The organism is Hallerella porci (assembly GCF_003148885.1).
GTDB classification, from domain to species: Bacteria; Fibrobacterota; Fibrobacteria; order Fibrobacterales; family Fibrobacteraceae; genus Hallerella; species Hallerella porci.
Window position 1 is genome coordinate 57,672 of record NZ_QGHD01000006.1, and the last position, 57,671, is coordinate 115,342.

Annotated in this window: 49 protein-coding genes and 2 tRNA genes (2 of these 51 cut by a window edge); 29 read left to right on the plus strand and 22 right to left on the minus strand. The window is 47.4% G+C overall.

The window, feature by feature from the left end:
- The 3 genes in view from B0H50_RS04630 to alr are tightly spaced (at most 15 nt apart) and all read right to left on the minus strand, a layout consistent with a single transcriptional unit that may run on beyond the window.
- Nucleotides 1–252: the 5' portion of a type I restriction enzyme HsdR N-terminal domain-containing protein gene (locus B0H50_RS04630; protein WP_106197285.1), read on the minus strand. 159 nt of this gene lie to the left of the window's left edge; the window shows 252 of its 411 coding nt (coding positions 1–252); the start codon lies at nucleotides 250–252; its stop codon lies beyond the left edge, outside the window.
- A 15-nt stretch (nucleotides 253–267) separates the two neighbouring features.
- Nucleotides 268–744 (minus strand): phosphatidylglycerophosphatase A family protein, encoded by a 477-nt coding sequence (locus B0H50_RS04635; RefSeq protein WP_106197286.1) that lies wholly within the window; start codon nucleotides 742–744, stop codon nucleotides 268–270.
- The gene (alr, locus tag B0H50_RS04640) at nucleotides 744–1,994 is read right to left on the minus strand and encodes an alanine racemase (protein ID WP_106197287.1); all 1,251 of its coding nucleotides are present in this window, start codon (nucleotides 1,992–1,994) and stop codon (nucleotides 744–746) included. Before alr ends, B0H50_RS04635 begins: the two co-directional genes overlap by 1 nt.
- A gap of 202 nt (nucleotides 1,995–2,196) precedes the next feature.
- Here alr and B0H50_RS04645 point away from each other — a divergent pair, with 202 nt between their 5' ends.
- From B0H50_RS04645 to B0H50_RS04660, 4 genes are all read left to right on the plus strand, one after another.
- Entirely contained in the window at nucleotides 2,197–3,969 is a 1,773-nt protein-coding gene (locus B0H50_RS04645) for a cellulase family glycosylhydrolase (protein ID WP_106197288.1), read from the plus strand.
- A 156-nt stretch (nucleotides 3,970–4,125) separates the two neighbouring features.
- Nucleotides 4,126–6,555, plus strand: coding sequence for a phenylalanine--tRNA ligase subunit beta (pheT, locus tag B0H50_RS04650; protein WP_109587318.1), 2,430 nt, complete (start codon nucleotides 4,126–4,128; stop codon nucleotides 6,553–6,555).
- A gap of 20 nt (nucleotides 6,556–6,575) precedes the next feature.
- Nucleotides 6,576–8,531, plus strand: a complete 1,956-nt coding sequence (gene dnaX, locus B0H50_RS04655; RefSeq protein WP_106197290.1) for a DNA polymerase III subunit gamma/tau — start codon at nucleotides 6,576–6,578, stop codon at nucleotides 8,529–8,531.
- 30 nt (nucleotides 8,532–8,561) lie between these two features.
- Nucleotides 8,562–8,873: a YbaB/EbfC family nucleoid-associated protein gene (locus B0H50_RS04660; RefSeq protein WP_106197291.1), complete on the plus strand. Its 312-nt coding sequence runs from the start codon at nucleotides 8,562–8,564 to the stop codon at nucleotides 8,871–8,873.
- A 51-nt stretch (nucleotides 8,874–8,924) separates the two neighbouring features.
- On the opposite strand, the gene B0H50_RS04665 is transcribed toward B0H50_RS04660, so the two are convergent.
- Complete coding sequence (locus tag B0H50_RS04665) at nucleotides 8,925–10,181, minus strand: sugar transferase (protein WP_109587319.1); 1,257 nt, start codon at nucleotides 10,179–10,181, stop codon at nucleotides 8,925–8,927.
- A gap of 63 nt (nucleotides 10,182–10,244) precedes the next feature.
- Between B0H50_RS04665 and B0H50_RS04670 the strand changes: the two genes are divergently transcribed.
- The 9 genes from B0H50_RS04670 to B0H50_RS13590 all read left to right on the plus strand — a co-directional run bounded on the left by B0H50_RS04670 (nucleotide 10,245) and on the right by B0H50_RS13590 (nucleotide 18,474).
- Entirely contained in the window at nucleotides 10,245–11,534 is a 1,290-nt protein-coding gene (locus B0H50_RS04670; RefSeq protein ID WP_106197346.1) for a homoserine dehydrogenase, read from the plus strand.
- A 5-nt stretch (nucleotides 11,535–11,539) separates the two neighbouring features.
- Nucleotides 11,540–12,991: a sugar transferase gene (locus B0H50_RS04675; protein ID WP_109587320.1), complete on the plus strand. Its 1,452-nt coding sequence runs from the start codon at nucleotides 11,540–11,542 to the stop codon at nucleotides 12,989–12,991.
- Nucleotides 12,991–13,854, plus strand: coding sequence for a carboxylating nicotinate-nucleotide diphosphorylase (gene nadC, locus B0H50_RS04680; RefSeq protein ID WP_106197294.1), 864 nt, complete (start codon nucleotides 12,991–12,993; stop codon nucleotides 13,852–13,854). The genes B0H50_RS04675 and nadC overlap by 1 nt, the downstream gene beginning before the upstream one ends.
- 15 nt (nucleotides 13,855–13,869) lie before the next feature.
- Complete coding sequence (locus tag B0H50_RS04685; protein WP_106197295.1) at nucleotides 13,870–14,685, plus strand: type III pantothenate kinase; 816 nt, start codon at nucleotides 13,870–13,872, stop codon at nucleotides 14,683–14,685.
- Nucleotides 14,686–14,706: 21 nt separating this feature from the next.
- The gene (gene galE / locus B0H50_RS04690) at nucleotides 14,707–15,720 is read left to right on the plus strand and encodes a UDP-glucose 4-epimerase GalE (RefSeq protein WP_106197296.1); all 1,014 of its coding nucleotides are present in this window, start codon (nucleotides 14,707–14,709) and stop codon (nucleotides 15,718–15,720) included.
- Between the two features lie 89 nt (nucleotides 15,721–15,809).
- On the plus strand, nucleotides 15,810–16,499 hold the full coding sequence (locus B0H50_RS04695; RefSeq protein WP_106197297.1) for a MotA/TolQ/ExbB proton channel family protein: 690 nt from the start codon (nucleotides 15,810–15,812) through the stop codon (nucleotides 16,497–16,499).
- A gap of 9 nt (nucleotides 16,500–16,508) precedes the next feature.
- The gene (locus tag B0H50_RS04700) at nucleotides 16,509–16,901 is read left to right on the plus strand and encodes an ExbD/TolR family protein (protein ID WP_106197298.1); all 393 of its coding nucleotides are present in this window, start codon (nucleotides 16,509–16,511) and stop codon (nucleotides 16,899–16,901) included.
- Nucleotides 16,902–16,903: 2 nt separating this feature from the next.
- Nucleotides 16,904–17,668, plus strand: a complete 765-nt coding sequence (locus B0H50_RS04705) for a cell envelope integrity protein TolA (RefSeq protein WP_106197299.1) — start codon at nucleotides 16,904–16,906, stop codon at nucleotides 17,666–17,668.
- Nucleotides 17,669–18,306: 638 nt separating this feature from the next.
- A complete protein-coding gene (locus tag B0H50_RS13590) occupies nucleotides 18,307–18,474 on the plus strand; it encodes a hypothetical protein (RefSeq protein WP_233244509.1) in 168 nt (55 codons plus the stop codon).
- 16 nt (nucleotides 18,475–18,490) lie between these two features.
- On the opposite strand, the gene B0H50_RS04715 is transcribed toward B0H50_RS13590, so the two are convergent.
- The gene (locus tag B0H50_RS04715; RefSeq protein WP_106197301.1) at nucleotides 18,491–19,021 is read right to left on the minus strand and encodes a hypothetical protein; all 531 of its coding nucleotides are present in this window, start codon (nucleotides 19,019–19,021) and stop codon (nucleotides 18,491–18,493) included.
- Nucleotide 19,022: 1 nt separating this feature from the next.
- Nucleotides 19,023–23,438, minus strand: coding sequence for an acyl-CoA dehydratase activase (locus tag B0H50_RS04720; protein WP_106197302.1), 4,416 nt, complete (start codon nucleotides 23,436–23,438; stop codon nucleotides 19,023–19,025).
- A gap of 62 nt (nucleotides 23,439–23,500) precedes the next feature.
- On the opposite strand from B0H50_RS04720, the gene B0H50_RS04725 reads away from it, so the two are divergent.
- A complete protein-coding gene (locus tag B0H50_RS04725) occupies nucleotides 23,501–24,031 on the plus strand; it encodes an RBBP9/YdeN family alpha/beta hydrolase (RefSeq protein ID WP_106197303.1) in 531 nt (176 codons plus the stop codon).
- 71 nt (nucleotides 24,032–24,102) lie between these two features.
- On the opposite strand, the gene B0H50_RS04730 is transcribed toward B0H50_RS04725, so the two are convergent.
- The 4 genes from B0H50_RS04730 to orn form a co-directional block, all read right to left on the minus strand.
- Nucleotides 24,103–25,527 carry an alanine/glycine:cation symporter family protein gene (locus B0H50_RS04730; protein ID WP_173314740.1) on the minus strand — a complete coding sequence of 475 codons (1,425 nt, stop codon included), beginning with the start codon at nucleotides 25,525–25,527 and terminating at the stop codon, nucleotides 24,103–24,105.
- Nucleotides 25,528–25,602: 75 nt separating this feature from the next.
- On the minus strand, nucleotides 25,603–26,478 hold the full coding sequence (gene lgt / locus B0H50_RS04735; protein WP_106197305.1) for a prolipoprotein diacylglyceryl transferase: 876 nt from the start codon (nucleotides 26,476–26,478) through the stop codon (nucleotides 25,603–25,605).
- Nucleotides 26,479–26,480: 2 nt separating this feature from the next.
- Nucleotides 26,481–27,761 (minus strand): penicillin-binding transpeptidase domain-containing protein, encoded by a 1,281-nt coding sequence (locus B0H50_RS04740; RefSeq protein WP_106197306.1) that lies wholly within the window; start codon nucleotides 27,759–27,761, stop codon nucleotides 26,481–26,483.
- Nucleotides 27,762–28,334, minus strand: a complete 573-nt coding sequence (gene orn / locus B0H50_RS04745; protein ID WP_106197307.1) for an oligoribonuclease — start codon at nucleotides 28,332–28,334, stop codon at nucleotides 27,762–27,764.
- Nucleotides 28,335–28,419: 85 nt separating this feature from the next.
- On the opposite strand from orn, the gene fabF reads away from it, so the two are divergent.
- The 5 genes from fabF to B0H50_RS04770 all read left to right on the plus strand — a co-directional run bounded on the left by fabF (nucleotide 28,420) and on the right by B0H50_RS04770 (nucleotide 35,109).
- Nucleotides 28,420–29,655, plus strand: coding sequence for a beta-ketoacyl-ACP synthase II (fabF, locus tag B0H50_RS04750; RefSeq protein WP_106197347.1), 1,236 nt, complete (start codon nucleotides 28,420–28,422; stop codon nucleotides 29,653–29,655).
- A gap of 103 nt (nucleotides 29,656–29,758) precedes the next feature.
- Nucleotides 29,759–30,724: a hypothetical protein gene (locus B0H50_RS04755; protein ID WP_146129096.1), complete on the plus strand. Its 966-nt coding sequence runs from the start codon at nucleotides 29,759–29,761 to the stop codon at nucleotides 30,722–30,724.
- Between the two features lie 46 nt (nucleotides 30,725–30,770).
- Entirely contained in the window at nucleotides 30,771–31,790 is a 1,020-nt protein-coding gene (gene gmd / locus B0H50_RS04760; protein WP_106197309.1) for a GDP-mannose 4,6-dehydratase, read from the plus strand.
- Nucleotides 31,790–32,671: a GDP-mannose 4,6-dehydratase gene (locus B0H50_RS04765; RefSeq protein WP_106197310.1), complete on the plus strand. Its 882-nt coding sequence runs from the start codon at nucleotides 31,790–31,792 to the stop codon at nucleotides 32,669–32,671. Before gmd ends, B0H50_RS04765 begins: the two co-directional genes overlap by 1 nt.
- Nucleotides 32,672–33,039: 368 nt before the next feature.
- On the plus strand, nucleotides 33,040–35,109 hold the full coding sequence (locus B0H50_RS04770) for a glutamine synthetase III family protein (protein WP_106197348.1): 2,070 nt from the start codon (nucleotides 33,040–33,042) through the stop codon (nucleotides 35,107–35,109).
- A gap of 104 nt (nucleotides 35,110–35,213) precedes the next feature.
- Here the strand turns inward: B0H50_RS04770 and B0H50_RS04780 are convergent, their stop codons facing one another.
- Genes B0H50_RS04780 through B0H50_RS04790 form a run of 3 tightly spaced genes read right to left on the minus strand, consistent with a single transcriptional unit; the run spans nucleotide 35,214 to nucleotide 38,152 of the window.
- Complete coding sequence (locus B0H50_RS04780; protein ID WP_106197349.1) at nucleotides 35,214–36,230, minus strand: glycoside hydrolase family 5 protein; 1,017 nt, start codon at nucleotides 36,228–36,230, stop codon at nucleotides 35,214–35,216.
- A gap of 22 nt (nucleotides 36,231–36,252) precedes the next feature.
- The gene (locus tag B0H50_RS04785; protein WP_106197311.1) at nucleotides 36,253–37,149 is read right to left on the minus strand and encodes a CvfB family protein; all 897 of its coding nucleotides are present in this window, start codon (nucleotides 37,147–37,149) and stop codon (nucleotides 36,253–36,255) included.
- A gap of 28 nt (nucleotides 37,150–37,177) precedes the next feature.
- Nucleotides 37,178–38,152, minus strand: a complete 975-nt coding sequence (locus tag B0H50_RS04790; RefSeq protein WP_233244511.1) for a class I SAM-dependent rRNA methyltransferase — start codon at nucleotides 38,150–38,152, stop codon at nucleotides 37,178–37,180.
- A 92-nt stretch (nucleotides 38,153–38,244) separates the two neighbouring features.
- On the opposite strand from B0H50_RS04790, the gene B0H50_RS04795 reads away from it, so the two are divergent.
- The 3 genes from B0H50_RS04795 to hisD all read left to right on the plus strand — a co-directional run bounded on the left by B0H50_RS04795 (nucleotide 38,245) and on the right by hisD (nucleotide 41,735).
- Nucleotides 38,245–38,802 (plus strand): DJ-1 family glyoxalase III, encoded by a 558-nt coding sequence (locus tag B0H50_RS04795; protein ID WP_106197312.1) that lies wholly within the window; start codon nucleotides 38,245–38,247, stop codon nucleotides 38,800–38,802.
- Nucleotides 38,803–38,871: 69 nt separating this feature from the next.
- Complete coding sequence (cimA, locus tag B0H50_RS04800; protein ID WP_106197313.1) at nucleotides 38,872–40,461, plus strand: citramalate synthase; 1,590 nt, start codon at nucleotides 38,872–38,874, stop codon at nucleotides 40,459–40,461.
- Nucleotides 40,458–41,735 (plus strand): histidinol dehydrogenase, encoded by a 1,278-nt coding sequence (gene hisD / locus B0H50_RS04805; RefSeq protein ID WP_106197314.1) that lies wholly within the window; start codon nucleotides 40,458–40,460, stop codon nucleotides 41,733–41,735. The genes cimA and hisD overlap by 4 nt, the downstream gene beginning before the upstream one ends.
- Before the next feature lie 98 nt (nucleotides 41,736–41,833).
- Here the strand turns inward: hisD and B0H50_RS04810 are convergent.
- Nucleotides 41,834–41,906: transfer RNA gene (locus B0H50_RS04810), tRNA-Gly, on the minus strand.
- Between the two features lie 68 nt (nucleotides 41,907–41,974).
- Here B0H50_RS04810 and B0H50_RS04815 point away from each other — a divergent pair.
- The 5 genes from B0H50_RS04815 to B0H50_RS04835 all read left to right on the plus strand — a co-directional run bounded on the left by B0H50_RS04815 (nucleotide 41,975) and on the right by B0H50_RS04835 (nucleotide 45,238).
- Nucleotides 41,975–42,592: a hypothetical protein gene (locus B0H50_RS04815; protein ID WP_146193676.1), complete on the plus strand. Its 618-nt coding sequence runs from the start codon at nucleotides 41,975–41,977 to the stop codon at nucleotides 42,590–42,592.
- Between the two features lie 72 nt (nucleotides 42,593–42,664).
- Entirely contained in the window at nucleotides 42,665–43,513 is an 849-nt protein-coding gene (gene ispE / locus B0H50_RS04820) for a 4-(cytidine 5'-diphospho)-2-C-methyl-D-erythritol kinase (RefSeq protein ID WP_106197316.1), read from the plus strand.
- 66 nt (nucleotides 43,514–43,579) lie between these two features.
- Nucleotides 43,580–43,652, plus strand: a tRNA-Gln gene (locus B0H50_RS04825).
- 35 nt (nucleotides 43,653–43,687) lie between these two features.
- Nucleotides 43,688–44,353: a 50S ribosomal protein L25 gene (locus B0H50_RS04830; RefSeq protein ID WP_106197317.1), complete on the plus strand. Its 666-nt coding sequence runs from the start codon at nucleotides 43,688–43,690 to the stop codon at nucleotides 44,351–44,353.
- Between the two features lie 303 nt (nucleotides 44,354–44,656).
- Entirely contained in the window at nucleotides 44,657–45,238 is a 582-nt protein-coding gene (locus B0H50_RS04835; RefSeq protein WP_106197318.1) for a hypothetical protein, read from the plus strand.
- A gap of 44 nt (nucleotides 45,239–45,282) precedes the next feature.
- Here B0H50_RS04835 and B0H50_RS04840 read toward each other — a convergent pair whose 3' ends face one another.
- Entirely contained in the window at nucleotides 45,283–45,843 is a 561-nt protein-coding gene (locus tag B0H50_RS04840; RefSeq protein WP_106197319.1) for a pseudouridine synthase, read from the minus strand.
- A gap of 85 nt (nucleotides 45,844–45,928) precedes the next feature.
- Here B0H50_RS04840 and guaA point away from each other — a divergent pair, with 85 nt between their 5' ends.
- Nucleotides 45,929–47,764 (plus strand): glutamine-hydrolyzing GMP synthase, encoded by a 1,836-nt coding sequence (gene guaA, locus B0H50_RS04845; RefSeq protein ID WP_109587325.1) that lies wholly within the window; start codon nucleotides 45,929–45,931, stop codon nucleotides 47,762–47,764.
- Nucleotides 47,765–47,987: 223 nt separating this feature from the next.
- Here the strand turns inward: guaA and B0H50_RS04850 are convergent, their stop codons facing one another.
- From B0H50_RS04850 to pdxS, 4 genes are all read right to left on the minus strand, one after another.
- The gene (locus B0H50_RS04850; protein WP_109587326.1) at nucleotides 47,988–48,302 is read right to left on the minus strand and encodes a hypothetical protein; all 315 of its coding nucleotides are present in this window, start codon (nucleotides 48,300–48,302) and stop codon (nucleotides 47,988–47,990) included.
- Nucleotides 48,303–48,403: 101 nt separating this feature from the next.
- Nucleotides 48,404–50,704: a fibronectin type III domain-containing protein gene (locus tag B0H50_RS04855; protein WP_109587327.1), complete on the minus strand. Its 2,301-nt coding sequence runs from the start codon at nucleotides 50,702–50,704 to the stop codon at nucleotides 48,404–48,406.
- Nucleotides 50,705–50,724: 20 nt separating this feature from the next.
- Nucleotides 50,725–51,315 carry a pyridoxal 5'-phosphate synthase glutaminase subunit PdxT gene (gene pdxT, locus B0H50_RS04860; RefSeq protein ID WP_106197323.1) on the minus strand — a complete coding sequence of 197 codons (591 nt, stop codon included), beginning with the start codon at nucleotides 51,313–51,315 and terminating at the stop codon, nucleotides 50,725–50,727.
- The gene (pdxS, locus tag B0H50_RS04865) at nucleotides 51,315–52,193 is read right to left on the minus strand and encodes a pyridoxal 5'-phosphate synthase lyase subunit PdxS (RefSeq protein ID WP_106197351.1); all 879 of its coding nucleotides are present in this window, start codon (nucleotides 52,191–52,193) and stop codon (nucleotides 51,315–51,317) included. The genes pdxT and pdxS overlap by 1 nt, the downstream gene beginning before the upstream one ends.
- A gap of 144 nt (nucleotides 52,194–52,337) precedes the next feature.
- Here pdxS and pdxR point away from each other — a divergent pair, with 144 nt between their 5' ends.
- Nucleotides 52,338–53,750 (plus strand): MocR-like pyridoxine biosynthesis transcription factor PdxR, encoded by a 1,413-nt coding sequence (gene pdxR, locus B0H50_RS04870; protein ID WP_106197324.1) that lies wholly within the window; start codon nucleotides 52,338–52,340, stop codon nucleotides 53,748–53,750.
- Between the two features lie 119 nt (nucleotides 53,751–53,869).
- Here the strand turns inward: pdxR and rpsD are convergent, their stop codons facing one another.
- The 3 genes from rpsD to B0H50_RS04885 form a co-directional block, all read right to left on the minus strand.
- Nucleotides 53,870–54,475 carry a 30S ribosomal protein S4 gene (gene rpsD / locus B0H50_RS04875; protein WP_106197325.1) on the minus strand — a complete coding sequence of 202 codons (606 nt, stop codon included), beginning with the start codon at nucleotides 54,473–54,475 and terminating at the stop codon, nucleotides 53,870–53,872.
- A gap of 86 nt (nucleotides 54,476–54,561) precedes the next feature.
- On the minus strand, nucleotides 54,562–56,157 hold the full coding sequence (locus B0H50_RS04880; RefSeq protein ID WP_109587328.1) for a hypothetical protein: 1,596 nt from the start codon (nucleotides 56,155–56,157) through the stop codon (nucleotides 54,562–54,564).
- A gap of 7 nt (nucleotides 56,158–56,164) precedes the next feature.
- Nucleotides 56,165–57,671: the 3' end of a glycosyl hydrolase family 28-related protein gene (locus tag B0H50_RS04885; RefSeq protein ID WP_109587329.1), read on the minus strand. It continues 1,565 nt past the right edge of the window; only the last 1,507 of its 3,072 coding nucleotides appear in the window; its start codon lies beyond the right edge, outside the window; the stop codon is at nucleotides 56,165–56,167.

The following is a 57,671-nucleotide window of genomic DNA, read 5'->3' on the forward strand; positions in this document are numbered from 1 at the left end:
TCCGGGGCGTTTGCATTCGACGAGAAGCCAAGGCTCTTGAACGGATGCGCCGGCGCGGAAATTGTGCACTAAAATATCGACGCGGTCTGCGTTATTCGGGACGATATTGCGCAACGCAAATTCGGTCTCGAGAAGATGCGCGGGAACTTTTTTTTCGCGGAGAAGCCAATCGACGACTTTTTGCCGAATCGCTTCTTCGGGAGTCGCTTTGATTTCTTTTTTGCGGGAAATGTCGAAGAAAGAATCGCTCACAGAATCTTGTAAAAATTAGAGGAAAAAATGTGCGATAAGGAAAAGGCAAATGCCCGAATAAATGCCGCCGAGAATGTCGTCGGCCATCACTCCCCAAGCCCGCGGCAATTTTTCGAGTTGATGAATGCCGAGCGGTTTTAAAATATCGAAGAATCGGAAAAATCCAAACCCGAGAGCGATCATCCACGGATTTGCGGTGAGCGCTTCGGGCGGAAGAAATGCGAACGCCGTAAAAATTCCTGCGGCTTCATCGATGACAATCCAGCCCGGATCTTCGGTTTGCGTATCTTTCATCGCTTTATTCACAAAGGGAATGGCGACGAAAAATGTGATCGCTGCGAGAAGCGCAAAGCATCCCGAAAAGCTGACTTGTAAAAGCGGCCAAGAAAGAATGGCGGCAAGTAAACTGCCAAAAGTTCCAGGCGCTTTTTTCGCAAGACCTGAGCCGAAAAAGGTGACGACGAGCAGAGTGAATTTATCGGTTTTATGCATTATTTTTCACGGAGCGGATACGATGTGAACGGCGGAATATGGAATTCTTCTTTCAAATCGTCCCAGCGGATTAAACGATTTTTCCAAATGTATTTGCGGTAAAGTCGGCGGGCAACGCGGCTTGTGATTTCGTAAGGAATCGTGTGATGCGCTTCGGCGACTGCTTCCATCGAAATGCGGGCATCGGCTGCTCCATCGACGACTTCGACGGTTTCGCCAATTTGCACATCGGGAATGCGGCTTACATCGACCATCGTCGCATCCATGCAGACGCGGCCGAGAATGGGGCAAAGTTGATTGCGGATGAGAACGTAACCGTTGTTGTATTCGCCGCGGAGATAACCGTCGCCGTAACCGATTGCGATTGTCGCGACTTTCGTCGGCTGTTGCGCAACCCAATATTGTCCATAAGAAACGCCTTCGCCGGTGGGCACTTCGTGAATGTTTCGAATCGTCGATTTAATCGTCATGACCGGCTTTAATTCCGGATATTCAAATCCTTCGGGCGGCGTTGCTCCCATCGGATTGTACCCGTAGAGAACAAGTCCCGGACGCACCATATCAAAATGGCTTTCGGGGTGACGTAATGTGCCTGCGGAACTTGAGCAGTGGCAAATCTGCGGACGAATGCCTTCGTTGGCGAGAAGTTCGACGAGATTTGAGAAACGGTCAATTTGACGCTGCGTGCTGATGTTGGAATTTTTATCGAGCATATCGGCGGTCGCAAGATGCGTAAACATACCGTCCACATGCAAATGCTTCAAAGTCAAAATTTGGCGAATCGTATCGAAATCGTCAAAGCGGATACCGAAGCGGTGCATGCCCGTGTTAATGGCGAGATGCGCATTGCAGGAAAGTCCGTTTTCTTCTAAGTATTTGTCAAAGGCGAGCGCGGTTTTTAAATCCGAGAGCGCAGACGTAAGTTGAAATTCGACGAGGTACGGAAAATCGGCGGGAATGCAAGGACCGAGAACAAGAATCGGTAGGTCCATGCCATATTGGCGTAAAAGCATCCCTTCGGAAAGGTGAGCGACTCCTAAAAAGTCGGCGCCGGCGAATTTTGCAGCATAAGCACAAGCGAGAGAGCCGTGGCCGTAACTATCGGCTTTGACCGGCAGTAAAATTTTTGTGCTCTTGGGAATGGATTTGCGGACAAATTGAATGTTGCTCGCGAGGGCGTCCAAATTGATTTCAATCCAGTTCGGGCGTGTAATAAGATTCAAATCGGGAGGAAGCTTAGATAAATTCATGGTTTAAATATAGCATCGCATTATCAAAATGGCTGAAGAAAAATGCGGTAATTTGTTGAAAATCAAAGACTTATAAATTCTAGGTCTGAAAATCTCTAGCCGATGAAAAATTGAGCTTGGATAAATTATCCATAGAAGTTTTTGTTCTGCGGGCATTTCTTCCTTTGCGAGAAATAAATTCCATAGAAAAAGGATTGGACGTATGAAAAAAATTTTCGCATTAGCAGTTCTTGCAGCATTTGTAACGCCGACTTTGGCGGCTTTTGCCGATGGCGGGGCAAAATTTGTCGGAAATATTACGACGAACGGTCAAATCCGTGAGGATATGGGCACATATTGGAATCAAATTACTCCTGAAAACGGATGCAAATGGGGCTCAATTCATTCGCTTTCGAACGGAAATTCGGGTACGAGTAAATTCGCTTGGGATAATTACGACAAATGCGAAAGTGCGTATAATTGGGCAAAAGAAAAACCGGGCGAACGCCATTTCAAATTTCACGCTCTCGTTTGGGGTTCGCAATATCCGAACTTTTTGTGCAAAAAGAAAAATCCGAGCATCACCGTGGAACTCACTAAAAAATACATCACCGAATGGTTTGATGCCGTCGCCGAAAAATTTCCCGATTTGGAATATATCGACGTCGTAAACGAAGCGATTTGGGCGGGCGATAATTATCACTCAGGCTACGGAAAGCCTGCTGCAGGCGCAAACGGCATTAGCACGGACGATACCGAATGCGGTGGCTCTTATATTATCGAAGCTTTGGGCGGCGATTCCATCGTCAACGGAAAGCACCAATATAATTTCATCACGAACGCATTTAAAATGGCGCGCGAACGTTGGCCAAAAGCGGTTTTAATTTACAACGATTACAACACATTGACTTGGCAAAAGAAAGAAGGCATTGAACTTGTTCAAACGATTGTGAAAAACGGCGCACCTGTCGATGCTTACGGTCAACAATCGCACGATTGCAAAGGCATGAGCAAAGCGGACTTCGAAAAAAATCTGACGGAAATTCACCAACAGACGGGTCTTCCGTTAATTATTTCGGAATACGATATCGGCGAAGAGGATGACCAAAAACAGAAAGAAGATTTCGCCAATCAAATTCCTTTCATGTGGGAAACGGAATGGATTGCGGGCATTACTTTGTGGGGTTACATCGACGGCGCAACTTGGGCAAATAATACGGGAATTATTAAAGATGGCAAAGATCGCGCATCGATGACTTGGCTCAAAGAATATTTTGCAAAAAATGTGAGCAAAGGAAAAAATACAACGGGATTAGGTGCGGGCGCCGCTGTGGAACCCGAACCGCAGACGCCGTTTAAAGGCACTGCATTTAAGATTCCCGGAAAAATTGAAGCTGAAGATTTTGATATTCCGGGCGTTGGAACGGGTAACGATTCGTACAGCGATGATTCGGAAAATCACGGCGATTCCGATTACCGGAAAGAAACGACGGTGGATTTATACAAAAAGGCAACCGGTGTCGTTGTCGGCTATAACTCCGAAGGCAACTGGCTTGAATATTCCGTCGATGTAGAAGAAGCGGGCGATTACACATTCTTTGCGGCAGTGGCTGCGGCAAATGACGGCCCGAGTTTCCAAATGGCATTAGACGGAAAAGCGTTAACCAATACGATTCAAGTTCCCAAGGCGACTGCGGGCGAAGAAAATTACGAAGACTACAACAAAGTTTCTGCGAATGTGACATTGCCCGCGGGCAAGCATATTTTACGGCTCAGCGTCATCAGTCCTTGGTTTGACATCGATTACTTTACATTTGTCAAAGGAAAAGATGCGACGGATCCAGAACCGATTCAAAAGGATACGACGGAAACGAAGAAAGATTCGACGACTGCAATTTTCCGCCGCGGCAGTGTGACGAAATCCGGCGCAATTCATTTGTACAGAATTCAAAAATTGTACGATTTGAAAGGTCGCGTCGTCCGTAGCAAACGCTAAATTTCTCTCTTAACAAAACTCCAATCTCATTACTCACACAAAAACTTCGCGGCGAATGCGGCGGAGTTTTTCTCATTTTCGTATTTCGGGCTTTTGCGTTTTGCGCGTCGCCGGTAAATTTTTTATTTTTACAGCGGAATTTTAAAAGGACAAATCATGAAAGTTTCTTTGAATTGGCTTCGCCGTCACGTGGATCTTCCGGAAAGTGCAGAAGATGTTGCAAAAGCATTAACTTCGATTGGTCTTGAAGTCGAAGGAATGGAAGAACCTGCGAAGCAATATGAAAAACTCGTCGTCGCAAAAGTTCTCACTTGTGAAGCGCATCCCGATAGCGATCATTTGCACATTACTACGGTGAACGATGGCAAGGAAACGTTGCAAGTTGTCTGCGGAGCGCCGAATGTTGCCGCGGGACAAACGGTGGTTTTGGCGCCGATCGGTGCAGAACTTCCTCTCCCCGATGGCAAGTCGCTCAAGATGAAAAAATCGAAAATCCGTGGCGTCGAAAGCTTCGGGATGATTTGCGCCGAAGATGAAATTGGACTTTCGGACGATCATGGTGGCATCATGGTCTTAGACGATTCAATTCCTGCGGGAACGCCGTTTATTTCTCTCGGACTTTACGATGCGACTTTTGAATTGAATGTTACGCCGAACCGTCCCGATGCACTTTCGCATCGCGGAGTTGCGCGTGAACTCGCTGCAAAATTTAACCGCCCGTTAAAGCCTCTCGCTTTTGAATTGAAAGAAGATAATTCCGCAGAAGCTTCGTCAAAAATCAAACTCACCGTAGAACCGGGCGCAGGTTGTTCGCGTTACGTCGGCCGCGTCATCGAAGATGTTCAGGTTGGACCTTCGCCGAGTTGGCTCGCACGCCTTCTCAAATCGGTGGGATTAAACAGCGTCAACAATGTCGTCGATGTGACGAATTTTGTGCTGATGGATGTGGGACAACCGCTCCATAGTTTTGATATGGCGAAACTTTCGGGCGCAGAAGTTGTCGTGCGCAAAGCAAGAGCTGGCGAAAAAATTGAAACCCTCGATCACAAAGAACATGAACTGACGACGGCGGATCTCGTGATTTGCGATGGCGATAAACCTTCTTGCGTTGCCGGTGTGATGGGCGGCGTCGAAAGTGAAATCACCGAAACGACGACGAAAGTTTTCCTCGAAAGCGCTTGGTTTAATCCGACTGTCGTGCGCAAACAAGCGCATCGCCTTTGCACTTCGACCGATTCCAGTTACCGCTTTGAACGCGGCATTGATTATTCGATGCAGCGCGAAGCTGACGATTACGCTTGCGCTTTAATTCAGCAAGTGGCCGGCGGTAAAGTGTTAAAAGGAACAGTGGAATATACCGGCGACGATCACCAGAAAAAGCCGTGGGTAGTAAGCCTCCGCGCTTCTCGTGTGACGAAAGTTTTGGGAATTACTCTCCCCGAAGAAGATATCATCCGTTACTTGACGGGCATCGGGCTCAAGCATCTCGGTGAAATGAATTTTGAAATTCCGCCGTTCCGTCCGGATCTCGAACGCGAAGTGGATTTGATTGAAGATGTCGCACGCCTTGTCGGCTTTGACAATATTCCTTACGATGTTCCGTCGTTCAAAATTAAGCCGAACGATCTCCCGGCCGAAGAAATTCTCGGACGTAAAATTCGTTATGCGCTTTCGGCTCTTGGTTTGCACGAATGCATTTCGCTTCGTTTTACGAGCGCTGCAAATACCGCAAAAGTTTTTGGCGAACCGGGCGATGATCCGCGCAGCAAGCCGGCAAAACTTTTGAACGCTCTTTCCGAAGAACTCGGCTGCGTTCCGACTTCTCTCATTCCGATTCTTCTCAAATCGGTGGCTGACAATGAAAAAAATCGCCCCGGTTCTGTGCGCCTTTTTGAAAACGGCAAAGCGCAATTTAAGAACGCCACTCGCCAAGATGACCGCGATCCGGGCTTTACCGAAAAGCCTGTTTTGTGCGCAGTCATCGCGGGCCATTACAAGATGGAAGCGCTCGATGATAAACCGCGCGAAGTCGAATTTGCAGACATTAAAGGTCTTGCCATTTCGCTCTTTAAGCGTCTCGGTTTGACGGTAGAAATTCGCGCAGCCGAAAAGCCCGAAGTCTTCTTGCACCCGGGAAAGCAAGCGGTAATCGTCTGCGGCAATTCCGTTCTCGGAAGCATCGGCGTTTTACATCCGGCGGTGCAGAAAGCGTTTGACATTAGCTACGCGACTGCGCTCTTCGAAGTCGATTTGGAAAAAGTTTTGAAGGCGACCGAAAAGAAGGTCATCTTTACGCCGTTCAGCCGCCAAGGATTTATGACCCGCGACATTTCGATGATGGTCGCAGAACGCATGACGAATGAAGCGATTTTGCAAAAATTGAATGCGTTCAAAGTCAAGAATTTGGCGAAGATTGAACTCAAGAGCGTTTACCAAGGTGCAGGCGTTCAACCGGGCGAAAAGAATATGGTTTACACGTTCACTTATCAGTCGATGACAGAAACCCTCACCGACGAAACCGTGAACAAGGCGCACGATAAGCTCCGCGAAAAACTTTCTGCGGATTCGGAAATCACTTTGCGTTAAGCGTAAAGAAGGCGAAGAAGATGGCTTATATCGCAATGGCACGCAAATGGCGGCCGAAATCGTTCAACGATTTGGTCGGTCAAGAGCATATTGCAAAGACGATCGAAAATGCAATTTCGGGCGGACGTTTGCATCACGCATTTCTCTTTACGGGAACGCGCGGCGTGGGTAAAACGACATCGGCTCGTATTCTTGCGCGGACATTAAATTGCACGGGCGGAAATCCGCTAGTTCCTTGTGGCAAATGCAAAAGCTGCTTGGACATCGAAAGCGGTCATCCGATGGATGTGATTGAAATCGATGCAGCTTCTAATACTGGCGTAGACAATATCCGCGATCTCTTGGAACAAACGCAGTACACGCCGATGATCGGCAAGTACAAAGTTTTCGTCATCGACGAAGTGCACATGCTTTCGAAGGGAGCGTTTAATGCGCTTTTGAAAACTCTCGAAGAACCGCCTCCGCATGTGATTTTCATCTTTGCGACGACCGAAGTCAATAAAGTTCCGCAGACGATTCTTTCTCGTGTGCAACGTTTTGATTTCAAACGCCTTTCGACAAAGCAAATCACCGGTCGCTTAAAATATATCTGCGAGCAAGAAGGCATTTCAACCGACGCTGAAGCTCTCGGGATGATCGCCGAAAAAGCGGACGGTTCGATGCGCGATGCGCTCACGTTCTTTGATCAGGCTTACGCATTTACCGGAAACGATATGAACGCCGAATCGGTGCGTTCTGTTCTCGGAATTCCGCCAAACGAATTGTATTTTTCTCTTCTCGAATCCATTGAAAATCACGATATCAAAGGAACATTTGCTGTCATCGAAAAAGCTTCGGAAACGGGAGTGGAATTTGCGCCACTTCTCGATGGATTTGCCAAATTTATCCGCAATAAATTATACGTTAAAGTCGGCGGTATTTCGGCGGAATCTCTCAACATTTCGGATGCGCTTTTCGGAAAATTGGAAAGCGCTTCGCCCAATCTTTCAAACGGCGATTTGCTTCGAATTGCTCGCATTTTAACCGATTTGCAAGGGAACATTCGGCGCAGTGCAAATCCGCGACTTTTGGTGGAATCGGCATTTGCGCGGATGGCTTACTTAGACCGCGTTGTCGATTTGAAACGGGCCTTGGCAGCGATTAACGACCCTGCTTCTCAGGGCGCAAAAAAAAAATTAGCTGAACCGAATTTTTCGGCTCCTGCGCCAGTTGCAGCTTCTACGCCTGCGGCGCCTTCCGCTAATTTTTCAAGTTCAACGGCGTCATTGTCTTCGAATTCACCTTCTGCGCCGGCGGATAATTCTCCGTTTGCGATTGATTTTGATGCGCCTCTCGGCGGAAATTCTTCGCCAAAAAATCCTGCGCCCGAACCGCAAACGCCGCCCGCAGAACCAGAACCGCCGATGGATGACGTGGGAATGTCTATCGATTTTGGCGGCGGCGATTTTATCCCCGAACCCGAAGAACACGCTAATTTGGATAATTTCGGTGCAGAAATGGATGCACCGCGGCAATATACGCGCTACGATGTTTGCAATGCGTGGCAAGAATTGGTCCGCAGCAGTTTTTCGCGCGAACTCGGATTTTTTGCGACGAGCCTCAACGGCTCATATTTGGAACACGGCGATTTTAACGAAAATCCGTATCGTTTGAAAGTCGTTTATCCCGCTTCGTTTAAGTGGGGCTACGATCAAATGATGAGCCGCGAAGATTACCGCAACCGTTTGGAAACGATTCTCGAAGATCGATTGCAGACAAAAGTGGTCGTCTCGTATGAACTTCTCGAGCCGAAGCCGGGCGAAGAAATTTCGTCAGTGCCCTTAACACCATGGGAAACCGATTTGCAAAAAGAACCGGTGCTTGCGCAATTTGCGGAACGCTTTATGGCGGAGCTCATTTCGACGCGTTCTGCGCCGCGGAATGCCGGAAACACGGACGATTGCAGCGATCAATGCGCTACGACTCCCGAAGAATAAATTTTCAATTCAAAACCAAAGGAACACGTTATGAACATGCAAAAAATGTTGAAGGATTTGCAGAAAATGCAATCGAAAATGGTCAAAGCTCAAAGCGAACTTCAAGCGCAAAGCTTTGAAGCCGAAGCGGGCGGCGGCATGGTGAAAGTCGTCTTGAATGGTCAAGGCATTATGACTTCGATTAAAATCAATCCGGATGCAGTCGATAAAGATGACGTGGAAGCTCTCGAAGATTTGGTGATGGCTGCGGTCAATTCTGCGGTCAAGAAAAAAGATGACCAATCGAAAGCGAGCATGGAAGAATTGATTCCTGCGGGCATGAAAATCCCTGGACTTATGTAAATTCATTTGAAAAAAAAGCGCAGCTTTGCTGCGCTTTTTTGATGAACTTTTTTAATAAGCCCCGTCGCTTTTGAAAACCGCTTTAAAGGTCTTGGCGACGAGCTGTAAGTCGGTGCCGAAATTTCCGTGTCGCACGTACTTGTTGTCGAGACGCATCCAATCTTCGAATCCGATGTCGCTGCGCCCGCTGACTTGCCAGAAGCAAGTGAGTCCCGGGATGACGGAAAGACGCATCTTGTGCCACGGCAAATATTCTTTGACTTCGGACGGAAGCGGGGGACGCGGTCCCACGACTGACATATCGCCCATGAGAATATTAAAAAGCTGCGGCAATTCGTCCAAACTAAATTTGCGAAGAATGTGACCCATCGGATAAATGCGCGGGTCATTTTTCATTTTAAAAGTCGGACCGCTCGATTCGTTAAATTTTTCCAATTCTTTTTTGCGTTCTTCGGCGTCGACATACATACTGCGGAATTTATACATCGTAAATAAATTGCCGTTTTTGCCGACGCGAGTTTGCTTAAAAATAATCGGGCCTTTCGGATCGCTGATTTTAACGATGAGCGCACAGGCGAGAAGCAGCGGCGAAAGCAAAATAATCGCGCAGAGAGAAGAAACAAAATCAAATGTGCGCTTCAGAGCGACTTTGACATATTCGAGTTTCTTATTCGTCTGCATTAAAATATCGGAATAGAACAAACGCTTGAGCGAGAAAAATCCGTTGTTGCGTTTATTGAATTTCGCAATGGAAGCGTCCAATTCTTGATCTTGCTTTTCTTGTAATCCGGTGTAAATGCAAACTTGAAAAACGGGTTGCCGCACTTTTTTGTGAAGCATCTCGACGAGGCCCGCTTTTTTGAGATTGATAAGCATCTTGCGGCGGAGGCGTTCGAGAACATGCAAATCCGAATCGATAAGGATTACGCCGAGTCCATCGGGATTATCCAAGTAGCCGACGATATCGGTGAATTTCGTTTCGGTTAAAACGGTGAGAACGGCGATTTTCCACGCCCGCACAAAAGAAGAATCGAATTTGTTAAATCCGACGAGATCGTATTGTCGGGTGACAATTTTAAAATAGAGAAACGGATGCTGATTTCGATTTGTCCGCAGAAATTCTTCGCGGAGACGCGTCTTAAAGAATTCCGCCGGGAAGACAACATTGCCGATGTCCTGCGGGGAAATCAGTCCCTCAAACTGTGATGGTGTTGAATCTTTATTCACGAATGTAAATATAACATAAACTTTTGCAAACGGCTTTGCAAGGGCGAAAGCTTTTTGCTTTTGCGTAATTCTCGTCAACATAACCATTTTAATCGGATTCAGTTTTTGCTAAATTTTCCGCGAAAAATTAAAATGGAGATTTTTATGCGTATTGGACTCATTGGCACCGGAACAATCGGCGGCGGCGTTGTCGAAATTTTGGAATCGAAAGTTTCGGAATACCGCGAAAAGTTGGGCTTAAATTTGGAACTCGCATGCATTTGCGCAAAGAGCGAAGAAGAAGTTGCGCCGTATAAAGCAAAAGGTTATGCGACGACGACCGATGCGATGACGATGATTACCGATCCTTCGATCAATGTAATCGTTGAACTCGCGGGCGGTTACGAAATGCCGCGGAAGTGGATTACCGCAGCTCTCGAAAATAAAAAGCATGTGGTCACAGCGAACAAAGCGATGCTCGCCAAATACGGTCACGAAATTTTCCCGCTCGCCGAGAAGAACGGTTGCCATGTTCTCTTTGAAGCTGCTGTTGGCGGAGGCATTCCCATTATTCGTAGCATTCAAGAAGGATTCGTCGGCAATAACGTTGAACACTTGAGCTGCATTATCAATGGCACTTGCAATTACATTCTTTCTCGCATGGGCGAAAGCGGACTTTCTTTTGAAGACGCATTGAAAGAAGCGCAGGCGAACGGCTTTGCCGAACGCAATCCGACTTTTGACATCGAAGGCATCGACTCGGCGCACAAGACGGCAATTCTTGCAAGCCTTTGCAGCGGCAAGTATGTGGACTTTGAAAAAATTCACGTGACCGGCGTTTCGAAAATCACTGCAGAAGATATTTCAAATGCGAAAGAACTCGGTTATAAAATCAAACTGCTCGGCATTTACGGTCGCGGAGAAGATGGCGCAGTCGATGCTCGCGTGCATCCGTGCCTCGTCCCGAACGATCATCTCTTGGCAAATGTCGATGGCGTTTTGAACGCGGTCTATTTGCAATGCGATAATTTGGGTCAGACTCTTCAAACGGGCGCAGGCGCAGGACGCCTCCCGACGGCAAGTGCCGTCGTCGCAGACTTGGTTTCGTTAGCGCGTTCTACCGATACCGGTGCGCGTAAACCGTTACCGATGGGCTGGTTCAACAAAGAAAATGCAGCAAAATTGACCCCGATCGAAGAAACGTATTCGCGTTATTATCTGCGCTTTACGACGAAGGATTCTTGCGGCGTTCTCGCAAGCATCACGGGCATCTTTAGCCAGAATAATATCTCGATTGAATCCCTCATTCAAAAAGATGTGAAGGATCCGGGCAAGGTAAGCATTATCGTTGTTTCGGAACGTTCGAAGGAAAGCAAAATCCTCGCAGCTCTCGAAGCGATTGATTCGCTTTCGGCAATTGCAGAAAAGAGTCAAATGATTCGCTTCCTCAAGTAAGCTTTATGTTCCGCGGAAACAAACTCGAATTCTTACTGCATCTTTTAGGCGACGCATTAGCTGTATTTCTCTGCTTTCTCGCCGCTTTTTGGGTGCAGTTCGACAGCGGATGGATCGCTGATAAATTTAATCCGGCGAAATTATTTTCAGAATATACCCGCGTGGCGATTGCGTCCACTTGCGGGTGGATTTTACTTTTTGCAATCACCGGACTTTATCGTTCTTGGCTTTTGCTTTCGCGGACGCTGCAAGTGTTGTACGTTGCCCGCGCAGCAGTGCTCGGCACTCTCGCCATTCTGCTCGGACTTTTCGGATTTGAATTTATCGGGCGCGTGACGACAGGATCGCCGCTTTTGGGCGATTACATTTACGGCTCGCGTTTCCGCTGGATTTTGCTTTACGGATTTGCCATCTTCTTTTTAGTCGCGACTTTTCGCATGGGAATTGCTCTCTTTTTGCGGGCACTTCTTCGGAAAGGTTACGGCGCAAATAAAATTCTCATTCTCGGGGCGACGGAAGCGGGCGAAAAAATTGCCAAAGCTTTTAGTCGTGCTCCCGAACGCGGTCGCAAAGTCGTCGGATTTTTAGACGAACATTTTTCGGTGATGGCGCATGAATTTGCGGGATTTCCTGTCCTCGGAAAATATTCGGATTTAGCTTCGATTGTAAAGAAGTATAAAATTTCGGGCATCGTCATTTCTCACGACAGTTCATCTCTCCAAGAAATTACGCGGGTGCTCGCTTGGGCGTGCGATTTGCCGTTACATATTTATGTAATTCCCGGCCTTTATAATGTGATTAGCGGACATTACCGCACGAATCTCGTTCACGGTTTTGAATTGCAAGAATTGTTTGCTTTTACGATGCCGCCGTGGCAAGTGCAAGTAAAACGTCTCATGGATATTATCGTCGCAGCCATTCTTCTCTTAGGCACTCTCCCGATTATGCTCTTCGCTGCGATTGCGATTAAGCTCGATTCCAAAGGTCCCGTTTTTTATTCGCAAGAACGCGTCGGGCTTTACGGCAAACGGTTTATGGTTCGCAAATTTCGAACGATGCGAACGGATGCTGAGAAAAATGGGGCGCAGTGGGCGACGAAAAATGACCCGCGCATTACTCGGGTCGGACGCTTCTTACGGAAAACGCGAATCGATGAATTGCCTCAACTTTTGAGCGTTCTCAAAGGTGAAATGAGCATGGTCGGACCGCGTCCAGAACGCGCTGTGTTCATCGAAAAACTCCGCGAACAAATTCCGTTTTATATCGGACGTTTAAAGATGAAGCCGGGCCTTACCGGTTGGGCACAAGTCCGCTATCATTACGACACAAGCCTCGAAGATGTGCAGAAAAAATTGGAATACGACATGTACTATTACGAGAATATGTCGCTACTTCTGGATCTTCAAATTTTATTCCGGACGATTTACGTCGTTCTCACAGGAAAAGGAGCTCAATAATGTACGGTGATAATTCAAAGCCGGTTTTTCCTACTGAAGATGCTCTCACGATGATTCGCTTGGCGCTCGCCGAAGATGTGCGCACGGGGGACGTGACAAGCCTTTGGACAATTCCTGCAAATCAAACCGAACACGCTCGATTAATCGCAAAAGAAGACGGCGTCTTGGCGGGGCTTCCGGTGATTGAACTCGTTTTCCAAGAACTCAAAGCGAATGTCAAAGTGACGCTTCATAAAGCCGACGGTGACGTGGTGAAAAAGGGCGATTTAATCGCAGAACTCGATGGCACGACCCGCGAACTTTTAACGGGCGAACGCACACTTCTCAATTTTATTCAGCAACTTTCGGGAGTTGCGACGGTTGCGCACCGTTTCCAAGAAGCGTTGAAAGCGGGAAAGACCCGCGTACTCGATACCCGCAAAACGATTCCGGGATTCCGCACAATGCAAAAGTATGCGGTCCGCGTTGGCGGCGGAAGCAATCATCGCATGGGACTTTTCGATATGGTTCTCGTAAAAGACAATCATATCGCTGCGTGCGGTGGCGTTTTAGAAGCGCTTGCTGTCGTCAAGAAAAATAACACGCAAAATCTCATGGTCGAGATGGAAGTTGAAAATCTCGAAGAATTGAGAAGCCTTTTGAATAAAGGCGTTGACGTCATCATGCTCGACAATATGTCAAATGAAATGATGGCAGAAGCGCTCCAAATTATCCGCGAAAGCGGGGACAAAGTTTTGGTCGAAGGCTCGGGCAATATGACTCTCGAACGCGCAAAAGAAATTGCGACTCTCGGGCTCGATTTCATTTCGGTCGGCGCTCTCACGCACAGTGTGAAGGCTCTCGACATTTCGATGCGCATTTGATTTCTTGGATTTGAAATGACGAAAGAACAATTCACCTTTGTTGTGGATGTGGGCAATACGCACACGGTTTTGGGCATTTACAAAGGCGAAAAAATCGTAGATCATTGGCGGCTGACAACGCATAAAGAAACGACGAGCGACGAAGTGATGAACCGCGTCGGCGGACTCATTCGCTTTTCGCAAATCAAGCCCGAAGAAATTTCGTCCGTGGGAATTTCTACCGTCGTTCCGGTGCTCGAACGTCCTTGGGTCAAAGCGCTTCAAAATTTGCTCAAGAAACCGGTGCAAGTTGTGAGCTCTAAAAATTGCCTCAACTGTCCGATTGCCTATGCGAACAAAGCATCTCTTGGCGCCGATCGCCTTTGCAATGTTATCGCGCTTAGACATCGCGGATTTAAAGATGCGATTGTCATCGACATGGGAACAGCGACGACCTTTGATGTGTTAAACGATGGACGCTTCGAAGGCGGACTTATTATTCCGGGAATTAGCGCAAGCATGGATGTGCTTTCCGAAAAGGCTGCGCGCCTAATGCCGGTGAGCATTGAATGGCCCGAACGCATCGTCGCAAACAATACCGATGACGCAATTCGCGCAGGTCTTCTCTTCGGATTCATCGCAGAACTCGAAGCGCTTGTGCAAAAAATCAAAACGGAACTAGGCAAAAAAGATATGCCTGTTTTTGCAACAGGTGGCTGGGGCCGCATGATTCTCGGACACACAAAAGTCATCAACACTTACGATCCGTATTTGACGGTGGACGGAGTGCGATTGGTCGCACTTTACGGAAATCGCGCCGAGGAAATTGACCGCGATAACGACGAAGTTTAACGAAAAAAATTAGGGGTCAAAATGAAAATTGCAGTGACAGGTGGAGCCGGATACATCGGCACGCACACAATCATCGAACTCATTCACGCGGGGCATTCTGTTGTGGCTATCGACAACTTGGTCAATAGCTCTCGGGAAGCGATGCGCCGCGTTTCGGAAATTGTCGGATTCCCCGTGCCATTTGTCGAGGCCGATGTCCGCGATGCCAAAACGATGAATCGCGTTTTCCAAGAAAATCATTTTGATGCGTGCATTCATTTCGCAGGGCTCAAAGCCGTGGGCGAGTCGGTGCAGAAACCGCTTGAATATTATGAGAATAATATGAATGCGACTTTCGTTTTGTTAGATGCGATGCGGAAAAATGGCTGCAAAAATTTCATCTTTAGTTCGTCCGCAACCGTTTACGGAAATCCCGCACAAATTCCCATCACCGAAGAATGTCCGAAGGGCGAATGCACAAATCCGTATGGCCAAACAAAATCGATGCTCGAACAAGTTTTAATCGATGTGCAAAAAGCGGATCCTGAATGGAATGTGGTGCTTCTCCGTTACTTTAATCCGATCGGCGCACATCCGAGCGGACGCATCGGCGAAAATCCGAATGGAATTCCGAATAATTTAATGCCGTATATTACGCAGACCGCGGTGGGACTTCGCAAAGAACTCGGCGTATTCGGTAACGATTACGATACGCATGACGGCACAGGAGTCCGCGATTACATTCACGTTTGCGATTTAGCTTACGGACATGTTTGCGCATTGCAGGCGATTGAACGCAAATGCGGCATTGCGATTTACAATTTGGGAACAGGTCACGGTTACTCGGTTTTGGATGTGCTGCACGCATTCGAAAAAGCGAACGGATTAAAAATCCCATATAGCATTAAACCGCGTCGCGCCGGCGACATTGCGACTTGTTACTGCGATCCTTCCAAAGCTTTCCGCGAACTCGGTTGGAAAGCGAAATACGGCATCGAAGAAATGTGTCGCGATTCGTGGAATTGGCAAAAGCAAAATCCGAAGGGATTTGAATAAAAGAGAAATTCAGAGAACGGCGCACCTTGCGGGTGCGCTTTTCTGTTTTTGAATTTTCTAAATTATGGACATCATTTTTTGGAGGCTTCATGCTCGATTTGCCGGTCATTCAAATGGTGCGGGATTCCGACGTTGCGACCATTATCATCCTTTGCATTTTGGCGTTGATGTCGCTTTTTTGCTGGGGAATTATTTTGCTCAAAGCGATTTTCTTCCGCAAAAATCAGCACGCCAATGCGCAATTCTACCGCCAATTTGAAAAAATTGAACGCTTCGTGGATTTAAAAGAACTCTGCGATTCTAGCGGCGTCAGCGCTCTCAAAAGTTTAACCGAAGAAGTTCTCATCGAAGCTTCGAAATTCAGCAACTTTGTGAGTTACGATTCGATTCAGCACCGCGCATCGCTTTTGGAAGATACCATTCAGCGTTCGATTGAAGGCATTCGTTTAAGCGAAAATCGCCACGTCAATTTCCTCGGCATGTGCGCAAACTTGGCACCGTTCTTCGGCCTTCTCGGTACGGTTTGGGGAATTATGAGCGCATTCTTTGAAATCGGAAAACACGGTTCCGCAGATTTGACTGTCGTCGCTCCGGGTATTGCGATGGCGTTAATCACAACGGTCGCAGGCCTTGTCGTCGCCATTCCCGCTTCGGGCGCTTACAATATTTTTGTTTCGCGGACAGGGGAAAACGAAATCGCTTATTATAACTTCGGCAGCCGTATGCTCAGCCTTTTCAAACGCGGTGACTTGCTCGCTCTCGAAGAAGTCGCGGGCTAAGGAGATTTTGTGAAGCGCAGTCGCGGAAAACCGATTAACCAAGAGATGAATCTCACGAACATGATTGACGTCGTGTTCTCGATTCTCATCGTATTTATGATTTCCGCTCCGTTGATGAGTCAAGGAATCAAAGTGGAGCTTCCGAAAGCCGAAGCGCCAACGATGGAACAAGAAAAACTTCTCAAAGTTTCGATTAACAAACAAGATGAAGTTTACATCGCTGACATGAAAGTGAATTTGACGGATTTCCGCAGCGTCTTCAAATCGCTGTGGGACGGCAATATGGCGGTGGTCATTAACGCCGACGAAACCGTCGATTACGGCAAAGTGATGAAAGTCGTTTCTCTCGTGCAGCAAGCGGGAGTAACGAAACTCGGATTTTTGACTTTACCGGAAAAATAACGATGGCAAATAATCCGCAGAAAGAATCCCCGTTTTTTAGAAATGGTTGGGGTGGAAAACTCCCGAAGATCATTATCGTTTCGGTGTGTTTTCATCTGCTGATTGTTTTTTCGGTCATCTTTTTGAATAAAATCAATTTTGAGCGTGAACCCGAAGAAGTTAAAATTTTTGAATTGGTGCAAGTTCAACAGCCCAAGCGCGTAGCGCCGCCGAAAGCAAGACCCAAGCCCGAAAAGCCCAAACAAGAGCCGCCGAAAGAAATCAAAAAAGAAGTGCCCAAGCCCAAGCCCGAATTAAAACCGGAGCTTCCGCCCGAACCGAAAATCGCCGAAGAAAAACCGGAACCGAAGCCCGAGCCCGAACCGGAGCCCGCTCCAGAACCCGAGCCGCCCGCCGAAGAATCGATGGATCTTCCCGACGATATGGATTTGCCCGAAGAAATCGCCGAAGAATCGGGACTCAATCCCGTGGGCTATGTGGACATGGACCCGCTCATGCAAGTATATCTCGAACGGTTAAAGCAAATTATCATGCAAAATTTCAATCCGCCGTCGGGACTCAACGTTTCGAAGAGCACAAAGACTTCGGTGCAATTTACCGTCGATCGTTTTGGCGCCATTACCAATGTCTCGCTCAAACGTTCCTCGGGCAATAAAACGTGGGATCATCTTTCCATGCGCGCTGTTCAAATTTCCAAACTTCCTGAACTCCCGCCCAATTACCGCGCCCCCGCGCTTTCGCTCAAATTTAATTTCACACCGAATTAAATGAGGAATGAGTTTCCATTTTGCTTTGCAAAATGGAAAGCCCGCTTCGCGCGCAATTAGGAACGAGAAATTAAGAGAATGGCGCGGCGAAGCCGCGCGAAAGAAATAGGGGTTAGTAATCAGTGGTTAGTGGTCTGTTGTCAGTTGTTAGAAACTGCGTGTCATCCTGAGCGGAGTGATATATGAAACTTGGAACTTTAGTTCCTTCGTTGAATTAAGCCTTTTAGGGTAGAATCTAGCGTTTTTTTTTCGCAATGAGAACAGCTAGATCCTTCACTGCACTGCGTTTCGTTCAGGATGACAGCGGGGCATTGCGAAAGGATGACAACCGCCGAGTCATTCTGAGTGGAGCCGTAGGCGAAGCGATATATGAAACTTGGAACTTTAGTTCCTTAGTTGAATTAAGCCCTTTGGGGTAGGATCTAGCATTTTCTATTGAGTCCAAAAAAGGACTTCTTCTAATTCACAAACCAAGTGCTAGATTCTTCGCTCCATTACATTACGCTCAGAATGACACTACTAGATTTCCAGTGCTAACATTTCCCCCAGGCGATGAACCCGCTGGGATTTCAGTGATAACAATTCCCGGGGGAAATAAGTTCACCGAATTTCTAGAAATGACAGTTCCCGGGGGAAATATGTCCGCTGAATTTCTGGAGATGAGATTTCCCGGAGAAAATATGTTCGCCGAATTTCTGGAGATGAGATTTCCCGGAGGAAATGTGTTCGCCGGATTTTTGGAAATGAGATTTCCCAGGGGAAATTTGTTCACCGAAGGCGGAGCACGGCTACGCCGTGCGCACTAATTTTTCATTTCTCATTTTAAAGCGATGCAATACACGCTTCGCGGATGCGCCAAATTTCTTCGAAGGAATAGGGAAGAAACATTTCCGAAAGCCATTTTTTCATATAGGCTTTGTGGAGTGCCGTTTTTTGTTCGGCGGCTTTTTCGGGGTCGAGTTCGTGGGTTTCTAAAATGCGCTTTTCAAAATCGTTGAAGAATTTTCCGGGGCGCGTGTAATCGCCGGGGACATTATTTTCGAGCAGATAACAGTGCGCTTCGGGGATGTAATCCAAATGAAAATGCGTGAGAACGTCAGCGATTTTTGGAGTACTTTCGGCGCTCATTTTAAAAAGCGAAACCATTAAACGAACATGGGGAATCGCATTTTCTAAGGCATAGCACGCGAGATATGCGTGCTTTCCGCTACACGTTCCGCGCCCGTCTTGAAGAACGCTTAAAGCGTCTTTCGGATTTGAGGTTCTGCCGTAGGGGAGCGCTGCAATATAAGATTTGAGCGCATCCCACGTGAGAATGCCTTTTTCGCGGGCGAGGTCGGTGTAAGGGGTCATATTATGCCGTGACGTGATGCGACTTTTCCAAATCGCGGGCGTTGATAATGAGCATCTGCAAACGGTTTTCGATGTTTGCAAAACTCGTATCCGGATCGTAGTCGAGGCTGAGCACTTGAATATGCGGGTATCTTGCCTTGACCGCTTTCGTTAAGCCGCGGCCCGAAATGTGGTTCGCTAAGCACGCAAACGGTTGCACGATGATGAAGCTGTTAATGCCGTGCGGTGCATTGTAAAGAATTTCGCCCGGAATCAGCCAGCCTTCGCCCGTGTTGTATGTCGGGTCGATGATATCGCCGACAAGTTTTACGAGTTCGTAACAATCTGCGTGATGTTCGTAGAGCTTGTATTTTTGAGCGTGCTTTTGAATCGTCTTGACCGCGTGCGTGTAAATTTTCGCCGTGGCTCCGCCGATGAGCATATTTTCGAGCGGCTTTGCAATCAGTCCGCGCTTGATTTTTTCGCGGCGCACGACTTCGTCGACGCGGAAGAAGTCTGTCATACCGGGCAGATACACTTCCATGCCGTTATTCATCAAGTAATCTTCGATGTAGCCGTTTGCGCCCGGGTGATAATTCATCAAAATTTCGCCGAGAAGCGCTACGCGCGGTTTGCGGTAAGAATCGTCGACTTCAATTTTGTTGAAGGCTTCAACCGCTTGATCAAAGAGATGAATCGCTTCTTTCGGATACGCGATGCTCTTCTTCGAAATCACAGCGACTTTTTCCATGATTTTCGGGAGCCATTCGTCGTAAACTTTTTGCGTGTCACCTGCGTGGAGTTCGTAAGGACGGCTGCGACGATACATCGTTTCAATCGCATCCATCATCGTTAAACCCCAAAGCATGTGCAAACGGAAGTCCAAAGTCAATTTGAAGCCCGGGTGCATATTCTTCGTATCCGTTCCGGTCGTGATGATGGGAACGTCGGCGTAGCCCGCTTCGTCGAGAGCTTTGCGCGCGAGAACTGCATATTGGACAGCGCGGCAGTTTTCGCAGTTCTTCGAAAGGGTGACTGCGATTTTATCGTGCGGATAATCCGGATGTTGCTTTAACCACAAAAGATTTTCGCCGATATTGATTTGCGCCGGGAAGCAGATATCGTTGTGCACGTATTTTTTGCCGAGGGCAAAGGCTTCGGGGCCGCCGAGCGGGAGAAGTTCCACAATGTAACCGAGCGCTTGGAAGTAAGCGGTCGCGAGAATGCTAAATCCGCGAGAAAGGTTTGGCACCAAAATTTTGCGAACGTCTTTGTCTTCTTTGTTGAATTTGACAGGGAAGAGCGGACCTTCGGTTTTGGGCGGGAAGTTGACTTTGCGACGAGCGCGGACCGTTTCGATAAAGCTTTTCACGCGAATGCCGACAGGACCGCGGGCATCGCCTTCGTCGAGCTTGAGCATTAACAATTCTTTCATCGAAACTTCGTGGAGCATACGGCTCATTTCATCGGTTAAAACCGAATCGTGTCCGCAGCCAAAGCTCACGATTTGCACGAGTTCAAGAGCGGGGTCGCGGGCGGCGAGCATAGTTGCGCCGAGCATTCGCATGTGGAAGGTATTCTTCACTTCCATGCGGGTGTGTTTATCAATATCCTGATCGAAAACTCCCGGAAGCGATTCTGTCGTGAGAACAGGAATGCCCATCCGCGTAAAGTGCTGTGCGATGTTGTGGTTGATGAGAGTGTCTGCGTGATACGGACGACCTGCTAAGCAAATTGCAAAGTCGCCGGTTTTGCGGACATTTTCCAAGATTTGCGCGCCTTCGTCGGCGAGGGTTTTGCGGAAAGTATTGAGGGCGGTTTCGCCTTCGGTGACCGCTTTATCGAGAATTTTTTTCTTGATTCCCCAGAGTTCGTGGAAGTAATGAATCGTCTGCTTGCGGCGCTGATCGGTATCGGTCCAATGGAAGACCGGCTGAATCATCGGGATGCCGTAGCGGTGTTCCGGGTCATCGGAATTGCGGCTGACATCGGGATAACCTTGGACGACGGGGCAGACTGCGGTCGCTGTAAATTTGCTGTGATCGCTCGGAAGAGCAACCATCATCGGGAAGAAAATCGAATTGACTTTCTTATCGACTAAGTCTAAGACATGTCCGTGGACGAGCTTTGCCGGGAAGCAAATCGTATCGCTTGCGATGCTACGAAGTCCGCGTTCAAAGAGAGTGTAATCGCTCTGCTTGCTCACGACAACGGTGTAGCCGAGACTTGTGAAGAACGCCTTCCAGAAAGGTAAACTGGACCAAAATTCGAGAACGCGTGGAATGCCGATGGTCTTTCCCGTCTGCGGAAGCAAAACTTTCGGCGCATAATCTTTCACCAAAAGTTGATTTGTGCGCTTCACCATATCGGGGACGGCGAGCATTTTCTTATTGATTTCTGCGATGAGTTTCTTTGTCGCCGGATCATTCGGGTCTGCGGTGACTTCGCCACGTTCGCAGCGGTTTCCCGTCACAAAGCTTTGACCATCGCTGAATGTCACGATGGTTCGCGAGCAATGGTTGGTGCAGTATTGGCAAATTATCCCGGGCTTATTGTCCCAGCTTAAATTGCGGGCAGCTTCGAGACCGATAAATGTCGATTGATAATTCGGGTCGGTCTTCTTTTTCTCTTCGACGAATTTTTTTGTGAGAAGAGCTACGCCGATAGCACCCATTTCGCCCGGACGTTCGGGGCGAATAGGAACGATACCTGTGAGCTGTTCGAAGGCGCGGAGAACGGCGTCATTTTTGAAGGTTCCGCCTTGGACGACGACGACTTTGCCGAGGGTTTCCAAATTGCGGATGCGAATCACTTTGGTGAACACATTCTGAATAATGGAACGGCAAATGCCCGCGATAATATCTTCGGGCTGTTTTCCGTCGCGCTGTTCTGTGATAATTGAACTATTCATGAATACCGTGCAACGGCTGCCGAGTTGCGAAGGATTCTTCGCGTTAAATGCGAGTTCGGCAATTTTCTCCATCGGAACGCCGAGGGATTTTGCGTAGGTTTCGATGAAAGAGCCACAGCCCGATGAGCACGCTTCGTTCAAAATAATTCCGGTGACAACGCCATCGTTCACCGAAATCGCTTTCATATCTTGACCGCCAATGTCCAAAATAAAGGAAACATCGGGGCGAAGTTTTTGGGCTGCATTGGCGTGTGCTACGGTTTCAACCGTGTGATAATCCGCGTGGACGGCTTTTGCAAAAAGTTGTTCGCCGTAGCCCGTCGTGCCGACGCCTAAAATATTTAATTGACAACCGTATTCTTCGTAACGGTCTGCGAGTTCGTTGAGCGCTTTCTTCAAAACGGCGAGAGGTTCCCCTTCGTTGCTCGCATAAAATCCGTCAATGACTTTTTCTTCTTCGTTTAAGAGGACGAATTTTGTCGTCGTCGAGCCTGCGTCAATGCCTAAGTAAGCGTTGATTGTCGAACCCGAAAGCGGCTGCGGATAATGATTTCCTGCAAGCGGATGCGCTTTTTTGAATTGTTCATATTCTTCGTGATTTTTGAAGAACGGTTCGGAGTGATCTTTGCGTTCGGCAAGACGAATTTCGTTAAAGTGGAGAAGCATCTCCAACGAACCTTCGCGGCGATAACCGCATTCTTTGTCGTTGAACATGCTGCCGAGAGAAAGCGCTGCGCCGTAAGCGACGAGAACTTCGGAATGTTCGGGGCGAATCGCTTGTTCATCCGAAATGCCGAGGCGTTCTTTGAAAGCGCGGACGAGTGTCGGGTTAAAGGTCAAAGGTCCGCCTTCGAAAATGACAGGCGGCTTAATTTCCATGCCTTGGGCGAGACCGCCGATGGTCTGCTTGGCGATAGCGTGGAAACTCGAAAGGGCGACGTCTTCTTTGGCGACGCCGTTGTTTAAGAGCGGTTGAATATCGGTTTTGGCAAAAACGCCGCAGCGTCCCGAGATTTCGTAAACTTTTTGGCCGCGGGCAGCAAACGATTCAAATTGTTCGGTTTTAATGCGGAGAAGTCCAGCGACTTGGTCAATGAAAGCACCGGTACCGCCTGCGCAGACACCGTTCATGCGCATATCGCTAGCGATGAGTTTTCCGGTTCCCTTGTCCTTTTCAAAGAAGACGACTTTCGCGTCCTGACCGCCTAGTTCGATAGCGACGCGGGCTTCGGGATGCGTAGAGCGGACAGCGAGAGCATTTGCTACGACTTCTTGTACAAAGAAAGCATGGGTTGCTTCGGCAAAAGGCTGACCACCCGAGCCGCAGAATGCCACTTGGAAATTCTTATCGGGGAACATACCATGGGCGGTAGAGAGAACTTCGTACACTTTCTGCGCCTGCATCGCATTGTGGCGTTCGTATGTAAAGTGAAGAAGTTTTTCGGTCGCAGGATCTACGACGGCGATTTTCACAGTGGTGGAGCCGACGTCAACGCCGACCCATAAATCGTTATTCAAATTGCTCATAGTGCGGTAAATTTAGAAAATTTGCATGCTTCTGGAACAGGGATAAAGGCTATATTTGTGATATGCATTATTTGATTATTCCTGGATTAAATAATTCTGGCCCGAAACATTGGCAAAGTTTTTGGGAGAAAAGTCTTCCGGATGTAAGCCGTGTTCACCAAGAAAATTGGGAACATCCCGAAAAAGAAGACTGGGTGAATCGCCTTTCGCATTATATCGCCGAACTCACTTCGGATACGATTCTCGTCGCACACAGTTTAGGCGTCGTTACAACCGTCGAATGGTTGGTGAAGTATCAAAATCCGTTAATTCGCGGGGCTTTTCTCGTCGCCCCTGCCGATGCCGATCACGTGGACATTATCCGCTCTTTTGCGCCGATACCTCTTCAAAAGCTTCCGGTTCCGTCGATGGTTGTCGCAAGCGAAAACGATGAATATGTGACCTTTGAACGCGCTCAAGAATTTGCAAAAGCGTGGGGTTCGCAATTAGAAAACGTCGGACGTCTCGGGCATATCAATGCGAAAACCGATCTCGGCGAATGGCCTGCGGGCAAAGCGCTTCTCCAAAAATTTGAAAATTCGATAAAACTTTAATTTTCGAAAAATCAAAAAGCTCTGCGAAATGCAGAGCTTTTTTGTGCGATGAAAAAAATCCACTTTGAAATTTATTTTTCAAATTTCGCTAGGAATTGTTTCGTTTCGCGGGCGACGATTCCGCTGAGCAAAATGAGCGCAACCAAGTTCGGGAAAGCCATTAAGCCGTTGAAAATATCGGCAATCGTCCAAACCGCAGAAACGGTCAAATAAGGTCCGATGAAAACAGCTGCGACATAAAGCCAACGGTAAATGAGTTTTTTCGTTTTGCTTTTTCCGATGAGGAATTGTAAACATCTTTCGGAATAATACGCCCAGCCGAGAATCGTTGTAAAGGCGAAGAATGCGAGCGAAACCGTGAGAAGATACGGCGCAACGGTAGCGCCGCCCGGGATGAATGCAAGACCTTTGCGGAAAGCTTCCATCGTAATGTTTACGCCTTCGAGTCCAAGAGACGGTTCCCAAGTGCCGCCGATGACAATGACGAGGCCGGTCATCGTACAAATGATAATCGTATCGATGAATGTTCCCGTCATGCAGACAAGTCCTTGACGCACCGGTTCTTTTGTTTTGGCTGCAGCCGCTGCAATCGGAGCCGAACCCAAACCCGCTTCGTTACTGAAAATGCCACGGGCAATTCCTTTTTGCATCGCGATGAAAATCGAGCCGACAACGCCACCTGTCACCGCTGCCGGATTAAATGCAGCGCGGACAATCGTTTCAATCGCAGTCGAAATGTGCGAGAAGTTGAGAAGCAAAATGGTGACGCAAGCGATGATGTAAAAAATCCCCATAAACGGCACAATAATCGAAGCGACTTTTGCGATGCGGCGAATGCCTCCGATAATCACAAACGCTGTGCAAAGAGAAATCACAAGGCCTGCAATCGCTGTCGTATAAGAGATATTGTGCGCGCCGACCGTTAAAAATGTGCCCGAAGGAATGACGGAATTTGCCGCCGAAGCGATACCGTTAATTTGCGTAATCGTTCCGATTCCCATGAGGCCTGCGCAAACGCCGAAGATAGCGAAGAGAACCGCTAACCATTTGAAATTCCAACCGAAACGTTCTTTGATGCCGCATTGAATGTAATAGAATGGACCGCCGAGAATTTTTCCGTCATTTCCCACGGTGCGGTATTTGACAGCGAGAAGACCTTCGGCATATTTCGTCGCCATTCCTAAAAACGCAGCGACTTCCATCCAAAAAAGAGCGCCCGGTCCGCCCGTTCCGATTGCGGTCGCAACGCCGACGATGTTACCGGTTCCAATCGTTGCGGCAAGCGCTGTGCAAAGAGCTTCAAAACTAGAAACGTCGCCATCGCCTTCGTTTTCGCTGCGAATCGCATAACGGAGCGCATTTTTTAAGTTCGCAACTTGTAAACCGCCTAAGCGGATGGTGAGCAAAAGCCCCACAAAAAGGATGATAACGATAAGAGGAATTCCCCAGACGATGCCGTCAACGGAATCTAAAATTTGGTTGATATTTTCCACGATGAATCCTTTCAGTGGGCGGTTTTTAAAAATTTAGCTAATGCAAAAATTTTCCGGTTAATTTGTGCAAGAAAAATTTTAAGGATTTTTTGTTTTTGCTGACAAATTTGTCTTCAGTTCGCGTTTGTGTTCCCAGATGAAAATCGCAATGCCTGTGACGATCATTAAAAAACACAAAGATTGTCCGCGGCTCATTCCAATCAAATCATTGCGCCCGAGGAAATTATCCGGATGGCGGAAAAATTCGATGAAGAAACGGAATGTGCCGTAGCCGATGAGATAAAGCGGAAACATTTGCTTTTTAAATAATTTGTAATGGCTGAGCCAAAAGAGAATGCCGAAGAGAATAATTCCTTCGAAAGTCATCTCGTAAAGTTGCGACGGATGACGCAGTTGCAAATCGTGCGCCATCGGGAAAAGCATTCCGATCGGACTTGTCGTGACTTCGCCGTAAAGTTCTCCGTTGACAAAATTTCCCCAACGTCCCCAACTGTAGCCGAGCGGAACCGCTAAAAATCCGAGATTTAAAGTTTCCCAAATCGGCATTTTGTTGCGCTTCATCCCGAGAATGCCAAAGAGAATTGCGCCGATAAGTCCGCCGTGATAAGACATGCCCGAAATGCCGACGAAGATAAATCCTTCGACGGCGTCGTAGCGGAACGGCATAATGATTTCGAGCGGATTTGTGAGATAATGCATCGGATTATAAAAGAGAACGTAGCCGAGGCGCGCGCCGATTAAAATGCCCGCGATCACCCACGAAACGAAACTGTCCATCTGTTCTTTTTTGATGCCGACATTTTGCTTTAAATTCATTTTCCAAATGACGAAATAGCAAGTGGCAAAGGCGAACAAATACATGAGTCCGTACCAATGCACGGGGAAATTACCCAGCTGAATTGCAATTCCGTCAAAGTGTGTGGGAATTAAATTCCACCAAGAAAACTCTGGCATTTTTATTTCTCCTTAGCCCAGTAATTGATGAGAAGCGCTGCGACTTGAGACGCAACTTGTGTGCGGAATCTCCCGTGCACTTGCATCACGACAATCGCAATCGCTTTATCGGGATTGGAACGGCTTTTGGCAAATCCCATAAACCAATCGTAGCGACCTTTGGGATTTTCGCCGTCGAGGGAACCGGTTTTTCCACCGATGTCTAAATCGCTAAAAACTTTCCGCGAAATATTTTTTGAGGAAATGTGTTTGCGGGAAGTGCCTTCGGTTACCGTCGCAAGCATCGCTTGCTTGAGTCCGATGTAAGCGTTTTCCGAAAAGCGTTCGATGCCGAGTGCAATCGGTTGCGTCGGCGCATGATTTTTCGAACCGCTTCCGCGTGCGCCGTTCTTTTCCCACGGAATTTCAAAAGGCTTTTCCATGAGAATGGCGCGGGCAATTCCTGCCGCTTGTAAAGGCGAAAGAGTTGTGCTCTGCGTAAAACCGCAAGCGACTTCGGCGAGTCCATAGCCCGAATCCGGGGGGGAGTATTGACTGCGTTCGGGAATTCCTGCGGGGAAATTTCGATTAAATCCAAATTTTTCTGCCGCCGATTTTAAACGCTTCGCGCCGACATTCATCCCGATGAGAGCAATTGGCGGATTAAAAGATTTCGCATAAGCTAAGTGCACTGCAGAAATCGGACCGCAATAATTTTCGGGCACTTTTAGTTGGCGTTTGTAAAGGGTGTGCGCGCTACCGATTAACGGCACTTCGCTGTGAATCGAATAGCGCTTGGATTCAAATGCCGCAGCAATCGTAATCGTTTTCGCAAGACTTGCCGCGGGGAATGTCGCCTGTGAAAGAAAATCGGGCTCGGTTTGAATCGTCGAATCTTTCCGTTCGCCCCAAGCGATGATTTCATTTGTCTTCGCATTGACGACTAAATAAAGCGCATTGTCCGGATGAAAACGCCGCAAGTAAGTGTCCATCATATGGGCGAGTCCCGTATCGCGTTGCGCGTAAACGTGCGAAAGATCGGGCTTTTTCGAGGAATCGGAAACGGAAATTTTTGCAGGCGCAGACGAAGAATTTATCGCGGAATTTTTTACCGAAAGAGTATCAAATGTCGCCGCAGAATCCGACAAAACTTTCTCATTTTTTGTCGTAACATTTTCGCTATTTTCATCGTCTTTTTGAAAAGCGCAGCGCGAACATTGTAAAATGCAAAAAAGGACTGCGACTAGAAGAATGGCTCGATTGATGAGGCGAATGTTTCGCGGGAGAGGCTTGGACGGACGCATTTATTTTTCGAGATGAAAAATCGTTTTCCGATAATATTCGAGTTCGGCGATGCTTTCTAAAATGTCGTCGAGTGCTTGATGGCGTTCTTGCTTTTCGAATTCGGGAAGGTTCGGAAACCAGCGGAAAGCGAGTTCTTTAATCGAAGAAACGTCCACGTTGCGGTAATTGAGCCAATCCGAAATTTTCGGCATATACTTATATAAGAAGCGCCGATCTTGGGTAATCGAATTGCCGCAGAGAATATTTCCGCTGTGAGAACGATCGTGCTTGACCGTAAACGGTTTGATAAAGTCCAAAGTCGCTTGTTCTGCAGCGGCGGTATCGTATTGAGAATGGCGAACCCGCTCTACCAGTCCGCTTTGCGTATGATGGCGCGTATTCCAATCGTCCATTTGATTCAAAATATTTTCGGGCTGATGGATAGCAATCACAGGTCCTTTGGCGAGGATTTTTAAATCGGGACCGGTAATTATGGTTGCAATTTCCAAAATCACATCATGTTCGGGGTTTAATCCGGACATTTCGAGGTCCATCCATACCAAATTCGGGGCTGTTTTGTTTTGAATTGCCATTTAATATCAAATTTATAAATTTGTATTGCACAAAAAGAACTCGGGCGCCTTCGGGCTCCCTTCACCTTGAACAAAAGGAATGAAAATGGAAGAAGTTGTTGTTACCGGAATGGGTTGCGTTTCGTCTCTCGGAAATGATCCGCAGACTCTTTGGGAAAATCTTCTTGCAGGGAAATCTGGCGTTTCGAATATCGAAAAAATGGACACATCTGCTTACGAAGTTCATTTTGCTTCGGAAGTGAAGGAATTTGACGATTCCATGTATTTCAATGCCCGCGACCAAAAGCGTTATTCGCGCAACATCCGTTATGCGGTTTACGCAGCTTTGCACGCTGTCGAAAATTCGGGCTTGGATTTGGAAAAAGTCGATAAGACCCGCGCAGGTGTCATCGTCGCTTCGGGCATGGGCGGCATGGATATTTATTACGACGGTTCTGCAGCGCTTGCGACAAAAGGTCCGCGCCGCGTTTCTCCGTTCTTCATTCCGATGTCCATTACGAATATGGCAACGGGTGAAATTTCGATTCGTCTCGGCTTTATGGGTCCGAACTTTGTGACGACTTCGGCTTGTGCTTCTTCAAACCATGCGATTATCGCTGCGGCTGACCAAATTCGTCTCGGCCGCGCTGATGTGATGGTCGCAGGCGGTACCGAAGAAGCGGTGACGCCGGTTTCTATCGCTGGCTTTGCCAATATGCACGCCCTTTCTCGCCGTAACGATGAACCGCAAAAAGCTTCGCGTCCGTTTGATAAGAACCGCGACGGTTTCGTCATTGGCGAAGGCTCTGCGGTGATGGTTCTCGAAAGCAGAAGTCACGCAGAAAAGCGCGGGGCAAAAATTCTAGCAACGATTGCAGGCGTAGGCCTCTCGGCAGATGCGCATCACATTACCGCTCCGCGTGAAGACGGCGCCGGTGTGAAACTCGCCATCGAAAACGCTCTTCGCGATGCAAAGCTTGAACCGCAGCAAGTCGGTTACATTAACACGCACGGCACATCGACTCCGCTTGGCGACGTCGCCGAATGCAAAGCGATTACCGAAATTTACAAGGGCGACACGAAGAATTTGAAAATCAATTCTTCGAAGTCGATGATCGGTCACATGCTCGGTTCTGCTTCGGCAATCGAAGGCATCATCTCGATTAAATCCCTCATCGACCAGAAAGTTCACGGAACAATCAACGTGGACGAACAAGATCCGGCAATTCAGTTGGATGTTTGTGCGCACGGTTCTGTCGAACATAAATTTGACTATGCGATGTCCAACAGCTTCGGCTTTGGTGGACATAATAGCGTCGTGATTTTCGGTCGCGAAAAATAATCCTTTGATGAACGAAGAGAAGGCGAAAGAGAATTTTCTTTCGCCTTTTTCTTTTTAACAATTTTCTAAATTTGCGCTCGTGAAAATTCGCAGTTTTCTTTTTTTGATTTTATTCTTTGCGTGGAACGTCTTTGCGCAAGGGGAAATTGTGTCTGCGGATTCTCTTCACACGGATTCGTCCGCCGTAAAAAAAGCGGATTCCGTCATCGTTCCGTATTCGCAGCATTGGCGCGATACCGCATTCGATTACCGTTCCGAAGATCCCGGCAGCGATTCGCTTCAAAAATTTTCGGGCTTAAAATTTGGCGGAATGGTGACGCTCACCGCGAGCGCTTATGTAGCGGCTTATGCTCTTGTCTTTGCCAAAGGTTGGTGGGACGATGAACATTCGCATTTTCATTTTGAAAACGATTTTGAATATGCAAAAAATTTGGACAAAGCGGGACATTTCGGCGCGGGAGTTTTCTTAGCCGAAGGATTTTACCAAGGCTATTATTGGTCCGGACTTTCGGAATTACAATCGTATTTGGCAGCGGGCCTTTCGGCGATGGCAACGCACATCGCAATCGATGTGAAAGACGGTTATTCTCCCGAATGGGGCTTCAGCATTTTTGACGTCCTCGCAGGATCTCTCGGCGGCTTTTATCCGATGGCAAAACGCTATGTGCCATTTTTCAAATACATCGATTTTAAATACAGCTACTGGATCAATTCGCGGGCCTATTACCGCCAAAGCGATACCGGCGTTTTTACCGATGACTATTGCAACGAAACGTTCTGGCTTTCTTTCAAAATTCATCGAATGCTTCCTGCTTCGATCCGCTGGATTTGGCCAGAATGGTTTGCTATCGCGGGCGGTTGGAGTATCGACGAAGGCGTCTTTGAACACAAAAAAGGACATCACGAATTTTTCGTCGCGCTCGATTACGATTTAGAAGGCATCTTCAAACCGCACGAACGTTGGGCGCGCAATGTCGTCCGCATTTTGAATTACATTAAATTGCCCGCGCCGACCGTTCAAGTTTATCCCGACGTCAAATTCTTCTGGCTTTATCCGATTAAATTCTAAGAGTTGCTGATGCGCTTAGCGCCTTAAATTTTCTAATTTAAGAAATATGAAACGCGCACTTATTACTGGAATTACGGGTCAAGACGGCTCTTATCTTGCAGAACTTCTTCTCGAAAAAGGCTATGCGGTTTACGGCCTTGTCCGCCGCAAAAGCAAACTCGATTTTAACAATGCGGAACATTTAAAAGGAAAGGTGACTTTCATCTTTGGCGATATGACGGATTCCGCATCGCTTCTGCGGGCAATGGAAATTGCAAAGCCCGATGAAATTTACAATCTCGCGGCGCAGTCCTTTGTGACGACTTCGTGGGAAACGCCGCTTTCCACCGCCGACATTAACGCCATCGGCGTCACAAAACTTTTGGAAGCTGTCCGTTTGGTAAAGCCCGATACTCGCGTCTATCAAGCGAGCACAAGCGAAATGTTTGGCAAAGTGCAGACGATTCCGCAGAACGAAAAAACACCGTTCTATCCGCGGAGTCCTTATGGTGTATCAAAACTTTACGGCCATTGGATTATCAAAAATTACCGCGAAAGTTATGGCATGTTTGCGTGCTCTGGCATTCTCTTTAATCACGAATCCGAACGCCGTGGCGAAGAATTTGTCACGCGAAAAATTACGATTTCCGTTGCCAAAATCAAAGCGGGTTTACAGGATCACGTAGAACTCGGCAATTTAAATGCGAGCCGCGATTGGGGACATTCGGCGGATTATGTTCGTGCGATGTGGTTAATGCTTCAACAAGATAAAGCAGACGATTACGTTGTCGCGACTGGGAAAACGCACACCGTCCGCGAATTTGTTTCTCTCGCATTCCTCGCAGCGGGAATGGAACTCGAATTCCACGGCGAAGGCGTTCAAGAATATGCGACCCTCAAAGGAACGGACCGCATTCTCGTCAAAGTGAATCCGGAATTTTTCCGCCCTGCCGAAGTGGATTTGCTCATCGGCGATGCGACGAAAGCGAAAACGATTCTCGGCTGGGAACCGGAAATCACTTACGAAGAATTGGTGAATCGCATGGTGAAAAGCGACATTCAGCTTTTGGTTGAAGGTAAAATTTAATGCCGCGCACACTCGTCATCGGGGCTTCGGGATTTGTCGGTGGTTACTTGGTCCGCGAATTAGAAAGCGCGGGGCATTCTGTTTTCCAAGCGAATTATCCCGAATACGATTTGTTAAATCCGTCCGCGATGGAAAATGCGGTGAAGCAAGCCGCGCCCGATTACGTGGTCAATTTGGCGGCGATTAGTTCTGTCGGTGAAAGTTGGAAAAATCCGGTGCAGACGTTGGATGTGAACGTCAAAGGCACGTTGCATTTACTCGATGCCATTCAGCAATTTGCTCCGCACGCAAAAACTCTTCTCATCGGAAGCGCCGAAGAATACGCGCCCAAAAATTCGCCGCTTTCAGAAACGGATCCGCTCGAAGCGAGCAATCCCTATGGCATTAGCAAAATTGCACAAGAAAATTTTGCGGAACTTTACCGCAAAAAATTCGGCATGAAAATCGTGTGCACGCGTTCGTTCAATCACACGGGAATTGGGCAAACGCCGACATTTGCGCTCCCGAGTTTTTGTAAACAAGTGGCAGAAATTGACAAAAGCGGAAAGCCGGGAAAAATTTTCGTCGGCAACTTGAGCGCAGTCCGCGATTTTTCGGATGTTTCTGATGTGGTGCACGTTTATCGCGAACTTCTCGAAAACGAAAATGAATTTACGGTGTATAATGTCGGCTCGGGAATTTCGCATTCCGTTGAAGAATTGCTGCAGACGATCATCGGCTTTGCGCAGGTAAAAATTGAAGTGGTTCAGGATCCGGCAAAAATGCGTCCGGTGGACATTCCGTTCCTCTGCGCAGATATTTCGCGGATAAAAAAATTCTGGCGCGGCACATCGATTCAAACGACGATGCAAAAAATGTTCGCCGATTTTCGAAATCGCTAAAAATTTTCAAGAAAAATAATTACAATTTTGTAGTAACATTTTACAATTATTCGTTAAACATCTGCTGATTTCAGAAGAGAAGGAAATTTTTTCGCCCGAAGAAGGAAAAAACGGGGAAATTTTTCGGAAATTTGGAGAAAATTGCACTTTCAGCGGGCGGCTCGCCTCCAAAATTTTCAGCTTCTCGGAATTTCATTTCTCCGCTGCATTTTTCGAGAAGAAAACAACAAAATTGCTATATTTTGCGAGCAAAAAAGACAAAAAAGTATGGTTTGTTTCGCCTTTTTTGCGAAATCTGCGAAATTATGCCGATATTTCTGTTGGCATGCTTTTTGCAAAAGCTAGAGCAAACAAACCATAAGGAGTACATTGTGAGTATTCAAGAAGATTTTGGCAGCCTCGTGTTCAGCGCGAAGACGATGGGCAAGTACCTTTCGCACAAGACCTACGAAAGCCTCCTTGCAACGATGAAAAATGGTTCTGCTTTGGATCCGTCCATCGCAGACGAAGTCGCTGCAGGAATGAAAACTTGGGCGATTGATCATGGTGCTACGCACTTTACCCATTGGTTCCAGCCGTTAACCGGTACCACTGCAGAAAAGCATGACGCTTTTTACAATCCGGATTTTGAAGGCGGCGTTGTCGCTTCGTTCTCGGGCAAGGAATTGACCCAGGGCGAACCGGACGCATCGAGCTTCCCGTCTGGCGGTCTCCGTGCGACTTTCGAAGCCCGCGGTTACACCGCTTGGGATCCGACTTCTCCGGCTTTCATCAAGAAGAATAATGACGGCGTTGCAGTGCTTTGCATCCCGACTGTGTTCTACGGTTATCATGGCGAAGCTCTCGATAAGAAGACTCCGCTTCTCCGTTCGCAGGCAGCTCTTGTCAAGCAGCTTCACCGCGTTGCAAAACTCTTCAAAATCGAAGGCAATGAACGCCCGTTTGCAACTCTCGGACCTGAACAGGAATACTTCCTCGTCGATGCCGATGTTTACAGCAAACGTCCGGATTTGATTCAGACCGGTCGCACCCTTTTCGGTGTTCGTCCGGCTCGTCACCAGCAGCTCGAAGACCATTACTTTGGTAAGATTAAGAATCGCGTTCTTTCGTTCATGGCAGAAGTTGATCGCGAACTTTGGAAACTCGGCGTTCCGGCGAAGACTCGTCACAACGAAGTGAGTCCGGCTCAGTTTGAACTTGCTCCGGTTTTCGAAGAACAGAATTTGTCTTCGGATCATAACATGCTCACGATGGAAGTTCTCCAGAATGTGGCTGAACGTTATGGCATGGTTTGCCTCACTCACGAAAAACCGTTTGACGGTGTGAATGGTTCGGGCAAGCACAACAACTGGTCCATCACGGGCCCGGATGGCAAGAACTGGCTTTCTCCAGGAAAGACTCCGCACGAAAATGCAAAGTTCTTGATGGTTCTCGTTTCGATTATCAAGGGCGTTGATACCTTTGCTCCGCTGCTCCGCGCAAGTGTGGCAAGTGCAGGTAACGATCACCGTTTGGGCGCAAACGAAGCTCCTCCGGCTATCATTTCTATCTTCCTCGGCGATCAGCTCACCGATATCATCAACCAGCTCGAAAAGGGCACTCCGTCTTCTTCGAAGAAGGGCGGCGAAATTGAAATCGGCGTTTCGACTTTGCCGAAGCTCCCGCAGGATGCAACCGACCGTAACCGTACGAGCCCGTTTGCATTCACCGGCAACAAGTTTGAATTCCGCGCTGTCGGAAGCGAACAGAGCTGCTCTACTGCAAACACTGCTTTGAACGCAATCGTCGCATGGGCTTTGGACGATGTGATGAATCAGATTGAAGCTTTGACTGCAAAGGGCACCGAATTCAACGCAGCTCTCCAAACTGTGCTGCAGAAAGAAATCAAGGAACACAAGCGCGTGCTCTTTGACGGAAACGGTTACAGCGATGAATGGAAGGCTGAAGCTGCTCGTCGCGGACTTCCGAATTTGAAGACGACTCTCGACGCTATCGAAGCTTATCGCGATCCGAAGGTGATCAAACTTTACAAGGATTACGGTGTTCTTTCCGAAGTTGAACTCGAAAGCCGTTATGTGATTGAAAAGGAAAAGTACGAAGCGGTTGTCGCTCTCGAAGCGAACTGCGCTTTGACGATGGCGAAGACAATGTTCCTCCCCGAAGGCATTTCTTACGCAGTCGAACTCGCAGAATCTTCTTCGGCTCTTACCGATTTCATCCATTCGGGCATTTCGAAGCTCGCCAAGAGCGCTGCAGAAGAAGTGGAAGCTTTGACGCAGGAAATTGAAAAGCTTGAAGCGGCAATCGATAAAGCGGATCCAGCTCTCGAACTCGCAGGAATGGCAAGTGTTCGCAAGCACGTCGATGCTTTGGAACGCATCGTTCCGGAAAGTCAGTGGCCGGTTCCTGGCTACGGTGAAATGTTCTTCATCGGCTAACCGAAACTTTCAAAAAGCCCCGCGCAAGCGGGGCTTTTTCATTTTAAAAATTCAACGCAAAACGCGCGCCTTTGGCGCGCGTTCATTTTCCTTTTTGCAAAAACTTAAACTTTTGAAAGCAAAAATTTCCGCAGCGGTTCATAATGCGGATCGGTAAATCCGAAGTCCATTTCCTTATAACTCCACAAGGAATGTCCAATGCCGAATTTATCAAAAGTCTGAAGAACAGCGTCAAACCATTTCACGGTTTCGTTTGCATCTGCTTGATCGATGACGCCGAATTCGCCGCAGTAAAGGGGAACGCCATTTTTCTTGGCAACAGAAACCGCTTCGGTTAAGAATGCTTCAAAAAATTCTGTTCCCATTTTTTTGCAGTTTGCTTTCAAAATATTTTCGCCCATGTAACCGAGCGGGCGAGAATTTTCGCGGAAGAATTGTAGGTCGTCGGTAAACGGAATCGCGGGCTGATTTTTGAGCGCAGGAACCCAAGAAGCTTTTTGATGCGTAAAGAGAAGTGGCTCGTACAAATGAAATGTATAGATGATATTTTTCGTCGTCGGCGGAAGCAAATCTTTGACGAAACACGCGCTGTTCCAGCAAACGCCACCGTAAATAATCGGCGTCTCGGGCGCATTCTTGCGGATAACTTCCACCGCTTTCTGAATCAAATCATTCCACGGTTTTCGAAATTCTAAATCGGTCACTTCATTCAAAAGTTCAAAGGCGACATTTTCTGCGTGTGCATAACGTTTCGAAACGCGATCCCACAACGCTAAAAAACGTTTCTGCAAAATTTCGTTAGCGAATAAATTATTCTTTTCGTTATCGCCGAAATCGTTAAAGTCAAATCCCGCGGTTTTATGCAAATCCAAGATGACATTTAAACCTGAAATTTTTCCCCAGTTGACTGCATTATCCAAGTACTTCCAATTTTCGGGAAGGTCATTTCCGTTTGCGTCTTCGATTACATTAAAATCAAAAGGCACGCGCACATGATCAAATTTCCACTGGGCGATTTGCTGAAAATCTTTTTCGGTGATAAAGGTTTCGTAGCGTTCTTTCGTGTAATTGCACTGCGAAAGCCAACCGCCGAGATTGATTCCGTTTTGAAGAGCGATCATTGCGGACTCCTTGGAAAAATTATTAGTGATTGCGAAAATTTTTACGCGGTTTTGAATGCGAAAAACGGCGACGTTCTTCTGTTTTTTTGGCGATGCGAATTCCATCGTTTCCGATGAAAATGCGACCTTGACGGAAAAGTCCACCGATGACTTTTTTGAAAGCTTTTTTCGAAAGACCGAATTCTTGCTGAATTTCTTCCGGAGAACTGCTATCGGAGAAGGGGAGAATTCCGCCGGCTTCTTCGAGCTTTTTCATAATATCATCGGCTGCGTCCATCGTCGCGTGATAACCGACGGGTTTTAAACTCAAAGTCAAACGGCCATCTTCGCGGATGTTTTGAATGTAACCTTCGCCGGTATCACCGATTTCAAAAGTTTCGTCTTGCGTTGAAGCGTCTAAATGCAAACGTCCCGTGTAACGGTTGTTCACCAAAAAATCGACGTAATCGTCAGCGACATCGTAAACCGCTAAATTGACTTTTTGCGAAATGTGCAAATCGCGCGTATCGCGGTCGAGGAATGCTTTGATTTTTTCGGTAGCGACAATGCGCGCTGTGCGTTCATCTTCTAAAATGAAAACAACGCAGCGATCGCCGGGAATGAGTTTTCCCAGTTGTTGCTTATACGGCAAAAACAAATCTTTGTCTAGACCCCAATCGAGGAAGGCGCCGACATCGTTTACATCTTTCACTTCTAAAACGGCAAATTCACCGACGGTCGCATACGGTTTCTGCGTCGTAGCGACAGGACGACCTTCGTTGTCTAGATAAATGAAAACGTCTAATGTATCGCCTTTTTGGAGGCCTGCGGGCGCTTTAGATCCGGGCAAAAGAACGCGTCCACCGCTTTCGACTTCCAAGTAAAATCCCTGCGGCTTAATGTCTTCAACCCGAGCGTATTCAAAGTGTCCAATATGCATAAAATCACCTCAAGACAAATTTAGAAAATTAGAATTTTGCGTTTCCAGAAACGTCGAGCATTACCGCAGAAAGCGCGCTTTCTTTGCGAGTTCCCGAACCGGGAAAATCAAGACCTTGTCCTTTCGCCCAAAGAATTTTTGCCCGCGGAAATTTTTGCTGCAGCGTTTTCAAAGTTTCTTTTGCCAAACTTTCGGGAGTGCATTCGCTAAAATTAGTGCTCGCTAAAAAGAATGCACTTGGCGAAAGAATTTCGGCGACTTCGGAAACGAGAGTTTGAAAATCAGACTTGACAGAAAATGTCTTTCCTTTATTACGAGAAAAACTCGGCGGGTCTAAAATGACGCCGTCAAAATGCAAGCCTTTGCGCATGCACCACGCTAAATATTCGCGGCTATCGCCTTTAAAAAATTCGCCCTTTTGAATTTCAAGATGATTTAGCCGATAATTTTCGCGGCCTTTTTCCAAAATTTTTCCGCTGATGTCAGCGTTCACTGCACGCGTGCTCCCGCCGATTCTTGCGTGTACCGCAAAACTGCACGTGTAGCTAAAAAGATTTAAAATTTCTTTTCCGCGAGAGCGCGATTCAACATCGAAACGCCCATCGCGCATATCCAAAAAAAGTCCCGGATTTACCGTGTCCAAAAGATCGACGTGAAATTTTGCGTTTCCTTCGCGGACGATTGTTTGTGCGGCATTTTCGTTTCCGAAGTGCACTTCCATTTCGGGCTTTTCGAGAGATTTTCCCGATGGCGAAAGACGAAATTTTGAAACGAGAAAATCGGGCGAAAAAATGCTTTGCACGGCGGCTGCGATTTCTGCTTTTCGGGGTAAAAGTTCTGCGCCAAAATATTGAATTTGAAAACAATTTGCGTAGCGGTCAATTGCTACGCCGGGAAGTCCGTCATCGGCTCCATTGACTACGCGAAATGCATCCGTCACTTCAAAAAGCGAAGCGCGTTTGGCAAAAGCCATTTCGATTTTTTCTTTTAGCGAATTTTTCACACGATAAATTTAGTTTTTTCCGAAAATGGAAAAGGCGAAAGAGAATGGCTTCTAACGCTTAATTTTATTATATTCCTTTTAGAGGTAATCCTATGCAAAATCGCATTTTGTTTTTACTCGCCGACGGATTTGAAGAATCCGAAATGGTTCTGCCATTTGATATTTTGACACGCGGAGGCGTTAAAGTTTCTCTTGCAAGTATTCACGAAGATCCTTACGTCGAAGGCGCTCACGGGCTCACGATTAAAGCGGATGCGCTTCTTTCCGAAGTGGATTTGAAACTCTTCTCGGGAGTATTTCTTCCGGGCGGCGGTCGTGGCGTCGAAAATTTGCGGGCATTGGAAGCGGTGCTTGAAACCGTGCGTTCTTTTGTCTCGGCAGATAAATGGGTGACGGCAATTTGTGCGGCTCCGATTGTTCTTGCGTTAGCGGGAATTCTCCACGATAAACGCGTGACGAGTTATCCTTCGACCGAAGCGGATATTCGCCCGTATTGCAAAGCGTATTCAAACGATCGCGTCGTCGTTGACGGAAAATTGGTGACGAGTCGCGGGCCGGGTTCTGCGGAAGAATTTGGGTTTGCTCTGCTTTCGCTTTTAGAAGGCGAAGAAAAAATGACAGCCGTAAAAGCCGGCATGGTCGCGCGCTAAACTCGCAAATCATTCTTAGAAAAGAGCGTTCTTTTTGAGAGCGCTCAAAAAATTTTTAAATTTATTTGCATGAAGCCAGAAGTATTTCTTTACGATACCACATTACGCGATGGAAATCAGGATCGCAAAATTTCTCTTTCCTTAGCGGACAAATTGCAAATTGCAAAGCTTTTGGACGCATTTGGTTTTGATTATATCGAAGGCGGTTGGCCAAATCCGAGTAATCCGACGGATGTGGAATTTTACAAGCGCATCGGCGAAATGCATTTAACGCATGCAAAAATTGCAGCGTTTGGAAGCACTCGTCGCCCGAAAGTTCTTGCTGAAAATGATCCGCTCTTGCAATCTCTCATTGCAAGCCAAGCTCCGGTCAAAACGATTTTTGGCAAAAGTTGGGATTTGCATGTGACCGAAGTCATTCGCACGACTCTTGAAGAAAATCTGGATATGATTGAATCTTCGGTGCGCTTCTTAAAAGAAAATTCTGAAGAAACGATTTACGATGCGGAACATTTCTTTGATGGTTACAAAGCAAATCCGCAATATGCGATGGAAACGATTAAAGCGGCTGCTCTCGGCGGCGCAGACTTTATCGTTCTTTGCGATACAAACGGCGGCACGATGCCGTGGGAAATGAAATCGATTCTTGCCGAAGTGCAAAAAGTCATCTCGGTTCCGCTCGGCATTCACGCGCATAATGATAGCGGTCTTGCGGTTGCAAACTCGCTCGTCTCCGTCGATGCGGGCGTGCACATGGTGCAAGGAGTTTTGAACGGTTACGGCGAACGTTGCGGTAACGCAGACTTAACGACTATCGCTGCGGATTTGGTTTTCAAATTGAAAAAGCAAATTTATTGCGGCGAAAATATGAAAGACCTGCGCAAAGTGAGTCTCGCTCTCGATCAAATCGTCAACATTCCGAGCGACATTAAAGCACCGTATGTCGGCGATGCAGCGTTTGCGCACAAAGGCGGCGCTCATATCGATGGCGTGATGAAAGTTTCGCGGAGCTTTGAACATGTCGATCCGAAGTCGGTAGGGAACAACCGCGTCTTCGTCACAAGCGATCAAGCGGGTGGTTCTTTGGTCGTCGAAAAAATTAAAGAATTGCTGCACATTGAAATTGACAAGAAAGATCCGAAGGTGCAAAATCTTTTGCATTTGATTAAGGAACGCGAAAATGCGGGCTGGCATTTTGACAGCGCAGAAGCGAGTTTTGAAATGCTCGTTTACCGCACACTCGGACGTTTTGCGCAGCCGTTTACGGTGGAAAATTATCGCGTCATCGAAGACCGTTCCGAACAAGGCGTAAGCGTTTCGCAGGCGTCGGTGAAGCTTCGCGTGAACGATGAAATTAGTCATCAAGTTGCCGAAGGCGATGGCCCGGTGAACGCTCTCGATGCGGCTCTTCGCAAAGCGCTTTTGCCGTATTATCCGTATATGAAGAATGTGCGCTTGGACGATTTTAAAGTGCGCGTTCTCGGTTCGAATGTCGGCTCGGATGCGCATGTTCGCGTGTGGAGTACATTCGGCGACGAAGATGGCGTATGGCATGTCGCAGGCGTTTCGACAAATATCATCGAAGCGTCTTGGTTCGCACTCGTGGACGGACTTTCGTATAAGATGTACAAAGAATCTTTAAAAGGAAATGCAAGATGAAAATCATCAAGGTCAAGCAGAATTCGCAAGAAGTCGATCGTATTTGCGCACGTGGTGTTGCACCGACCGAAGAAATTCATCAAAAGGTGAAGAAGATTCTGGAAGACGTCCGCGAAGGCGGTTTAGAAAAAGCGGTGGAATACGCTCAAAAATTTGACGGCTTAAAAGGCAAAAAACTCGCAGTGAGCGAAAGTCAAATTTCTAAGCTCGCCGACAAAGTCACGCCGACTCTTGCCAAAGCAATTCGCCAAGCGATTAAAAATGCAGTTGCATTTCACAAGCACGAACTCAAGGATTTGAACGGTTTTACATTCAAAGGCAAAGATGGGGAAGTGCTTGGTCAACGCATTCGTCCGATGCATCGCGTAGGTCTTTATGTGCCCGGTGGCGCTGCGGTTTATCCGAGTACGGTGATTATGAATGCTGTTCCCGCTCTCGTCGCCGGCGTTGATGAAATCGTTGTCACGACTCCAGCAAAAGATGGCATTCATCCGTCCGTTGCATTTGTTCTTCGCGAACTTGGCATTACCGAAGTCTATCACATCGGCGGAGCACAAGCGATTGCGCTTCTCGCTTACGGCGCCAAAGGAATTGAACCGGTCGATAAAATTGTAGGCCCCGGAAATGTCTTTGCGGCAATTGCGAAAAAAGAAGTTTTCGGAACCGTCGATATCGATATGATCGCTGGCCCTTCCGAAATTTTAGTGCTCGCAGATTCTTCGGCAGATCCGGATTTTGTGGCCGCCGATTTGTTAAGTCAAGCGGAACACGGTTCGGGCTTCGAAGCAGCGCTTTGCATTACCGATAACATGGAAACCGCCGAAATGATTTCGGAATGCGTCGATGAACAAGTGGAAAAATCGCCGAAGAAAGAACTCTTAGAAAAAGTTCTCGCAAATTTCGGACGCATCTTGGTCGTGAAAGATTGGTTTGACGGCGTTGCGATTGCAAACCGCATCGCTCCCGAACATTTGGAAATCATGACTCGCGAAGCCGAAGAACTTTCGGAAAGCATTGTGAATGCCGGCGCCGTTTTCATCGGTCCGTGGTCAAGTGAACCGGTCGGCGATTATTTTGCAGGCCCCGATCATGTGCTCCCGACGAATGGAACCGCACGCTTCTCCAGTCCGCTCGGCGTTTATGATTTCGTCAAACGGATGAGCGTCATCCGCTATTCGCAAAAAGCGATTTTGAAAAATGGCAAAGCAATCGCCGAAATGGCGAATACCGAAGGATTCATCCATCACGCTAACGCCGTTTTAAAAAGACTGTAAAAAAGAACTCTCTAAGCGCAATGCGCTTAGAGAGATTTTCTTTGAAAAATCAAAACAGCACCCTTAAAAAAGGATGCTGTTTTTTAATGGAGGACTAGAGCGGAAAAAGGGACTCGAACCCTCGACGTTCAGCTTGGGAAGCTGACGCTCTACCAACTGAGCTATTTCCGCAGGCGTTACAAATGTAATAAAGATTTTTTGATTTGGACAGCTTCGCCGGAAATTTTTATCGTTTAAGCATGAAGTTTCGGATGCGTATTTTTGTGGTCGCCTTATTCTGCGGATTATTTTCATTTGGATTTTCCGAAGAAAGTAAATCGCTTTGGGATTCTTTTACAGGATTTTTTAGTTCAAAAGCAAAGCCTGCGGGCGAAGGTCCATTGTATCAACAACTCGCAGACATCGATAATGAAATTCAAGATGTGCAGTGGCGTTATTCGCGGGAAAGGCGCGCCGTGCGCAAGTCGCATTATAAAATGCAATTAAAAGATTTACATACTTCGCGGGATTCGCTCGCGGCTCTCATTCAAAAACAAGAATCGGAAAAATCATCGATAAGTTCTGCAACGCAAGCAAAGTCTTCGGCGGTTTTGTCGAGTTCCTCGGCGGCGATTTCTTCGAAGGCTTTATCTTCGAGTTCGCTTGCGATTTCTTCCTCGGCGATTTCTTCCTCGGCGATTTCTTCTTCGAGCGCAGAATCGTCTTCGTCTGTCGAAGTTCCTATCGCTCCGCCTGCGTCAATTCCTACGCCGGATTCTGTAGTGGTGACGGTAACTGTAACCAAGTATATTCGCGATACGGTAATTGTCCGCGATACGATTTTTGTGCACGATACCGTCTTCGTCGAGAAAAAATAACTTGGAATAAATTAACCAATATAAATTAACTCATATAAAGTAATCATTATAAATTCACTAAACGGAATAAAAATGCAACAAGAATTTGCGCCAGCGAAAATCAATCTTTTTTTGGATATTCTTTTGAAGCGTCCCGATGGCTATCATAATTTAGGAACGCTTTTTCAAACAATCAACGTGGGCGACACTCTTTCGGGCGAAGTCAATTCGACGGGCGAAATCATCATGCGCTACAATGCGCCGCAGGAATATCCCTTAGAAAAAGATCTCGTTTACAAAGCCGCAAAACTTTTGCAGCGAAAATTTTCGGTGAAAGCGGGCGCAGAATTTTACTTAGAAAAAAAAATGCCGCTCGGTGCAGGCCTTGGCGGAGGAAGCGCAGACGCTGCAGCCGCTTTCCGCTTGCTCAATCGCCTGTGGAATTTGAATCTTTCTTGCGAAGAATTGGAAAAACTCGGAACCGAAATTGGCGCTGACGTTCCGTTCTTAATCCGCGGCGGCAGTGCTTTGGCCGAGGGAATCGGAGAACGCTTAACGCATTTAGAACCGTTATCTCTTCCTTCGGGCGGAGCTCTTTTGGTTGCGACTCCGCATTGCGCAGTTCCGACGAAAGCCGCTTACGCAGGATGCATTCCTTCGGGAGAATCGCGCTGGGACGCTTATAAAAATTCACCTTTCCGCGATTTTCAGGGCGCATTTAATAAATTCGAAGAATCGGTTTTCCCGCAATTTCCGTTAATTTCAGAGATGAAAAATGACTTTTTAGAAGGCGGCGCTGCGGTCGCACTCATGTCGGGCTCGGGCGCATCGGTCTTTGGCATTTTCAAAAATCGCGCAGATGCTGAAAAAACAGCTGAGAAAATCGCCAAAAATGCGCGATTTGTCGCGGTGACCGAATTCTTTGCCGGTTTTTTTGTTTAGAATGCAATTTTTTTGCTCGAACCCCTTGCGAAAACAAAAAATGTTTTCTATAATTGGGTCACCCTTTGGGGTATCGTCAAGTTGGTAAGACAACAGATTTTGATTCTGTTATTCGTTGGTTCGAGTCCAGCTACCCCAATAGGTTTTTTTATTTTAAATACTTTTGGAGAAATAATGCAACTTACAACACTCAAAGCAACCTCGAGAGTATCGGGCTCGTCTCGTGCAACTGGTCGTCTTCGCAAAGAAGGTCAGATTCCGGCGGTCTATTATGGTAAGGGTCAAGAGGCGGTAAGTATCAGCGTGAATGCTCAAGACGTGGCAAAAGTCCTCGCTCCGGGCAAGCGTTATACCCTTCTGGATCTCGAAATTGATGGCAAGGCTGGCAATCCGGCGGTCATCTACAACTATCAGAAGGACTCCATTTCGTTCGCTATCGATCACATCGACTTTTTGAAGATCGATGAAGCGACTCCGATTACAGTTCGCGTTCCGGTTGTTCTCAAGGGTCTTCCGGTTGGCGTGAAGAATGAAGGCGGTCTCTTCTCTCAGATTTCCCGCTACATTAAGCTCAGCGCAACTCCGGAAAAGATTCCGGCAAATGTCACCTTGGATATTTCTGATTTCCACGCTGGTGTGACTTTTTACGCAAAGGCTCTCAAGTTGGAAGGTGTGAAGCTTGCTTCTCCGGAACGCACAGTTATCTTCACGATTTCGACTAAGGCTAAGGCTGCAAAGATCGAAGCTGCTGAAGAAGCACTCGTTGCATCCGTTGCTCCTGCTGCCGCTCCGGCTGCTGATGCTGCTGCAGCTCCGGCTGCTGACGCAGACAAGAAGTAATTTTCTTGACAAATTTCAAAAAAGCCTCGCGCAAGCGGGGCTTTTTTGTATTTCTTCAAAGCCGGCTGGGCTAGTGGCCAAATTTTTAATAGAAGTTTGAATTGAGTTTGCACCGCTCCGCAGAGAGCATCTCCTTTTTCAAAAAATGAAGAGACTTGCGACGCTTTATTGCATACTCATTATTAGTTTTTATTGAATTTATTAAAAAAAACTAATGAATTTTTGTGATTTTCTCTTGCAAACGTAACGTTTTTTTTACATTTTGCGCCAAAATAAATTTATTCGTTTCAGAAGGATGGATCTATGAATAAGTTTTTCGGTTGTTTGAGAGTTGCAGCGATTGCATCGGCTGCATTTGTGGCTTGCGATGACTCGAGCAGTTCTCCTAGCGGCGACGACCTCAGCAGTTCTAGCGCAGAAGTCAAGAACGAAGTTTATTCGAAAGATGACCTTGAAGAATGCGTGAAGGCAAATGACGGCGACACCGTTTTCGTCCAAGATGAAAAAGTCAATTACGTTTGCCAAGAAGGCGAGTGGATTGCAGAAGCAAAATCTTCTTCTTCGGAAAAGGTCAGCTCCAGCAGCGAAAAAGATGAAAAGTCGAGCTCGTCTGTAAAGTCTTCGGAATCTAAGAAATCTTCAAGTTCCGTAGCAAAGTCTTCGGAATCTAAGAAGTCTTCTAGTTCTGTAGCAAAGTCTTCGGAATCTAAGAAGTCTTCTAGTTCTGTAGAAAAGTCTTCGGAATCGAAGGAATCATCTAGTTCCGCAGAAAAGTCTTCGGAATCTAAGGAATCTTCAAGTTCTGTAGAAGAAAGTTCTTCGAGCTTTTGTTCGCTTGACAACTGTGGACTTCAGGAAGGGGAATCCGAATCTGGACAGCTTTAGTTCGGATTCTTAATGGCGCGCGAAAATTAAACGCTTTTAATTTCTTAAACTCCTAAGTCTTCATCTTTCATTTCTAATTTTTTCCATTTTCCCGGTTGTAAACCATCGAGTTTTAAGCGCCCGATTTGGATGCGGATAAGCCGAAGAGTGGGGAAGCCGACGGAGGCTGTCATGTGGCGGACTTGGCGATTTTTGCCTTCGGTTAAAGTGAGCTGAATCCAAGACGTGGGAATATTTTTGCGAAAACGAACGGGCGGAATTCTTTCCCAAAGATTTTCGGGCGCAGGGACGCATTTGGCTTCGCACTTTTTCGTATGATAACCTTGAATGATGACGCCGCTACGCAATTTTTGCAACGCTTCTTCGGTCACTTGGCCTTCGACTTGCGCAAGATAAGTTCGCGGGTGACCATTTTTAGGCGAGAGCAATTTTTGAATGAGTTTTCCGTTGTCGGTTAAAAGAAGAGCGCCTTCGCTATCGTGATCCAAGCGCCCCGCCGCATAAACTCCTTTTGGAAATCCAAATTCGTTTAAAGCGCGGTGCCCGCCTTCGGGGGTGAATTGACTCAAAACACCAAAAGGTTTATTGAAAAGAATAAGCGCCATGACGACGCAAAATTAGAATTGTTTTTGTATTTCGTTTCGATGAAAGTGGGAGAGTTTCTTTGAATTTTCTATAATTGAAAGCGATATGAAAAATGTTGATACGATTGCCGTTTTGGATTTCGGCGGACAGTATGCGCACTTGATTGCGAACCGCGTTCGTCGTCTGGGAGTTTTTACCGAAATTCATTCTCCGAATGCTCCGGTTTCGGAACTTGAAGGGGTGAAGGGAATTATTTATAGCGGTGGACCTTCGAGCGTTTATGCGCCAGATGCGCCCGCTTACAATCCCGCGATTTTGGATATTCCCGTTCCGAAGCTCGGCATTTGCTACGGACATCAACTGATTGCGCAACAACTCGGCGGGCACGTAGAACCGGGAAAAGTGAAAGAATACGGCATCGCAGATTTAGAAGTCGAAGATGAAAATTGCCCCATCTTAAAAGGCCTCCCGAAGGCTTCGCCGATGTGGATGAGTCACGGTGACCAAGTGACGGAACTGCCCGCGGGTTACCGCATTGTCGCAAGCACGAAAGATTGCAAAGTCGCTGCGGTTGCCTTTGACAGCGAACTTCCGAATCGGAAAATTTTCGGCATTCAATTCCATCCCGAAGTGACTCACAGCCGTTTCGGCATGAAAATTCTCGACAACTTTATCGATGTCTGCGGCGCTTCGCGTTCGTGGAATATGAAAAGTTATTTGCCGTTAATCACGCAAAAAATCAAAGACCAAGTGAAAGAACGCAAAGTGTTCTTGCTCGTGAGCGGTGGCGTCGATTCAACGGTGGCATTCGTTCTTTTGAACCGCGTTCTCGGATCCGAAAAAGTCCTCGGCCTTCATGTAGATAACGGGATGATGCGCCTCGGCGAATCGCAAAAAATCATGGAATTTTTGAAAGCCGAAGGCATGAATAATTTGAAAGTCCGCGATGCGAGCGATCACTTTTTGGCAAAGCTCCAAGGGGTCACTGCTCCCGAAACGAAGCGCGGCATTATCGGCAAAGAATTCCTTGTCGTCAAAGACGAAGAAATGGCGAAGCTCCATTTGGATCCGAATGAATGGATGATGGCGCAAGGAACGATTTATCCGGATACGATTGAAAGCGGTGGCACCAAAAATGCAGATAAAATTAAAACGCATCACAACCGCGTGAAAGAAGTTTTGGATTTGATGGAAAAAGGCTTGGTCTTAGAACCGCTCGCGGATTTGTATAAAGATGAAGTGCGTGCTCTCGGTGAAGAACTCGGCATTCCGCACAATCTCGTGTGGCGGCATCCGTTCCCAGGTCCGGGTCTTGGCGTGCGTCTGCTCTGCAGCGACGGCGTCCTCGGCAAAGATATGGTCGCATTGGATGAGGTGAAAGATTCGAATGGAAATTCTCTCGTCGATTATTTGCGCGAAAATAAAATTTCGGGATATATTCTTCCGATTAAAAGCGTGGGCGTGCAAGGCGACGGCAGAACATATGCGCAGCCGTTCCTCATTACAACGCCGAATTTGAGCTGGAAAGAATGCGAAAAATTTGCGACGGAACTTGCGAATCGTTTTAAGGCGATTAACCGCGTGATTTATCAAATCGGAACTGTGGAGGCTTCGGAACCGAAACTCGTTGCGCAATATGCGACCCGCGAAAATTTCGACACTCTCCGCAAATTTGATGATATCTGCACGCAATTCTTGCAAGAGAATGATTTATACGAAAAAATTTGGCAGATGCCCGTGGTCTCGGTACCGCTCCGCGTGAAAAATTTACCGTGCATTGTGATGCGCCCAGTCAATTCGACGGAAGCGATGACCGCAAACTTTGCGGAAATCGATCCGCAAGCCCTCGCCAAATTGTGGCAGCGCTTCTTAAACGCAGGCGCAGGCTCACTCTGGTACGATGTGACGCACAAGCCGCCCGGAACCATTGAGTGGGAATGATAAAAAAGAACCGCGATGCGGTTCTTTTTTAATGAGAAATAAGGAGGGAGAGTTTTGAGAACTTAGAGCTTAGAACTTTGATCTTAGAAAACTCTAAGTTCTAAGATCTTGCATAGCGCACGAAGCGCCTAACTCTCTAATTATGCATTGTTAATTATCCATTATAAATTGAATCCAAGCGGTATTTCTCTTCTGCGAAAGTAAAAGGGAATCGCTTTTCTAATTATAAAAGCTTCTCCGACACTCCGATGAAGGTCGTGACGCCCGTCTCTAGGCTCTCCGACGCTCCGATGAAGGTAGCGACGCCCGTCTCTAGGCTCTCCGACGCTCCGATGAAGGTAGCGTCGGCCGTTTCTAGGCTCTCCGGGACTCCGATGAAGGTAGCGACGCCCGTCTCTAGGCTCTCCGACACTCCGATGAAGGTAGCGACGGCCGTTTCTAGGTTGTCCGAGCGTCCGATGAAGCTAGTGACGACCGTTTCTAGCTTCTCCGAGCGTCCGATGAAGGTAGCGACGGCCGTCTCCAGGCTATCCGACACTCCGATGAAGCTAGCGACGACTGTTTCTAGGTTGTCTGAGCGTCCGATAAAGGTGGAAACGGAAATAGTTAGGAATTAGGAGAGCGGTGCGCACTCATTTCTCATTCTTTATACGCACAGCAACGGTAGGAAATCGAGGGGTCGGTGTAGAATGCAGCGGCGCCTTTGTACTTTTTATTTTCGCCGGTAAAGAAAACGGCTTCGGTGCGAATCGCTTCGTATTTCAAATTGCCCGCCAATTCTTCGAGCCATTTCTTGCCGCCTTTTTTGTATTCGGTTAATGGCGCATAATCTTCGCCGAGCGAATCCCCATCGGCAGAAGATACTTTGAAAATTTGAATCGAATCTTTGAAATCTTTTTTCGTGAGTTTCTTGTAGAGGGTGCGGGCGGTGTCGAGGGTGTAACTCGTATCAACCTTTGTGCCTTCGCGGTAAAGGTAAACGGTGTCTTGCGTGTAGCCGGCGCGGGAGCGGTTCGGGAGCGAATACGTCGTGCATTTAGAAAGCGATTCGCGGGAACTTCCTGTGTAATAGACGTAGCTTGAACCGCGGAGAACGTAGAGCATCGTATCGGAGGGACCGATTGTCCATTCTTGAAAGCCGCCCGAAAGATCGCGGATACCGTCGGGGCTTACGCAGAGTTTGTTCCGCTTTTTCATATCCAGCGCAAGAGTGGAATCGTCCGAGCCGACACCGCAATTTTTATACAAGAATTCGGTGGCAGAAAAATCCCCGTCTTCGATGACGCCGTAAGACGAACGCCCTTGAGCCATGCACGCAGCTTTCCAATCGGCGGATTTGCAAAGGGAAATGGTGAAGCCGCTTGCGCTCATCGCTTCGCAGCCGGCGACCGCTTCGCTATAGAGAACGCCGTGGGCAAAGGTGCTATCGGAATCGCGGTGTTCAAATTGTTCGATGCAGAAACGCGTCGTATCGCTTGTGCGGACGGGGACAAATCCTTCGGGGCAATTTAAGTCGGCTTCGGGACCTTCGGAAACGTAAATGGTATCGGTAAGCGCTTTCGAATAATAGCCCGAAGAATCCATCGAACGGATGCGGAGAATGACGGTATCTTTCGGCACAATCCAACGAATGGTATCGGTGACGTATTCGCCCGTTGCGGATACTGCCATCGAGTCGCCACTAACTTTATACGACTTCGTGTATTTTTCTTCGGACATGCCGCCGGCACCTGCCGCCACTTCCCACGATTTTCCGTTCCAAATGCAGACTTCGTATTTTTTTACTTGGCGGTAGCAGAGCCCTTCGAAGCAATCATTCGGGTAATGCAAAATCGAGTCGGCGGTAATTCGGCTGGTATCGGAAAGAGGGTCAGCGCTTCGCGCCCAAAAGAGGATGATTCGGTTCGAATCGAGAGTGGCTTTGCCTAGAGAATCGGTTTCGTAACGGAGAGTTTTCGGCATGAGCGGAGCGATGCGATCGGTCGTCATAAACAGTTGATTCGTTTCGACGGAACCTGTTCCCGATGCGTTTCCCGCAGAATCCCATGCGATAATTCCAATCGTATAATTGCTTTCGGGGCTTAATCCTTCGATAATCATGCGGAATCGGTTTGCACTATCCGCTGAAAAGTCAAATCCTTTGCCGTCTAAAACAGCGAGACGCAAATAATTTTTCGAAGCGTCGCCTTGCGAGGTGGTGTCAATCCAAAGAGAATCATTTGTAAAACGGAAACGGTGATGTCTTTTCCACAATTCATTGCCGAGAGAATCCGATTTTCCTTGATGCGTAATTTTTACTTTGACGCGGCGCAAATCTTGATTTTCATTTTCGGCCCAAAGGAGCACATTGTAGCCGGCGATGGGTCCCGAAAGACTTTCGGGCGCGTAATAATCCCGCTGATCGGTGGGCCGCGCCCAATCGATTGCGACGCCTGTTGTCCAAACGGAATCGGTAATCGTTACGAGAGAAGGCGGCAAGTCATCACCAAAATGCACAAAGATATGTTGCACATCTCCCGAGCGGACATTGTCTGCGTATTCGCACCAAATGGCAATCGCTAAACTGTCTTGGTGCAAATAATCTTTCACATATTTGGTAAGGTCAAGAGTGTCGTAAAGTTTTTCGGGATTTTGAAAGGCGACTTGAATGGAATGTTCTTTGGCTCCGCTCGGAACACTCGTCGTGGAATCGTCCACGTAAAGAGTATCTACCCAAATATGAAAACGCTGAAGATTTTCCGTTTCGATGGGAATTCTCCAGCGCAGTTGATAGCAGTAAGTCGATGAATCGCTTTTACTAGAACAGCCGCGCAAAATGGAAAGATCTTGAACGGCGCGTTCAAAACTGTAATCGTCGTGAGCATTTGTATCGGAACAAGCGTCAAATACGAGAACGCAAACGAGACAAAGAAAAGCGAGAATCGGAGTGAAAATTTTCATCGGGAACAAGATACAAAAATCTAGTGCTTCCCGACGATCTGATTTAGAAAGTATTGGTGCATGCTCAAGTCAGAAGAAAGTTCGGGATGAAATGAAATCGCGAGTTGCTTCTGGTATTGAACGGCGACGATTTGACCTTTTACTTTTGCCAAAATTTTCACGCCATCGCGGACGCTTTCGACTTGCGGTGCGCGGATAAATGTCATCGGAATTTTTCCGATTCCTTCGACATTTTCTTCGGTATAAAAACTGCCGAGCTGACGCCCGTAAGCGTTGCGTTCTACTGTGACGGGGAGAGTTCCGAAATAGGTGTTTTTATCGTTGCTCAATTTTTCGGCGAGAAGAATGAGGCCTGCGCAAGTTCCAAAAGTCGGAAGTCCGTTTTGAATGCGTTCTTGCAGCGGAGAAAAAAGTCCTAAATCGCGGAGAAGTTTTCCTTGAACGGTGCTTTCGCCGCCTGGGAGAATGAGTCCGTCAAATTCGCGGTCTAAATCCTTCAACTGACGAATTTCAAAAGTGTTGACTCCGAGTTTTGCAAGCATTTGCCGGTGTTCGGCAAATGCTCCTTGAACCGCCAATACGCCGATAAGTGGTGTATTGTTTGGGGGCATTATTTGCCTCGTTCTGCCATGAGCAACGAAATTTCTTGTTCGTTAATGCCGACCATCGCTTCGCCCAAATCTTCGGAAAGTTTTGCGATGAGTTTTGCGTCGGTGTAATTGGTAACCGCTTGCACGATTGCCGCAGCACGCTTTGCCGGATTTCCGGATTTGAAAATTCCCGAGCCCACAAAGACGCCTTCGGCGCCGAGTTGCATCATGAGTGCTGCATCTGCCGGAGTTGCGACACCGCCCGCTGCGAAATTGACAACCGGAAGACGCTTGTTATCGTGCACCGATTTGACGAGCGCATACGAAACTTGCAATTCTTTTGCGCGGTTGAAAAGTTCATCTTCGCGCATCGACGAAATGCGTGCGATTTCTTGATTCATTAAACGCATGTGGCGCACGGCTTGCACAATGTCACCAGTTCCCGGTTCGCCTTTGGTGCGAATCATCGATGCACCTTCTTCAATGCGGCGGAGAGCTTCGCCGAGATCGCGCGCACCGCAGACAAACGGCACTTTAAAATCGTGCTTGTTGATGTGGAAAACATCGTCAGCAGGGGAGAGTACTTCGCTTTCATCGATATAGTCAATTTCAATCGCTTCCAAAAGTTGTGCTTCGACAAAGTGACCGATGCGGCATTTTGCCATCACCGGAATCGAGACGGCGTCTTGAATGCCTTTGATCATTTTCGGATCGCTCATGCGCGAAACACCGCCGGCTGCGCGAATGTCTGCAGGAATGCGTTCCAAAGCCATCACAGCAGCAGCGCCAGCGGCTTCAGCGATTTTTGCTTGTTCCGGAGTGGTGACGTCCATGATGACGCCGCCCTTGAGCATTTGAGCCAAGTTCTTGTTCAATTCGTAACGGTTTTCTTCTGCCATGATGATTCTCCTTTGTTTGCGCGGATATTCCGCAATTTTCACGCATAAATTAGTTGATTTATTGACCTTTTCAAATGTTCAATTTTCAATTATTTTAGTATATTCAGTTTAAGGTCAGATTAAAGTCAGATTTTTTGAGGTTTTATGCTCAGTTACGATATGACGCAAGCGGGTGACGATACGCTTTATCATTTTTTGTATCGTTTGATTCGAAACGATATTTTATCGGGGAAGCTTCCCGCCGAAGAAAAATTGCCGTCGAAGCGGTCCTTTGCTCAATCGCTTGGCGTTAGCGTCATCACCGTCGAAAATGCTTATGCGCAATTACTCGCCGAAGGTTTCATCTACACTCTTCCGCGAAAAGGATTTTTTGTTTCTTCCATTCGGACGAAAAATGCGGCGCTGCCAAAATTTTCTCCCATTCCTGAATCCCGCGAATCGAAAATGGGCGAAGTCAAAACGCCGCGCTATATCGCTGACTTTGTCGATAATCAAGCCGAAGCATCGAGCTTTCCGTTTTCTACATGGGCGACTTTAACGCGAAAAACTTTGTGCGAAAAGCAAAATGATTTGCTCAAACGTTCGCCGAATTCTGGCGTTCTTGCGTTACGCAAAGCGATTGCAAAAATGCTTTTGGAATTTCGGAGTCTGCGCGTTTCGCCCGAGCAAATCGTCGTCGGTGCCGGAACAGATTGCCTTTACGCTTGGCTTGTGCAGCTTCTCGGCTTCGATAAAAAATACGGTGTCGAAGATCCGGGTTACAGTAAAATTTCAAAAATTTATCGGAAGCTCGGAGTCGTTTGCAATTTTATTCCGCTCGATGAATCGGGAATTCGCTTGGATCAATTAGAAGAAACTTGTACCGATGTAATTCACATTTCGCCTTCGCATCATTTCCCCACGGGAAAAGTGATGCCGGTGAGTCGTCGTTATGAGCTTTTAAGTTGGGCTGCAAAATCGAGCAATCATTACATTGTCGAAGATGAATATGACAGTGAATTTCGTATGGTCGGGCGTCCGATTCCTTCGCTTCAAAGTATTGATGTGCAAGAAAAAACGATTTACATCAATTCATTTACGAAGACTCTCGCTTCGACTGTGCGCGTCGGTTATATGGTTTTGCCGAAAACTTTAGCGGAAAAATTTCGCGATGAATTTTCGTTTTACACATGCACCGTTTCGAATTTGGAACAGTATGTGCTTGCGGAATATATCGGCAGCGGTCGCTACGAAAAACACATTAACCGCATGCGGAATTTTTACCGCAGCCGCCGCGATTTTTTGCTTGAAATCATTCGCAAAAGTCGTTTAAAAAATGCGATTGAAATTTCCGAAGAAGATGCGGGCTTGCATTTCATTTTAAAAGTAAACACGCCTTTAAGCGATGAAGAATTCTGCGAGCGCGCCGCTCAAAAGGGGGTGCATTTACGGGCGCTTTCGGATTATTACACCGTTGCGAAACCTTCGGTGCACGAATTTGTCATCAATTATTCTTCTCTCCCCGAAAGCAAAATGAAAAAAGCGGTCGCTGCACTTTGCGCTGTATTGGACGCGTAAATAATTCGAAGTGAAGACGAAGCTACTGCTTCGTGATGCGATAATAAAAACGAAAAAAATTTGCATAAAAAAAACGAACTTCCGAAGAAGTCCGTTTTTCTGAACTCGAAAATTCGAAATTAACGAGAGTAGTATTCGACCACGAGCTGTTCTTGGAGCTGAACCGGAATCTGAGTGCGAAGCGGTGTTGCGACCAACTTGCCTTCCATCTTATCCTTATCCACAGACAGATATTCCGGAGCTGCCGGAGCGTTTTCCAGAGCTTCCTTAATCTGAACGTGATTCTTCGAACGTTCGCGGACAGCGATCACGTCGCCAGCCTTGATGAGGCGGCTCGGAGAGAAGCTGCGAACACCGTTCACGGAGAAATGACCGTGAGCGACATACTGACGTGCTGCAAAAATGGTGCGAGCAAAACCCATGCGGAAGACGAGAGCGTCTAAGCGGGTTTCGAGAAGAACCATCAAGTTATCACCAGCAGAACCGTCGCGACGGTTGGCTTCGGCATAAGTCTTCGCCATCTGAGCTTCGGAAATGTTGTAGGTGAAACGAAGGCGCTGCTTTTCGACGAGCTGTTGCTTGTAAACGGAAGCAGACTTCTTGCGATCCTGGCCATGTTGACCCGGACCGAATTTACGACGGTCCAGAACCTTTTGGGTCTTAGGGGTGGTTGCGAGCCCGAGAGAGCGGGCGACCTTAGCTTTTGGTCCACGATAAGTAGACATTTGTACCTCGAAAGGAAGCTCTTTAGTTAAAACCGAATCACTGGCAGAGCTTGGCGCGGCGAAACGGCGGGGTAAAGATAGTAAAATTATTCGCCAATGTACACGGTAATCGTGTCACGAGCGCGCGGATCGGCTTTGCTTTCGGCGATTAAGCGGAAAGTTTCTCCGATGACGTCGGAATTACTCGTGAGAATCACTTGATTCGTGCTCAAAAGCTGCTCGCTTCCGCGGGATTTGCATTGTTCGCTCGAATAAGCCGATTGGATAAAGTCCAAATCGTTGCAAGGCATAAACCAACGCGCATAATTGCTCACGTCCGAAGGTTCCACGCGCAGAGCGAGATTGGCAAAGACCAGCGTATCGTTTAAATGCGTCGCGATTTTTTCAAAAACTTTATCGTGTTCTTCGTCGTAGAAGTAGAATTTTTTCACATAATTCAAACGGCGAATCGATGTGTGCAAAGTCAATTCTTGGCTGCTCGTTTTCGGTGGAGAATTTAAGCGGACGTAATGCAAGTAGTAATCGCCTGCAGAAGTGGCGACGAATTGCGGGCGGGTTTCTGTAATGGTTGCGACCGAATCGCCTTTGCTATTTAAGATGGTATAAGTTGCCGGATAGCTTGCATCCGAATAATAGCCTTCGATGCTGTGGAAAACTTGAATCGTATCGCCTTTGGCTAATTTGGCGAGCCACACATATTGTTCTTGACGCAGATAATATTTGGCGGCGTCATTTTTTTCGCGGACAATCGTTAACGTATCGCCGACTTTTTGAATGGAATCCGGATTCGCAAAATATTCGCCTTTGCCGAGATCGCGGCTCGTCGTCGCGACGGTGAAGTAACCGTAAAATCCCGTTTTATAATTCGGGAATTTTTGCGGGAAAATGGCGACGGAATAATTCGCATCTTTTTCGGGAAGAATTTGTTCGTTAATCGAATTTCCAGCGGCGATTTTTTTGTTGTCGTTTCGCAAAATCATTTCGTTAAGAGATGTTCCGGAAATGTTGATGTTGATGCTTTTTCCCATTTTCGCTTCGAATTTTGCCCACGCGCTATCGGCAGAATTTCCGAGAAGGAAAACGCCGCGGACAGTATCGCCGAGGGTCACTTGGAACGCAGCCGTATCGCCGACATAGCTGTAATAACTGGGCTTCACATGCGCCGCGATGCGAATGGAATAACTCGAATCTTTGTCGAGGCTTACGTGCGGAATATCGACGTAGTAAAATCCCGCATGCGTCGTGATGAAATTGGTTACGGAATATTCATCGGTTCCGAGACGGCTGTAAAAATTTTGCGTGTTATAAGTTGTGTCGCCGCTTGCATCGACCGTAAAATATTCCGGATAAAGAATTTCGCCTTCTTCTTCACGGACAAAAAGCGAGTCCGCGTTGCCGCCTTTCTTTTGGGCGACGATTTGAATGCGCGTTCCCGTTGGATATTCGCCGAGGAAAAGTTTGTACGCCGAAAAAAGCGAATCTTGCGGAGTGAGGCGCAGCGTGTCCGCACTGAGAGTGTCGGCGTACGCCACATCCAAACGGTTCGAGAACGAGCTAGAAGAAACCGACGACGAGGATTCAGAACTTGACGAATCTTCATTCGGCGAAGAACTGCTGTCGCTTCCGCAGCCGATGAGTGCGATTGCAAATGCGGGGAGAATTTTCAAAAATGCGTGCTTCATATTCACCTTAATTCAAGATGTAAAATTTTTCTTCTTTGCTAAACGATTCCCCCGAAACTTTGAGCGTGTATTTTCCGGTGGGATAGTTTTTCGCTTTGAATGTGAAAGTGTATTTCTTTTCGCTTTCGAGTTCGCGTCCGCAAATCTGCTGGATGAATTTTCCGGCTTCATTGAAAATTTCAATTTTCACAAATTGCGGTTCGCCGATGGTCAAATCAAAATTGCAATCGAGAGAAACGATGTTGATGTTGACTTTCGAAAGTTGAATTGCGCTTTCGGTGACGGCGCCGCTCACGGTGCGGTTCGAATCAAAGTAGCTAATGTAAAGGACGGGCGCAAGCGCTTTCCCGGCATCGCGCGAATAAATGAAATAGCTCGAATCGCTCGGAGCGACTGCGGTCAAAATAAATGTGTAAAGCTGCGACTTATGTTTGCGTTTCATAAAGTCGGTAAGGCTTGAAGTTTTAATGAATGTGCCGAATGGAGAATCCGGATTCGGTTTAATCGTTCCGAGGAATGTCGTGTAGCGCGGATCTATTCCGCCGCCGCGATTTTTCCGTTGTACAAATGCTCCGCCTGGACCGTCTTGGTTTGCGGGCGCCGAATACCAAGTGAGTTCGGTTTCTTGCCAATCGACAGGTGCCATGCCGTCGCCAAAATCTTTTCCGGGTTCTTCCAAAAGGCCGAAGACATTCCATTCGACGGGCTTCTTCTTGTTCTTGTAACGCGGATCGGGCGGCATAAAGAGTTGAAGGGCTGCATCCGAAACCGGACCGGGCACAGCCGAAATATCAAACTTCAAATAGACTTTGGCGCTTGCGCCTTCTTTGCTGTAACCGATTTGCAAAAGCGAATCGTCGCCGTGCGGCGTGTAACTATCAAATTCCGAAATCCAAGTGTCCATGCCGCGTCCCGAAGCGACGCCGTTTCCGCTGTGGTCGCGGGTACTTGTCCGCAAATCGAAAACGTAAATGCGCGAAGTATCGCTCGCTTTGAATTCGCCATCGTCTGCGGTAAATGTGATGTTGTAGCGTCCGCTATACGAGAAGGAAACATCGGTTTCGTAATCTTTTTCGTTCGAGAAGACAACGCGTCCCGGGCCCGAAAGTTTTTTCCATTGCACTGGATCTTTGCAATAGCCTTTGGCGCCGCGACCGTCATCGTAAACTTTTCCCGAAAGTTTCACAATATCGTTTTGAAGTAAAATCAAATCGGATCCGCCTTCAACTTCGGGAGGTTCGTTTGAACCGACTTTGGGAATGTAACCGACGAAGAGAGTCATCATCGTTCCGCCCGAAGGATTTTTGAGCAAATCTTCGGAAGTCAAAGTTTTCGTTGAACCGTTGCGGGTTTCTTCGGCGATTTTGGGGAAAGCATTTCCTTGAATAAGAGTTTCGCGAAGGCCTTCGACAGAGATGCTCGCCGAATCGTTGACGAACATTGGAAAATATTTTGCTTTGCGGTTTGAAATGACGTGGACGCCGATGAGTTCTGCTTCGCCGTGAGCGCGGTTG

What these genes read in the sequence shown, in the direction of transcription:
- lgt (WP_106197305.1), bottom strand. Translation starts at nt 26,478, where the DNA reads ATGCCAGAGTTTTCTTGGTGGAATTTAATTCCCACACACTTTGACGGA.
- rpsD (WP_106197325.1), bottom strand. Translation starts at nt 54,475, where the DNA reads ATGTCTACTTATCGTGGACCAAAAGCTAAGGTCGCCCGCTCTCTCGGG.
- ispE (WP_106197316.1), top strand. Translation starts at nt 42,665, where the DNA reads ATGCAACAAGAATTTGCGCCAGCGAAAATCAATCTTTTTTTGGATATT.
- B0H50_RS04835 (WP_106197318.1), top strand. Translation starts at nt 44,657, where the DNA reads ATGAATAAGTTTTTCGGTTGTTTGAGAGTTGCAGCGATTGCATCGGCT.
- guaA (WP_109587325.1), top strand. Translation starts at nt 45,929, where the DNA reads ATGAAAAATGTTGATACGATTGCCGTTTTGGATTTCGGCGGACAGTAT.
- hisD (WP_106197314.1), top strand. Translation starts at nt 40,458, where the DNA reads ATGAAAATCATCAAGGTCAAGCAGAATTCGCAAGAAGTCGATCGTATT.
- galE (WP_106197296.1), top strand. Translation starts at nt 14,707, where the DNA reads ATGAAAATTGCAGTGACAGGTGGAGCCGGATACATCGGCACGCACACA.
- pdxT (WP_106197323.1), bottom strand. Translation starts at nt 51,315, where the DNA reads ATGCCCCCAAACAATACACCACTTATCGGCGTATTGGCGGTTCAAGGA.
- pheT (WP_109587318.1), top strand. Translation starts at nt 4,126, where the DNA reads ATGAAAGTTTCTTTGAATTGGCTTCGCCGTCACGTGGATCTTCCGGAA.
- B0H50_RS04855 (WP_109587327.1), bottom strand. Translation starts at nt 50,704, where the DNA reads ATGAAAATTTTCACTCCGATTCTCGCTTTTCTTTGTCTCGTTTGCGTT.
- B0H50_RS04635 (WP_106197286.1), bottom strand. Translation starts at nt 744, where the DNA reads ATGCATAAAACCGATAAATTCACTCTGCTCGTCGTCACCTTTTTCGGC.
- B0H50_RS04660 (WP_106197291.1), top strand. Translation starts at nt 8,562, where the DNA reads ATGAACATGCAAAAAATGTTGAAGGATTTGCAGAAAATGCAATCGAAA.
- orn (WP_106197307.1), bottom strand. Translation starts at nt 28,334, where the DNA reads ATGGCAATTCAAAACAAAACAGCCCCGAATTTGGTATGGATGGACCTC.
- nadC (WP_106197294.1), top strand. Translation starts at nt 12,991, where the DNA reads ATGTACGGTGATAATTCAAAGCCGGTTTTTCCTACTGAAGATGCTCTC.
- B0H50_RS04720 (WP_106197302.1), bottom strand. Translation starts at nt 23,438, where the DNA reads ATGAGCAATTTGAATAACGATTTATGGGTCGGCGTTGACGTCGGCTCC.
- B0H50_RS04695 (WP_106197297.1), top strand. Translation starts at nt 15,810, where the DNA reads ATGCTCGATTTGCCGGTCATTCAAATGGTGCGGGATTCCGACGTTGCG.
- B0H50_RS04765 (WP_106197310.1), top strand. Translation starts at nt 31,790, where the DNA reads ATGCCGCGCACACTCGTCATCGGGGCTTCGGGATTTGTCGGTGGTTAC.
- pdxR (WP_106197324.1), top strand. Translation starts at nt 52,338, where the DNA reads ATGCTCAGTTACGATATGACGCAAGCGGGTGACGATACGCTTTATCAT.
- dnaX (WP_106197290.1), top strand. Translation starts at nt 6,576, where the DNA reads ATGGCTTATATCGCAATGGCACGCAAATGGCGGCCGAAATCGTTCAAC.
- B0H50_RS04785 (WP_106197311.1), bottom strand. Translation starts at nt 37,149, where the DNA reads ATGCATATTGGACACTTTGAATACGCTCGGGTTGAAGACATTAAGCCG.
- B0H50_RS13590 (WP_233244509.1), top strand. Translation starts at nt 18,307, where the DNA reads ATGTCCGCTGAATTTCTGGAGATGAGATTTCCCGGAGAAAATATGTTC.
- B0H50_RS04645 (WP_106197288.1), top strand. Translation starts at nt 2,197, where the DNA reads ATGAAAAAAATTTTCGCATTAGCAGTTCTTGCAGCATTTGTAACGCCG.
- B0H50_RS04830 (WP_106197317.1), top strand. Translation starts at nt 43,688, where the DNA reads ATGCAACTTACAACACTCAAAGCAACCTCGAGAGTATCGGGCTCGTCT.
- B0H50_RS04815 (WP_146193676.1), top strand. Translation starts at nt 41,975, where the DNA reads ATGAAGTTTCGGATGCGTATTTTTGTGGTCGCCTTATTCTGCGGATTA.
- B0H50_RS04840 (WP_106197319.1), bottom strand. Translation starts at nt 45,843, where the DNA reads ATGGCGCTTATTCTTTTCAATAAACCTTTTGGTGTTTTGAGTCAATTC.
- B0H50_RS04740 (WP_106197306.1), bottom strand. Translation starts at nt 27,761, where the DNA reads ATGCGTCCGTCCAAGCCTCTCCCGCGAAACATTCGCCTCATCAATCGA.
- B0H50_RS04685 (WP_106197295.1), top strand. Translation starts at nt 13,870, where the DNA reads ATGACGAAAGAACAATTCACCTTTGTTGTGGATGTGGGCAATACGCAC.
- fabF (WP_106197347.1), top strand. Translation starts at nt 28,420, where the DNA reads ATGGAAGAAGTTGTTGTTACCGGAATGGGTTGCGTTTCGTCTCTCGGA.
- cimA (WP_106197313.1), top strand. Translation starts at nt 38,872, where the DNA reads ATGAAGCCAGAAGTATTTCTTTACGATACCACATTACGCGATGGAAAT.
- alr (WP_106197287.1), bottom strand. Translation starts at nt 1,994, where the DNA reads ATGAATTTATCTAAGCTTCCTCCCGATTTGAATCTTATTACACGCCCG.
- pdxS (WP_106197351.1), bottom strand. Translation starts at nt 52,193, where the DNA reads ATGGCAGAAGAAAACCGTTACGAATTGAACAAGAACTTGGCTCAAATG.
- B0H50_RS04780 (WP_106197349.1), bottom strand. Translation starts at nt 36,230, where the DNA reads ATGATCGCTCTTCAAAACGGAATCAATCTCGGCGGTTGGCTTTCGCAG.
- B0H50_RS04880 (WP_109587328.1), bottom strand. Translation starts at nt 56,157, where the DNA reads ATGAAGCACGCATTTTTGAAAATTCTCCCCGCATTTGCAATCGCACTC.
- B0H50_RS04795 (WP_106197312.1), top strand. Translation starts at nt 38,245, where the DNA reads ATGCAAAATCGCATTTTGTTTTTACTCGCCGACGGATTTGAAGAATCC.
- B0H50_RS04665 (WP_109587319.1), bottom strand. Translation starts at nt 10,181, where the DNA reads ATGTTGACGAGAATTACGCAAAAGCAAAAAGCTTTCGCCCTTGCAAAG.
- gmd (WP_106197309.1), top strand. Translation starts at nt 30,771, where the DNA reads ATGAAACGCGCACTTATTACTGGAATTACGGGTCAAGACGGCTCTTAT.
- B0H50_RS04715 (WP_106197301.1), bottom strand. Translation starts at nt 19,021, where the DNA reads ATGACCCCTTACACCGACCTCGCCCGCGAAAAAGGCATTCTCACGTGG.
- B0H50_RS04675 (WP_109587320.1), top strand. Translation starts at nt 11,540, where the DNA reads ATGTTCCGCGGAAACAAACTCGAATTCTTACTGCATCTTTTAGGCGAC.
- B0H50_RS04670 (WP_106197346.1), top strand. Translation starts at nt 10,245, where the DNA reads ATGCGTATTGGACTCATTGGCACCGGAACAATCGGCGGCGGCGTTGTC.
- B0H50_RS04705 (WP_106197299.1), top strand. Translation starts at nt 16,904, where the DNA reads ATGGCAAATAATCCGCAGAAAGAATCCCCGTTTTTTAGAAATGGTTGG.
- B0H50_RS04725 (WP_106197303.1), top strand. Translation starts at nt 23,501, where the DNA reads ATGCATTATTTGATTATTCCTGGATTAAATAATTCTGGCCCGAAACAT.